60 protein-coding genes and 1 riboswitch (2 of these 61 only partly in view) are annotated in these 56,421 nt (G+C 71.0%); of the genes, 37 read left to right on the forward strand and 23 right to left on the reverse strand.

All coding sequences use genetic code 11. From position 1 onward, the window contains the following. A protein-coding gene (locus IW248_RS32445) for a phosphotransferase (RefSeq protein WP_196929928.1) crosses the window boundary here: on the reverse strand, positions 1–77 show its 5' end (the start). 910 nt of this gene lie to the left of the window's left edge; 77 of the gene's 987 nt are visible here — the first part of the coding sequence; the start codon lies at positions 75–77; its stop codon lies off the left edge, out of view. 61 nt (positions 78–138) lie between these two features. Between IW248_RS32445 and IW248_RS32450 the strand changes: the two genes are divergently transcribed. The 9 genes from IW248_RS32450 to IW248_RS32490 all read left to right on the forward strand — a co-directional run bounded on the left by IW248_RS32450 (position 139) and on the right by IW248_RS32490 (position 9,721). Further along, positions 139–675 (forward strand): DUF4240 domain-containing protein, encoded by a 537-nt coding sequence (locus IW248_RS32450; protein ID WP_196929929.1) that lies wholly within the window; start codon positions 139–141, stop codon positions 673–675. Positions 676–791: 116 nt separating this feature from the next. After that, positions 792–2,669, forward strand: a complete 1,878-nt coding sequence (lepA, locus tag IW248_RS32455) for a translation elongation factor 4 (RefSeq protein WP_124820452.1) — start codon at positions 792–794, stop codon at positions 2,667–2,669. 368 nt (positions 2,670–3,037) lie between these two features. Further along, on the forward strand, positions 3,038–3,322 hold the full coding sequence (locus IW248_RS32460) for a GlsB/YeaQ/YmgE family stress response membrane protein (protein ID WP_091409827.1): 285 nt from the start codon (positions 3,038–3,040) through the stop codon (positions 3,320–3,322). A gap of 667 nt (positions 3,323–3,989) precedes the next feature. Next, positions 3,990–4,274 carry a GlsB/YeaQ/YmgE family stress response membrane protein gene (locus IW248_RS32465; protein ID WP_124820450.1) on the forward strand — a complete coding sequence of 95 codons (285 nt, stop codon included), beginning with the start codon at positions 3,990–3,992 and terminating at the stop codon, positions 4,272–4,274. 251 nt (positions 4,275–4,525) lie between these two features. Beyond that, positions 4,526–5,812, forward strand: a complete 1,287-nt coding sequence (locus tag IW248_RS32470) for a sugar ABC transporter substrate-binding protein (protein ID WP_196929930.1) — start codon at positions 4,526–4,528, stop codon at positions 5,810–5,812. Next, positions 5,809–6,795 (forward strand): carbohydrate ABC transporter permease, encoded by a 987-nt coding sequence (locus IW248_RS33355; RefSeq protein WP_196929931.1) that lies wholly within the window; start codon positions 5,809–5,811, stop codon positions 6,793–6,795. Before IW248_RS32470 ends, IW248_RS33355 begins: the two co-directional genes overlap by 4 nt. Then, positions 6,792–7,622 (forward strand): carbohydrate ABC transporter permease, encoded by an 831-nt coding sequence (locus IW248_RS32480; RefSeq protein ID WP_196929932.1) that lies wholly within the window; start codon positions 6,792–6,794, stop codon positions 7,620–7,622. Before IW248_RS33355 ends, IW248_RS32480 begins: the two co-directional genes overlap by 4 nt. Before the next feature lie 112 nt (positions 7,623–7,734). Continuing rightward, positions 7,735–8,370, forward strand: coding sequence for an MOSC domain-containing protein (locus IW248_RS32485; RefSeq protein ID WP_124820446.1), 636 nt, complete (start codon positions 7,735–7,737; stop codon positions 8,368–8,370). Between the two features lie 157 nt (positions 8,371–8,527). Continuing rightward, the gene (locus IW248_RS32490) at positions 8,528–9,721 is read left to right on the forward strand and encodes a low temperature requirement protein A (protein ID WP_196929933.1); all 1,194 of its coding nucleotides are present in this window, start codon (positions 8,528–8,530) and stop codon (positions 9,719–9,721) included. Between the two features lie 27 nt (positions 9,722–9,748). Here IW248_RS32490 and IW248_RS32495 read toward each other — a convergent pair whose 3' ends face one another. The 3 genes from IW248_RS32495 to IW248_RS32505 all read right to left on the reverse strand — a co-directional run bounded on the left by IW248_RS32495 (position 9,749) and on the right by IW248_RS32505 (position 13,102). Next, the gene (locus IW248_RS32495) at positions 9,749–10,936 is read right to left on the reverse strand and encodes a low temperature requirement protein A (RefSeq protein ID WP_196929934.1); all 1,188 of its coding nucleotides are present in this window, start codon (positions 10,934–10,936) and stop codon (positions 9,749–9,751) included. A 181-nt stretch (positions 10,937–11,117) separates the two neighbouring features. Continuing rightward, positions 11,118–12,020 carry a phytanoyl-CoA dioxygenase family protein gene (locus tag IW248_RS32500; protein ID WP_124820442.1) on the reverse strand — a complete coding sequence of 301 codons (903 nt, stop codon included), beginning with the start codon at positions 12,018–12,020 and terminating at the stop codon, positions 11,118–11,120. Positions 12,021–12,241: 221 nt separating this feature from the next. Then, positions 12,242–13,102: a hypothetical protein gene (locus IW248_RS32505; RefSeq protein WP_196929935.1), complete on the reverse strand. Its 861-nt coding sequence runs from the start codon at positions 13,100–13,102 to the stop codon at positions 12,242–12,244. A 320-nt stretch (positions 13,103–13,422) separates the two neighbouring features. Between IW248_RS32505 and IW248_RS32510 the strand changes: the two genes are divergently transcribed. After that, entirely contained in the window at positions 13,423–14,187 is a 765-nt protein-coding gene (locus tag IW248_RS32510; RefSeq protein ID WP_196929936.1) for an SDR family NAD(P)-dependent oxidoreductase, read from the forward strand. A gap of 42 nt (positions 14,188–14,229) precedes the next feature. Here IW248_RS32510 and IW248_RS32515 read toward each other — a convergent pair whose 3' ends face one another. Beyond that, a complete protein-coding gene (locus tag IW248_RS32515; RefSeq protein WP_196929937.1) occupies positions 14,230–15,018 on the reverse strand; it encodes an enoyl-CoA hydratase-related protein in 789 nt (262 codons plus the stop codon). A gap of 19 nt (positions 15,019–15,037) precedes the next feature. On the opposite strand from IW248_RS32515, the gene hemW reads away from it, so the two are divergent. Then, positions 15,038–16,261 (forward strand): radical SAM family heme chaperone HemW, encoded by a 1,224-nt coding sequence (gene hemW / locus IW248_RS32520; RefSeq protein WP_196930459.1) that lies wholly within the window; start codon positions 15,038–15,040, stop codon positions 16,259–16,261. A gap of 67 nt (positions 16,262–16,328) precedes the next feature. Here hemW and IW248_RS32525 read toward each other — a convergent pair whose 3' ends face one another. Next, positions 16,329–16,955, reverse strand: a complete 627-nt coding sequence (locus IW248_RS32525) for a DUF4870 domain-containing protein (RefSeq protein WP_196929938.1) — start codon at positions 16,953–16,955, stop codon at positions 16,329–16,331. Positions 16,956–17,180: 225 nt separating this feature from the next. Between IW248_RS32525 and hrcA the strand changes: the two genes are divergently transcribed. The 3 genes from hrcA to IW248_RS32540 all read left to right on the forward strand — a co-directional run bounded on the left by hrcA (position 17,181) and on the right by IW248_RS32540 (position 20,160). Further along, positions 17,181–18,203: a heat-inducible transcriptional repressor HrcA gene (hrcA, locus tag IW248_RS32530; protein ID WP_112588271.1), complete on the forward strand. Its 1,023-nt coding sequence runs from the start codon at positions 17,181–17,183 to the stop codon at positions 18,201–18,203. 75 nt (positions 18,204–18,278) lie between these two features. After that, on the forward strand, positions 18,279–19,424 hold the full coding sequence (gene dnaJ, locus IW248_RS32535) for a molecular chaperone DnaJ (RefSeq protein WP_181518639.1): 1,146 nt from the start codon (positions 18,279–18,281) through the stop codon (positions 19,422–19,424). Position 19,425: 1 nt separating this feature from the next. Further along, positions 19,426–20,160: a 16S rRNA (uracil(1498)-N(3))-methyltransferase gene (locus IW248_RS32540; protein ID WP_196929939.1), complete on the forward strand. Its 735-nt coding sequence runs from the start codon at positions 19,426–19,428 to the stop codon at positions 20,158–20,160. 87 nt (positions 20,161–20,247) lie between these two features. Here IW248_RS32540 and IW248_RS32545 read toward each other — a convergent pair whose 3' ends face one another. Next, the gene (locus IW248_RS32545; protein WP_196929940.1) at positions 20,248–21,009 is read right to left on the reverse strand and encodes an SDR family NAD(P)-dependent oxidoreductase; all 762 of its coding nucleotides are present in this window, start codon (positions 21,007–21,009) and stop codon (positions 20,248–20,250) included. 47 nt (positions 21,010–21,056) lie between these two features. Here IW248_RS32545 and IW248_RS32550 point away from each other — a divergent pair, with 47 nt between their 5' ends. From IW248_RS32550 to era, 7 genes are all read left to right on the forward strand, one after another. Then, positions 21,057–21,416, forward strand: a complete 360-nt coding sequence (locus tag IW248_RS32550; protein ID WP_196929941.1) for a histidine triad nucleotide-binding protein — start codon at positions 21,057–21,059, stop codon at positions 21,414–21,416. Further along, positions 21,413–22,810 (forward strand): serine hydrolase domain-containing protein, encoded by a 1,398-nt coding sequence (locus IW248_RS32555; protein WP_196929942.1) that lies wholly within the window; start codon positions 21,413–21,415, stop codon positions 22,808–22,810. The genes IW248_RS32550 and IW248_RS32555 overlap by 4 nt, the downstream gene beginning before the upstream one ends. Before the next feature lie 131 nt (positions 22,811–22,941). Next, positions 22,942–24,000, forward strand: a complete 1,059-nt coding sequence (locus tag IW248_RS32560) for a PhoH family protein (protein ID WP_196929943.1) — start codon at positions 22,942–22,944, stop codon at positions 23,998–24,000. A 15-nt stretch (positions 24,001–24,015) separates the two neighbouring features. After that, a complete protein-coding gene (gene ybeY, locus IW248_RS32565; protein WP_030336457.1) occupies positions 24,016–24,489 on the forward strand; it encodes an rRNA maturation RNase YbeY in 474 nt (157 codons plus the stop codon). Continuing rightward, complete coding sequence (locus IW248_RS32570; protein WP_196930460.1) at positions 24,465–25,889, forward strand: hemolysin family protein; 1,425 nt, start codon at positions 24,465–24,467, stop codon at positions 25,887–25,889. The genes ybeY and IW248_RS32570 overlap by 25 nt, the downstream gene beginning before the upstream one ends. Further along, a complete protein-coding gene (locus IW248_RS32575; protein WP_124820423.1) occupies positions 25,882–26,268 on the forward strand; it encodes a cytidine deaminase-like protein in 387 nt (128 codons plus the stop codon). Before IW248_RS32570 ends, IW248_RS32575 begins: the two co-directional genes overlap by 8 nt. A 5-nt stretch (positions 26,269–26,273) precedes the next feature. Continuing rightward, positions 26,274–27,170, forward strand: a complete 897-nt coding sequence (era, locus tag IW248_RS32580; RefSeq protein ID WP_124820457.1) for a GTPase Era — start codon at positions 26,274–26,276, stop codon at positions 27,168–27,170. Between the two features lie 80 nt (positions 27,171–27,250). Here the strand turns inward: era and IW248_RS32585 are convergent, their stop codons facing one another. After that, positions 27,251–28,060 (reverse strand): DUF4097 family beta strand repeat-containing protein, encoded by an 810-nt coding sequence (locus tag IW248_RS32585; RefSeq protein WP_196929945.1) that lies wholly within the window; start codon positions 28,058–28,060, stop codon positions 27,251–27,253. Between the two features lie 102 nt (positions 28,061–28,162). Between IW248_RS32585 and recO the strand changes: the two genes are divergently transcribed. From recO to IW248_RS32610, 5 genes are all read left to right on the forward strand, one after another. Beyond that, positions 28,163–29,029: a DNA repair protein RecO gene (recO, locus tag IW248_RS32590; RefSeq protein WP_196929946.1), complete on the forward strand. Its 867-nt coding sequence runs from the start codon at positions 28,163–28,165 to the stop codon at positions 29,027–29,029. A 4-nt stretch (positions 29,030–29,033) separates the two neighbouring features. After that, on the forward strand, positions 29,034–29,846 hold the full coding sequence (locus IW248_RS32595) for an isoprenyl transferase (protein WP_091409745.1): 813 nt from the start codon (positions 29,034–29,036) through the stop codon (positions 29,844–29,846). A gap of 71 nt (positions 29,847–29,917) precedes the next feature. Beyond that, complete coding sequence (locus tag IW248_RS32600) at positions 29,918–30,103, forward strand: hypothetical protein (RefSeq protein WP_124820420.1); 186 nt, start codon at positions 29,918–29,920, stop codon at positions 30,101–30,103. A 160-nt stretch (positions 30,104–30,263) separates the two neighbouring features. Continuing rightward, positions 30,264–30,491: a thioredoxin reductase gene (locus IW248_RS32605; RefSeq protein WP_231396522.1), complete on the forward strand. Its 228-nt coding sequence runs from the start codon at positions 30,264–30,266 to the stop codon at positions 30,489–30,491. Beyond that, complete coding sequence (locus tag IW248_RS32610) at positions 30,488–31,249, forward strand: pirin family protein (protein ID WP_196929947.1); 762 nt, start codon at positions 30,488–30,490, stop codon at positions 31,247–31,249. The genes IW248_RS32605 and IW248_RS32610 overlap by 4 nt, the downstream gene beginning before the upstream one ends. A gap of 118 nt (positions 31,250–31,367) precedes the next feature. On the opposite strand, the gene gnd is transcribed toward IW248_RS32610, so the two are convergent. Together gnd and IW248_RS32620 are read right to left on the reverse strand one after the other, a co-directional pair. Continuing rightward, positions 31,368–32,810 carry an NADP-dependent phosphogluconate dehydrogenase gene (gnd, locus tag IW248_RS32615; protein WP_196929948.1) on the reverse strand — a complete coding sequence of 481 codons (1,443 nt, stop codon included), beginning with the start codon at positions 32,808–32,810 and terminating at the stop codon, positions 31,368–31,370. A gap of 189 nt (positions 32,811–32,999) precedes the next feature. After that, entirely contained in the window at positions 33,000–33,296 is a 297-nt protein-coding gene (locus tag IW248_RS32620; protein ID WP_196929949.1) for a thiamine-binding protein, read from the reverse strand. Positions 33,297–33,586: 290 nt separating this feature from the next. On the opposite strand from IW248_RS32620, the gene IW248_RS32625 reads away from it, so the two are divergent. Then, positions 33,587–33,985, forward strand: a complete 399-nt coding sequence (locus IW248_RS32625; protein WP_196929950.1) for a hypothetical protein — start codon at positions 33,587–33,589, stop codon at positions 33,983–33,985. 175 nt (positions 33,986–34,160) lie between these two features. On the opposite strand, the gene IW248_RS32630 is transcribed toward IW248_RS32625, so the two are convergent. From IW248_RS32630 to IW248_RS32640, 3 genes are all read right to left on the reverse strand, one after another. Next, entirely contained in the window at positions 34,161–34,961 is an 801-nt protein-coding gene (locus IW248_RS32630) for an energy-coupling factor transporter transmembrane component T family protein (protein WP_196929951.1), read from the reverse strand. Next, positions 34,958–36,388 carry an ABC transporter ATP-binding protein gene (locus IW248_RS32635; protein ID WP_196929952.1) on the reverse strand — a complete coding sequence of 477 codons (1,431 nt, stop codon included), beginning with the start codon at positions 36,386–36,388 and terminating at the stop codon, positions 34,958–34,960. Before IW248_RS32635 ends, IW248_RS32630 begins: the two co-directional genes overlap by 4 nt. A gap of 137 nt (positions 36,389–36,525) precedes the next feature. Further along, on the reverse strand, positions 36,526–37,113 hold the full coding sequence (locus IW248_RS32640) for an ECF transporter S component (protein ID WP_196929953.1): 588 nt from the start codon (positions 37,111–37,113) through the stop codon (positions 36,526–36,528). Between the two features lie 75 nt (positions 37,114–37,188). Beyond that, a riboswitch (TPP riboswitch) is annotated at positions 37,189–37,293 on the reverse strand. 107 nt (positions 37,294–37,400) lie between these two features. On the opposite strand from IW248_RS32640, the gene IW248_RS32645 reads away from it, so the two are divergent. The 5 genes from IW248_RS32645 to IW248_RS32665 all read left to right on the forward strand — a co-directional run bounded on the left by IW248_RS32645 (position 37,401) and on the right by IW248_RS32665 (position 42,520). Next, the gene (locus IW248_RS32645; RefSeq protein WP_196929954.1) at positions 37,401–38,231 is read left to right on the forward strand and encodes an alpha/beta fold hydrolase; all 831 of its coding nucleotides are present in this window, start codon (positions 37,401–37,403) and stop codon (positions 38,229–38,231) included. Continuing rightward, positions 38,232–39,038, forward strand: a complete 807-nt coding sequence (locus tag IW248_RS32650; RefSeq protein WP_307788347.1) for an AAC(3) family N-acetyltransferase — start codon at positions 38,232–38,234, stop codon at positions 39,036–39,038. Next, the gene (locus IW248_RS32655; RefSeq protein WP_196929955.1) at positions 39,035–39,784 is read left to right on the forward strand and encodes a sugar isomerase domain-containing protein; all 750 of its coding nucleotides are present in this window, start codon (positions 39,035–39,037) and stop codon (positions 39,782–39,784) included. Before IW248_RS32650 ends, IW248_RS32655 begins: the two co-directional genes overlap by 4 nt. Positions 39,785–39,923: 139 nt before the next feature. Continuing rightward, the gene (locus IW248_RS32660; RefSeq protein WP_196929956.1) at positions 39,924–40,427 is read left to right on the forward strand and encodes a DUF6328 family protein; all 504 of its coding nucleotides are present in this window, start codon (positions 39,924–39,926) and stop codon (positions 40,425–40,427) included. A 104-nt stretch (positions 40,428–40,531) separates the two neighbouring features. Further along, positions 40,532–42,520, forward strand: a complete 1,989-nt coding sequence (locus IW248_RS32665; RefSeq protein WP_372432750.1) for an acyl-CoA dehydrogenase family protein — start codon at positions 40,532–40,534, stop codon at positions 42,518–42,520. Between the two features lie 8 nt (positions 42,521–42,528). Here the strand turns inward: IW248_RS32665 and IW248_RS32670 are convergent, their stop codons facing one another. The 8 genes from IW248_RS32670 to IW248_RS32705 form a co-directional block, all read right to left on the reverse strand. Then, positions 42,529–42,696 carry a hypothetical protein gene (locus IW248_RS32670; RefSeq protein ID WP_196929958.1) on the reverse strand — a complete coding sequence of 56 codons (168 nt, stop codon included), beginning with the start codon at positions 42,694–42,696 and terminating at the stop codon, positions 42,529–42,531. A 316-nt stretch (positions 42,697–43,012) separates the two neighbouring features. Beyond that, positions 43,013–43,621, reverse strand: a complete 609-nt coding sequence (locus tag IW248_RS32675) for a hypothetical protein (RefSeq protein WP_196929959.1) — start codon at positions 43,619–43,621, stop codon at positions 43,013–43,015. Positions 43,622–43,700: 79 nt separating this feature from the next. Further along, entirely contained in the window at positions 43,701–44,099 is a 399-nt protein-coding gene (locus IW248_RS32680; RefSeq protein ID WP_145792480.1) for a Fur family transcriptional regulator, read from the reverse strand. Further along, positions 44,096–44,395 (reverse strand): ArsR/SmtB family transcription factor, encoded by a 300-nt coding sequence (locus IW248_RS32685; protein WP_030338189.1) that lies wholly within the window; start codon positions 44,393–44,395, stop codon positions 44,096–44,098. Before IW248_RS32685 ends, IW248_RS32680 begins: the two co-directional genes overlap by 4 nt. Positions 44,396–44,438: 43 nt before the next feature. Beyond that, positions 44,439–45,305 (reverse strand): metal ABC transporter permease, encoded by an 867-nt coding sequence (locus IW248_RS32690; protein WP_196929960.1) that lies wholly within the window; start codon positions 45,303–45,305, stop codon positions 44,439–44,441. A 3-nt stretch (positions 45,306–45,308) separates the two neighbouring features. Then, positions 45,309–46,070, reverse strand: a complete 762-nt coding sequence (locus tag IW248_RS32695) for a metal ABC transporter ATP-binding protein (RefSeq protein ID WP_196929961.1) — start codon at positions 46,068–46,070, stop codon at positions 45,309–45,311. Further along, the gene (locus IW248_RS32700) at positions 46,067–47,011 is read right to left on the reverse strand and encodes a metal ABC transporter substrate-binding protein (RefSeq protein ID WP_196929962.1); all 945 of its coding nucleotides are present in this window, start codon (positions 47,009–47,011) and stop codon (positions 46,067–46,069) included. The genes IW248_RS32695 and IW248_RS32700 overlap by 4 nt, the downstream gene beginning before the upstream one ends. 54 nt (positions 47,012–47,065) lie before the next feature. Next, the gene (locus IW248_RS32705) at positions 47,066–47,323 is read right to left on the reverse strand and encodes a hypothetical protein (protein ID WP_124823388.1); all 258 of its coding nucleotides are present in this window, start codon (positions 47,321–47,323) and stop codon (positions 47,066–47,068) included. A 29-nt stretch (positions 47,324–47,352) separates the two neighbouring features. On the opposite strand from IW248_RS32705, the gene IW248_RS32710 reads away from it, so the two are divergent. From IW248_RS32710 to dusB, 4 genes are all read left to right on the forward strand, one after another. Further along, positions 47,353–47,694, forward strand: a complete 342-nt coding sequence (locus tag IW248_RS32710; protein ID WP_196929963.1) for an antibiotic biosynthesis monooxygenase family protein — start codon at positions 47,353–47,355, stop codon at positions 47,692–47,694. 24 nt (positions 47,695–47,718) lie between these two features. After that, on the forward strand, positions 47,719–48,198 hold the full coding sequence (locus tag IW248_RS32715; RefSeq protein WP_196929964.1) for a hypothetical protein: 480 nt from the start codon (positions 47,719–47,721) through the stop codon (positions 48,196–48,198). A 115-nt stretch (positions 48,199–48,313) separates the two neighbouring features. Beyond that, positions 48,314–49,693 (forward strand): glycine--tRNA ligase, encoded by a 1,380-nt coding sequence (locus IW248_RS32720; protein ID WP_124823383.1) that lies wholly within the window; start codon positions 48,314–48,316, stop codon positions 49,691–49,693. 64 nt (positions 49,694–49,757) lie between these two features. Further along, positions 49,758–50,930, forward strand: coding sequence for a tRNA dihydrouridine synthase DusB (gene dusB, locus IW248_RS32725; protein ID WP_196929965.1), 1,173 nt, complete (start codon positions 49,758–49,760; stop codon positions 50,928–50,930). A gap of 700 nt (positions 50,931–51,630) precedes the next feature. Here the strand turns inward: dusB and IW248_RS32730 are convergent. Next, the gene (locus IW248_RS32730) at positions 51,631–52,293 is read right to left on the reverse strand and encodes a C39 family peptidase (RefSeq protein WP_196929966.1); all 663 of its coding nucleotides are present in this window, start codon (positions 52,291–52,293) and stop codon (positions 51,631–51,633) included. Between the two features lie 568 nt (positions 52,294–52,861). Next, positions 52,862–54,529, reverse strand: a complete 1,668-nt coding sequence (locus tag IW248_RS32735; protein ID WP_307788351.1) for a beta-N-acetylhexosaminidase — start codon at positions 54,527–54,529, stop codon at positions 52,862–52,864. A gap of 317 nt (positions 54,530–54,846) precedes the next feature. Between IW248_RS32735 and ppdK the strand changes: the two genes are divergently transcribed. After that, positions 54,847–56,421, forward strand: the 5' portion of a protein-coding gene (gene ppdK, locus IW248_RS32740) for a pyruvate, phosphate dikinase (protein ID WP_196929968.1). 1,134 nt of this gene lie beyond the right edge of the window; the window shows 1,575 of its 2,709 coding nt (coding positions 1–1,575); its start codon is at positions 54,847–54,849; the stop codon falls past the right edge of the window.

A 56,421-nucleotide genomic window follows, 5' to 3' on the forward strand; every position in this document is an offset into this window, starting at 1 on the left:
GCCGCCGGTAAGGCCGGCCACGACGGGCGCAGGGCGCTCGCGTGGTACGGCACCGGCGGCAGCAGGGGAGGGGACATGCCACCATGCTGCCCCGGGGTACGTGCGCGACGCACGGCGACACTGCCAGACTGCCAAGCCATGAGGACCGAGGACTTCTGGCAGTTGATCGACGAGGCGCGGGCCGGCGGCGGCGGTGAGCCCGGCCCGGTCGCGGCGCGGGCCGTCGCGCTGCTCGCCGAGCGCGACCCGGAGGACATCATCGGGTACGCGCGGCACCAGACACGGGTGCTGGCCGCCTCGCACAAGGCGGATCTCTGGGGCGCGGCGTACCTGATCAACGGTGGTGCCTCGGCCGACGGCTTCGAACACTTCCGGGGCTGGCTGATGACCCAGGGTCGTGCCGTCTTCGCCCGCGCGGTCGCCGAACCGGACTCGCTGGCCGAATTGCCCCAGGTGCGGGCGGCCTCGCTCAGCGGCGAGGAGTTCTCCGCCGAGCAGATGCTCTCGGTGCCCTGGGACGCGTACCGCAAGGCCACCGCGAGCGAACTGCCGGCGGACCGCGACCCGGTGCGGACACCGGACCTCAACGACTTCTGGGACTTCGACGACGAGGACGAGGCGCGTCGGCGGCTGCCCCGGCTGGCCGCGCTCTTCGTTGAGCCGCCGCTGGAGTGAGGGGTTCTCGGGTCGATCCATCGCCCGCGCAGCGGACCTACCCCGGCGGCGTGGGAACATAGAGGGGGTCGGCGGCGCGCCGGCCTGTTCACGTCAGCCGACCAGAACGGACCGCTGTGCCACCGAAGCTCGATCCCGGCGCGAACGCTCCCGGTTCCACCGACCCCGGTCGCCTCCGGAACTTCGGCATCATCGCCCACATCGACCACGGGAAGTCGACCCTGGCCGACCGGATGCTGCAGCTCACCGGTGTGGTCGACCCACGGCAGATGCGCGCGCAGTACCTGGACCGGATGGACATCGAGCGCGAGCGCGGCATCACCATCAAGAGCCAGGCCGTCCGCATGCCGTGGACCATCCGCGAGGGTGAGCGGGCCGGCGAGCACGCGGTGCTCAACATGATCGACACCCCGGGGCACGTGGACTTCACCTACGAGGTGTCCCGGTCGCTGGCCGCCTGCGAGGGCGCCGTGCTGCTTGTCGACGCCGCACAGGGCATCGAGGCGCAGACCCTGGCGAACCTCTACCTGGCTCTCGAGAACGACCTGCGCATCATCCCGGTGCTCAACAAGATCGACCTGCCGGCCGCGCAGCCGGAGAAGTACGCCGAGGAGCTGGCCCACCTCATCGGCGGCGACCCCGCCGACTGCATCCGGGTCTCCGGCAAGACCGGTGAGGGCGTCCCGTACCTGCTCGACGAGATCGTCCGGCAGTTCATCCCACCGGTCGGCGACGCCGTGGCACCCGCCCGGGCGATGATCTTCGATTCGGTGTACGACGTCTACCGCGGCGTCGTCACGTACGTCCGGGTCATCGACGGCCGGATCAGCGCCCGCGACCGGATCAAGATGATGTCCACCGGGGCGGTGCACGAGCTGCTGGAGATCGGCGTCATCTCACCCGAGATGGTCAAGGCCGACGCGCTCGGCGTCGGCGAGGTCGGCTACCTGATCACCGGTGTGAAGGACGTCCGGCAGTCCCGGGTCGGTGACACTGTCACCATCAACAGCCGGCCGGCGACCGAGGCGTTGGGTGGCTACAAGGACCCGAAGCCGATGGTCTACTCCGGCCTCTACCCGATCGACGGGTCCGACTACCCGAACCTGCGCGAGGCGTTGGACAAGCTCAAGCTCAACGACGCCGCCCTGGACTACGAGCCGGAGACCTCCGGCGCGCTCGGCTTCGGCTTCCGCTGCGGCTTCCTCGGCCTGCTCCACCTGGAGATCATCCGGGAGCGGCTGGAGCGCGAGTACAACCTCGACCTGATCTCCACCGCGCCCAACGTCGTCTACCGGGCGATCACGGACGACGGCGAGGAGATCGTCGTGACCAACCCGAGCGAGTACCCCACCGGCAAGATCGCCGAGGTGTACGAGCCGGTGGTCCGGGCCACCGTGCTGACGCCCAACGACTACGTGGGCGCGATCATGGAGCTCTGCCAGGGCCGGCGCGGCACCCTGCTCGGCATGGACTACCTCTCCGCCGACCGGGTGGAGCTGCGCTACACGCTGCCCCTCGCGGAGATCATCTACGACTTCTTCGACCAGCTGAAGAGCCGTACCAAGGGCTACGCCTCGCTCGACTACGAGCCCTCCGGCGAGCAGGCGTCCGAGCTCGTGAAGGTGGACATCCTCCTGCACGGCGAGCCGGTGGACGCGTTCAGCGCCATCGTGCACAAGGACAAGGCGTACAACTACGGCGTCACCATCGCCGCCAAGCTGCGCACCCTGATCCCGCGCCAGCAGTTCGAGGTGCCGATCCAGGCGGCCATCGGCAGCCGGGTCATCGCCCGGGAAACCATCCGGGCGATCCGCAAGGACGTGCTCGCCAAGTGCTACGGCGGCGACATCAGCCGTAAGCGCAAGCTGCTGGAGAAGCAGAAGGAGGGCAAGAAGCGGATGAAGATGGTCGGCCGGGTCGAGGTGCCGCAGGAGGCCTTCATCGCCGCCCTCTCCTCCGACTCCGGCGACGGCAAGGCCGCCGGCAAGAAGTAGGTCGCGACGCCGTACGCGCCCGGGTGCCACACGCACCCGGGCGCGTCGCGTTTCCGGTGTGCCCGCCTGTCCCGCGTGCTCGCCCGCCCTGGCCTCTGTCGGGCCCGCCGTTACTGCCGGCCGGGCGCGAGTGTGACCGCCGGGTGCGGAAATTTTTCTGTCGCTGTCGTGGGGTCGGCCGGTCGACGACATGGGCTTCTACCTGTGTGGACGCACCCACGTGCCAACCGACGCACCCCGAAAACATTGACGACTGACGTTGTCCTTAGCGGTGAGTCGGTTTGGGCTTTCGGTGGGTCGGGCACTTAGCCGTCACGACAGGAAGCGCACACATCGTGTGTCAGACATTCTTTTGAAGGAGGGCGACCGTGGAGTTCACCGTGTGGGGCATCATCACTGCGATCGTTGTTGGTCTCATCGTCGGCGCGCTCGGCCGTCTGGTCGTCCCGGGCCGGCAGAACATGCCGATCTGGCTGCACATGCTGATCGGTATTGGCGCGGCCCTGCTGGGCACCGTCCTGGCGCGGGCCATCGGCATCGCGACCGAGACGAGCGGCATCGACTGGGGCGAGCTGCTGGTGCAGGTCGTGGTGGCCGCGATCGCTGTCGCACTGGTTGCCGGTGTGGGTGGCCGCCGCCGCGTGACCCGGTAACACCACAGCATCAGCCGTACCACCGCGACACCTCGATGGGCGCCCGACCGACAGGTCGGGCGCCCATCGGCGTTCCACCCCGCCGCCCACGGTCGTCACCGGTTCTGTCCACCGCGACGGCCTCTCGTCCGACGTCTCCGGCGTGCGGCTCGAGGTCTGTGGGCGAGCCCGCCGGAGGTCTGCGGCGCCCTGTCGAGCGTCCCCGATGGGCTGGATCGCGGTGATCGGCTCGATTGCGGTGACGTCGAGGCGTCCTGGGTGGATGTACCGCCGTGCAGCAGTGCCATCACCCCCGGCAAGTCCATCTCGCAGCCGCGTGTCGAGAGATCTTGGACAGTTTCCGTTCCACGGGAACGGAAACTGTCCAAGATCTCTCGGTCCGCTCCGGTTGGACGACGTCATCCGGCTCCGCGGGATGCGGCGGCCTCAACGACCTTTTGTTGAACGCGGCCCGGTGGCCCGGTGGCCCAGGTGTCCGGCGGCCCGGGGTGTCCGGGGCGGGTGGACCGACGGTCGGATGGGGCCTGCGGTGGTACGTGTTCCTGTCGGCCAAGTCGTGATCGTTTCGTGAGTGAAGTCGGTTTGGAATTTAGGTGGGTCGGGCAATTAACGGTCACGACAGGAAGCACACGAACCGTGTGTCAGACATTCTTGAAGGAGGGTGGCCGTGGAGCTCACCGTGTGGGGCATCATCACTGCGATCGTTGTTGGTCTCATCGTCGGCGCGCTCGGCCGCCTGGTCGTCCCGGGCCGGCAGAACATGCCGATCTGGCTGCACCTGCTGATCGGTGTCGGCGCTGCGCTGCTGGGCACGATCCTGGCGCGGGCCATCGGCATCGCGACCGAGACGAACGGTGTCGACTGGGGCGAGCTGCTGGTGCAGGTCGTGGTGGCCGCGATCGCTGTCGCGCTGGTGGCCGGTGTGGGTGGCCGCCGCCGCGTCACCCGATAACGACCCGGCATCATCTGACGACACAGCACTACTTGTAGGACTGCACGACTGGAAAGAGCGCCCGGCCGAGAGCCGGGCGCTCTTTCGTGCTGAAGTGCCCGGCTTTGGCCCGATGCTGGAGCGCCTGTCGTCGGGCCCCTGCGGTACGGTCGCCAGGCTTCGGCCAGTCCCGCCCACTGTCGTAAAGGAATTCTCCGTACTAGGGTGCGGCGGAGAAGGTTAGTTCCAGGCGGCGCGAGGGGAGAAGTGGCGTGAACAGGTGGAAGCGGCTGGCCCCGGTCACTGCCATGGTGGCCTCGGCCGCGATGGTGCTGACCGGTTGTGGAGGCTCCGGCGACGACGCGGCCGACGACAGCAAGCTCACGGTCTGGATGATGGGCGAGGGCGGGGACGCGCAGAACTCCTTCCTCGACGGGGTCGAGGCCGAGTTCCGCCAGAAGCACCCCGACACCGACGTGGTCGTGCAGTACATCCCCTGGTTGGAGGCGCCCAAGAAGTTCCAGGCCGCGCTCGCCGGCGGTGAGGGGCCGGACATCACCGAACTGGGCAACACCGAGACCCAGGGTTGGGCCGCCCAGGAGGCGCTCGCCGACGTGAGTGGTCGGATGGGTGGCTGGGCCGACGGCAAGGATCTGCTGCCTGACCTGGTGCGCAACGCGCAGCTCGACGGCAAGCAGTACGGCGTGCCCTGGTACGCGGGTGTGCGCGCCATCTACTACCGCACCGACTGGTTCGCCGAGGCCGGCGTGCAGCCCCCGAAGACCTGGGACGACCTGGTCACGGTGGCCAAGGCGGTGCAGGCGAAGAAGAAGGGCACCTACGGCATCGCGCTGCCCGGCAACTCCGAGCTGCCCTTCTACTCCTTCCTCTGGGGCGCGGGCGGCGAGATCGCCAGCAACCAGGGCGGCACCTGGAAGTCCGGCTACACCACGCCCGAGGCGCAGCGGGCCGTCAAGTTCTGGACCGACCTGGTGACCGTGCACAAGGTCGCACCGCCGGCCGCCGCGGGTTGGAACGAGATCGACGCGCGTACCCAGTTCGCCACCGGCAAGGCCGCGATGGCCTTCGCCGGTAGCTGGCAGCAGGGCGCCATCAAGAAGGACAACCCCGAGATCGAGAAGGTCTGGGGTACGTTCCCGATCCCCAGCCCGGACGGCAAGGCGGCGCCCGGTTTCGCGGGCGGCTCGGACGTGGCGATCTGGAAGGACAGCGAGCGGCAGGACCTTGCCTGGGACTACCTGACCGTGCTGCTGAACAAGAAGAACGCGCAGAGCTTCGCGAGCAGCCTCGGCTTCTTCCCCGTCTACCAGGATCTGGTCTCTGGTGACGCGTACGCGAACGACAAGGTGATGGCGGCGTTCGCCACCACCATGCAGAACACCAAGCTCACGCCGCTCACCCCGAAGTGGGTGGAGGTCAGCCGGACGAAGACGGTGACCCAGGCGATGAACAGCTCGGTCATGAAGGGTCAGAAGACGGTCGAGAAGGCTACCGCCGACGCGGCCGGTGAGATGGAAGGCATCTTGAACAGCAAGTGAGCTCACAGACCAAAAACCCGGAGACGGCCGTCGCGCGGGAGACCCCCGTGCGGCGGCGTCGCCGGGTGGACCGCCTGCCCTACCTGCTGCTCCTGCCCGCCCTGCTGATCATCGGGGTGCTGCTGCTCTGGCCGCTCGGCCAGGTGGTGGTGATGTCCTTCTACCGGCTGAACAGCGTCCGGCAACTGCGCGGCGATCGCGACTGGCCGTGGGTGGGGCTCGGCAACTACACCGACATCCTCTCCGACCCGTTCTTCCTGACCGTGCTGCGCAACACGGTTCTGTTCGCCGCGGCGAACGTGCTGCTCACGATGGTGCTCGGCACCCTGGTGGGGTTGCTGCTCAACCGGCTCGGTCGCAAGATGGCGACGTTCGTGGCCAGCTGCGTGATGCTCGCCTGGGCCACGCCCGCGCTGACCGGCACCATCGTCTGGAAGTGGATCTTCGACGACACGAGCGGCCTGGTCACGTGGCTGTTCAACGCGTTGCCGGACGGGCTCTCGAACGGCCTGTTCGGGCGCAGCGACTGGACCGGCTACGGCTGGTTCAACTCGCCTCTGCTCTTCTTCGCCATCCTCACCCTGGTGGTGGTCTGGCACTCGTTCCCGTTCATCGCGGTGAGTGTGCTGGCCGGTCTCAAGAGCGTGCCGAGTGAGCTGCACGAGGCGGCCCGGGTGGACGGCGCCAGCCCGTGGCGGGTCTTCTGGAAGATCACCTTCCCGTTGCTGCGCCCGGTCTTCGGAATCCTGATCGTGCTCTCCACGATCTGGGACTTCAAGGTCTTCACCCAGCAGTTCGTGCTGGCCGGCGGCACCCAGGACCGGCCGACGTTCATGCTCGCCATCTACTCGTACGCCGAAGCCTTCTCTCCGCCGCCGAAGTACGGGCTCGGCGCGGCCATCGCGGTGATCCTCACGCTGATCCTGCTCGTGGTCACCGGCTTCTACGTACGGATGGTGCTCAGGCAGGAGGACGAGTCGTGAAGAAGGTCGCTCTCAACGGCGCCGGGCTGCTGGTCGCGCTCTTCGCGGCGTTCCCGGTCTACTGGATGATCTCCACCTCGTTGAAGCCGAGCAACGAGATCTTCTCGGCCACCCCGCAGCCGGTGCCCACCCATCCGACGTTGACGCACTACCGGGAGATCCTGACCGGCAACCTGATCCCCGGCGTCAGCTTCCTCGATTTCTTCCTCAACAGCGCGCTGGTGGCCGTCTCCACTGTGGTGCTCAGCGGTCTGGTGGCGTTGCTCGCCGCGACAGCGGTGGCCCGGTTCCGGTTCCGGCTGCGGACCAGCTTCCTGATCATGCTGCTGGTGGTGCAGATGATCCCGCTGGAGGCGTTGGTCATCCCGCTGTTCCTGATGATCCAGCGGCTGGGGCTCTACAACACCCTGCCCAGCCTGATCCTCACGTACCTCGGTTTCTCGCTGCCGTTCGCGGTCTGGATGCTGCGCGGCTTCGTCGCCGCGGTGCCGAAGGAACTGGAGGAGGCGGCGGCGATCGACGGGGCCAGCCGGGCCCAGACCTTCCGCCGGGTGCTCTTCCCGCTGGTCGCCCCCGGCCTGGTGGCCACCAGCATCTTCTCCTTCATCACGGCGTGGAACGAGCTGATCTTCGCGTTGACGTTCATCAACGACCAGGGCAGCTACACCCTGCCGGTCGCGATGACCTTCTTCTTCGGTCGGGACGACACCAACTGGGGCCCGGTGATGGCCGCGTCCACCCTGTTCACCCTGCCGGTCATCATCTTCTTCCTGCTGGTGCAGCGTCGGATGGTCTCCGGCCTGGTGGCCGGCGCCGTCAAGGGCTGACCCCAGGACGGCCCGACGCCCGCGCGGGCCTACGCGCGGACCGCTGATGCCGGTGCCGACCCCCCGCGCCGGACGGGCTGAGCGGCGTCGGGCCGCCGCTAGGCTGACGGTCATGACGGGCAGGGTGGCAGCGGTGAACCTCGGCATCGTGACCGAGGCGGGGTGGGCGGGCGACGCGAGCGGCCGCAGCGGCATCGACAAGCGGCCGGTCGACGGCCCGGTGTCGCTGCTCACCGGCGGCCTGGCGGGCGACTTCATCGGCGAGCGGGCCCATCACGGTGGTCCTGACCAGGCGGTCTACGCCTACGCCGAGGAGGACGCCGCCTGGTGGGTGGCCGAACTGGGCCGCGCCATCCCGCCCGGCGGCTTCGGCGAGAACCTGACCACCTACGCGGTCGACGTGACGGGCGCGGTGATCGGCGAGCAGTGGCAGGTCGGGTCGGCCCTGCTCCAGGTCACCAAGCCGCGCACCCCCTGCACCACCTTCGCCGGGTTCTGGGGCGTACCGGATCTGATCAAGCGGTTCACGGTCCGGGCGTCGCCCGGGGCCTACCTGCGGGTTCTGCGCGAGGGGGAGGTCGGCGCGGGCGACCCGGTCGAGGTGGTGGACCGACCCGCGCACGGTGTGACCATCGGCGAGGTGTTCCGGGCGACCAGCCTGGAGCCGGAGTTGTTGCCTCGGCTGCTCGACGCGGAGGGCCTGCCGGAGCCGATCCGGGAGAAGGTCCGCCGGCGGCTGAGGCGCTGACCGTCACCGACGCGACGCTCAGCGCACCAGGACGTCCTCGACGGGGCGGAGAGGGCTGCCCACCCGGCAGGCGGCCCTCCAGGAACGTCGGGCCGGGCGGCGGACTTGCCCGTATTGTCCCCAACGGGGGCGTGCGGCGGGGACCGGGTGGAGCGCGATGTCGATGGCAACGGAGGGCGGTGCCGCAGCGGCGTCACCCACCGATCCGGACTTCAAGCGTCCGGCGTTCCTGGAACTCTTCTTCGACCTGGTCTACGTCTTCGCGCTTGTCACCTTGGCGACCACGTTGGCCGAGAACCTGACCTGGACCGGCGCCGCCGAGACGCTGGTGCTGCTGCTCGCGTTCACGATGATCTGGGCGTTGACCGTGTGGGGGGCGGACAGCCTCGACCTGGAACGCCCGTCCGGGCAAGGGCAGCTCATCTGGGTGGCGGCGGCCAGCCTGCTGTTGGCCGCGGCCGCGGCCGATGCGTATGGCGATCACGCGCTGCTCTTCGCGGTCACGTACGTGCTCATCCACGCCAGCACCTCCGTCTACTACTCCCTTGTCGCCCCGAGCAGGACCCTGCTTCCCAGCATCATCCGGATCCAGATCTGGGAGGGCGTCGCCGGTGTCGGCTGGATCGGTGGGGCGCTCGTCGGAGGCTCGGGCCAGTTGCCGATCTGGGCCCTCGCGGTCGTCGTCGAATACTCGGCGGCCGGGTTCGGCTGGCCGGTGCCGAGGATCGGGCACTCACGAGCGCGCGACTGGCGGCTGGCCGGGGGACGGGTGGCCGAGCGTTACCGGCAGTTCGTCATCGTCGCGCTCGGTGTCTCGATCTTCGTGACCGGAACGACCTTCAGCATGAGCGAGTACACGATGGAACGGGCCTGGGCGCTGGCGGTGGTGTTCGGCACGGTGGTGCTGATGTGGCGGATCTACATCTACCGGGCGGGTGAGCTGCTGACCGAGGCGATCGCCCGGTCGTCCAACCCGGGGCTGCTCACCCAGTCCGCCGCGGTCACCCATCTGATCATGGTGGCCGGAATCGTCGGCGCGGCGGTCACCAGTCACCTCGTGGTGAGCCGCCCATGGGGCGAGACCCCGCCGTCGTGGGCTGCGGTAATCCTCGGTGGTCCCGCGTTGTACCTGGTCGGTCGGGGCGTACTCGACTTCACCGTGTTCGGGCGAATCTCGCGGTCCCGGTCGGCCGGGCTGGTGCTGCTGGCGTGCGTGGCGCCGGCCACGCCCCTGCTGCCGCCGGTGCTTGTCGCGCTGCTCGCCATGACAGTGCTGGCGCTGATCGCCGCGGCGAACCTGGTGAGCACCCGGCAACACGCACGTACGCCGGCGCCGCCGATGCTGCGCTGACTCGGTACGACCCTCGCGGACGGCCCTTCATCGTGCTGGCGCGGTGGCCCCGACCGGGCGGCCGCGCGCGGCCAGCCCTTCCCCGACCAGAGTGATCAGCAGGACCAGGTTCGCCAACACCAGGCCGGTCAGGGGCGGGAGCAGGAGTGTGGCGGGTGCCATCAGGGCACACAACGCCACGATCGCCAGCACCCGGGACCAGAGGATCCGGCCGGTCACCACGGCATCGAACAGGACGCTGCCGAGCAGGAACAGGATCGGTCCGCCGAGGGTGGCGACCATCAGCTCGACCGGGTCGTGGCCGGACGGCCGGTCGATGATTATCGAGGTGCTGGTCGAGACCAACACCACCCCGGCGACCATGACCAGATGGCTGTACGAGGTGGAGGTGCCGGAGCGGACCCGTTCTACAGATGCGACGCTAGGTGGCGCCAGGATCCGCTGGACCCGCTGGAAGTAGAGCTGGAACAGCAGGACCGCGCTGACGAACGCGACAGCGGCGGTGGCCACCGCGCCGGCCGTGAATCCGCTGCCGGCCAGCCCCGTGCCGGTGCTCAGGATCAACTCGCCGAGCGCGACGATGAAGATCGCCCGGTGCCGCTCGGAGAGATGCACCCCGGTGAAGATCTGGCTGGCGAGCTCGGTGCGCCCCAGCCCCGGCGTCGGCCAGCCGGCCCGGGCCGAGCCGAGGTCGACTGCCACCGCGAGCGACCAGAGCACCAGTCGAGCGGTCTCGTCCACGAACACTCCGGCCACCCAGGGTGTCACGGTGACGCCGAACCAGAAGAACACCCGGATGCTCCTGGCCTGGATCGGCCGGTTCACTCGGGTGCCGGGGATCAGGACGGCGTCCCGGACCAGGTGAATGCCGAAGTACGCCGCGACGAAGAGCCACCCGTAACGGCCGAAGGCGTACGGCGTCGCGATCGCCATCAGCAGGGTGCCGAGCATGACCAGCAGGACGGTCGCCTGGATGATCGGCAGTCGGGGGTTGAACAGGTCGGTGAGCCACGCGGTCAGGACCCAGACCCACCAGGCGGCCAGCAGCAGGACGGCGGTCTGCGCCGCACCCCGGACGGTGAGGTGCTCGGCCAGGCTGGCGGCGAGCCGGGAGAACATGAAGATGTAGATCAGGTCGAAGAAGAGTTCCAGGAAGGTCGGGTACTCCGGCTCGCCGCGGCGGCGGAGGATCCGGGGGAGCGGAGCGGACGTCACTGCGGCTGCCTCCTGTGCCACCCCGCGCCCTGGACGGCGGCGCCGCGCCCAACTCCGCGCACCCGCCACGCTACCGACAGTGCGGTGGCCGGTGGCCCGTAACGCGCTCTCCGGGAGCGGACGTGGAACGGCCCCCTGCCATCGTTCAGCGGTGGCAGAGGGCCGTTCTACGAGCAGGGGATCAGCGGAGCCAGGGGATGTTGCGGTCGAGCAGACCGCGCTCCTTGAGCTCCTTGCGCAGCGGGATCTCGTCGTCGACGTACCCGTCCCAGTTGATGCCCCAGTAGTTGGCGGTGTGGGTGCCCTCACCGATCAGCTGGCGCTGCACGGGGGTGCGGTTGCGGTACCACTCGCCGTTCAGGTCGGGGTGCAGCTCGTCCAGCGGACGGATCCACCGGTAGGTGTAGCCGACGAAGAGCATCTTGCGGGTGATTGTCGACAGGTTCGTCGACCGGGAGTGCCACTGCCGACGGTCGAAGATGAAGGCGTCGCCCGGGTTGGCGGTGATCTCCACCGTGCCCTCCGGGTCGGGGTTCTGCACCGTGAGGTCCGCCGGCCGGGGCAGCGAGTTCTTCAGGTGGCTGCCCGGGATGACCTTGGTAGCGCCGCGGCCGGTCTCGGAGAGATCCGACAGCACGTACGCGACCTTCAGCGAGAACATCGGCCGGGGCAGGTTTGGGTCCATCGTCTCCGGGTCGGAGTTCTGCCGGTACCCGTCCTGGTGCCAACCCCAGTACGGCTTCTCCGGCTCGGCGGCCGGAGGGGTCACGTCCAGGTGGTTGTGGTGGGTGTAGATGTTCCAGCCGGCCAGCCCCCACATGTACGGGAAGGCGATCGGGTGGGTCAGCAGCTCACCGAAGAGCTCGTCGCGCTCCAGGAAGCCCAGCAGGTGCAGGGTGCCGTCCTTCTTGGTGGTGCCCTTCGCCTGCTCCTCCGCGTAGACGCGGTCGACCGCCGCCTCCAGCGCCGCCCGGTGGTCCTCCGTCAGGACGTTGCGCAGCAGGAGGAAGCCCTGCTCGTGGAACTCCTTGCGGTCAGTGTCGCTGATCGGTTCGTAACCGGTCCGGTCGCCGTAATCGAACACCGCGTCGTACCCCTCCCCATGAGGTGAAACCTTTTCTGGCACAGGCCGCCGATCGTAACGCGGTGGTCCAGGCGTCGGGGAGGGCGTGGTGCGGGATTTGGCCGCAGTGGGACCCCACGCAGCGAGAGAAACGCACAGAGTGAGATCGAGGTGATCAATAGCTCGATTTGATGTTCATTGCCCGATTGTGCGGTGACTGCCGGTTAAGAGATCCGGGTCGGTCAACCCTCGTTGAACACCTCGGCCACGACCTGGCCGGCGGGGCTCTGCGGGCCGTCCACCCGGTCCCACGAGCCGCCGCGGGCGGTCCACTCCAGGTCGCCGAAGCGGACCCGCTTCACACCGTGGTCCTGGGCGTGCGACACCAGCCAGTGCGCATAGCGCCAGCCGTCGCGTTGGTCGCCCGGAGTCACCGCCAACCCGGTCGGGTTGGTCGGGTCGGTGCCCTTCAACCCCCAGTCCAGCACGAGGTTGCGGGTAAGTTGCGCGGCCGCCGCCGCGCCGTGCATCACCGGGGTGCGCCCCACCGTGCAGGCGACCGCGCCGCTTGCGTCGCCCATCAGGGCCCGGCTGAGCACCTCGGAGTCGTCGGCCCACTTCTGGTACGCCTCGGGGAACGCCGAGCGCTGCACCCGCTGGGCGGCATCGGTGACGCGCATCTTCTCCCAGCCGCGCACCTTCTTGAGCGCCGCGTAGAACCGGTTGGCCGCGTAGCGCGGGTCGCGGATCTGCGCCGGGGTGCCCCAGCCCTGGCTCGGTCGCTGCTGGAACAGGCCGACCGAGTCGCGGTCACCGTCGGCGAGGTTGCGCAGCCCGGACTCCTGGTAGGCGGTGGCGAGCGCGACCACGACGGCCCGCTCGGGCATTCCGCGCTTCGCGCCGATCGCCGCGATGGTCGCCGCGTTGGCCATCTGGTCGGCGTCCAGCGCGACCCTTCCGTCGGCCTGCACTGTGCACTTCCGTGCCACCAGCGGCAACGTGAGGTTGTCGCCGACCTGCCGTACGACGAGCCAGATCGCGATCACGGCGACGAGGATGAGCACCACTCCACCCGCCACGGTTGCCCGAGTTCGCACCCACACCCCCAGATCGACAGTCTGCCAAGCGTACGTCCCCGCAGGGCGTCTCCGGGTCGTCCGAGCGGTTCGGGCCCACCGTGGCCGACTCCGACCAGTTCGGGGTCAGCTCCGCTGTCGCGTGCCGGTTGGCGACGTTCCCGCTCCGGTCGCGATCTCACCTGCCGCCGCGTTCTGTCTCCGGCCCGGCGCAGGGCTGTCGTGAGCGTCACCCGGTAAGCCGTAACGGGAAGCGATTGACCGGTCAAGGACTTAGCCCTGTTGACATGTCAATCCGACCTACCACCCATAGCCGGGCGCGTTGGTCCCGAACGAGGAGGACTTCCATGGGAACGCTCGATGGCAAGGTCGTGCTGATCACCGGCACCGGCGGTGGTCTGGGCCGCGTCGCGGCGCTGACCTTCGCACGCGAGGGCGCGAAGGTCGTCGGGGCCGACCTCCAGGTCGCCGGTAACGACGAGACTGTCGAACTCGTCCGCCGCGCCGGCGGGGAGATGACCGGCATCGCGCCGGTCGACCTCACCGACCCCGAGCAGGTACGCAAGCTCGTCGACGACGCTGCCGCCGCCTACGGCGGGCTCGACGTGGTCTACAACAACGCGGCCGCGCTCCGCTTCGGCCCGATGCCCGACTTCTCGGTGCGGGACTGGCGCTACACCATCACCGGCGAACTCGACATTCCGTACTTCGTGTCGAAGTTCGCCTGGCCGCACCTGGTCCGGCGCGGTGGCGGCGTCATCATCAGCGCCGCCTCCATGGCCGGGATGATCGGCGGCCACGTCCCGCCGATGGTCGGTCACACCGCCGCGAACGCCGGCATCATCGGCATGACGCGACAGCTCGCGCTCGAAGGCGCGCCCCACGGGATCCGCGCGGTGGCGGTCAGCCCCGGGCCCACCCTCACCCCGGCCAGCGAACGCGACCTCGGTGACAACCAGGAGGCGCGGGACGCCATCACCGCCAAGACGCTCCTCAAGCGCTTCGCGCGTCCCGAGGAGGTCGTCGAGCTGGTGGTCTTCCTCGCGTCCGACCGGGCGTCGTACATCACCGGGGCGAACTACCCGGTCGACGGCGGCGCGACCGCCTGGTGACCCGGCCTTGGGGCGCCGCCGCTCCCGGTGGCGCCCCGGCCGTCAGCCGTCGATAGCGGGCACCCAGCGCGCGGGTCGACGTTCGCGGAACGCGGTGACCCCTTCGCGCCCCTCGTCGGACAGGAAGTAGCCGGTCGAGACGGCGGACAGCCGGGCCAGGTCGGCGCGCAACTCGGCGGTACCTGGTCGGCGCAGCAACTCCTTCGCGCCGGCCAACGCCCCAGGTGCCCCGCGCACCAACGAGTCGCAGTAGCCCCGTACCGCGTCGTCCAGCCCGTCCGCCGGGACCGAGGCCGTGACCAGGCCGATCTCGGCGGCGCGGCGACCGTCGAAGGTGTCCCCGGTCAGGTACAGCTCGGCGGCGGCGCGGGGGTGCAGCCGGGGCAGCACGGTCGCCGAGATCACCGCCGGGATCACCCCGATGCGTACCTCGGTGAATGCGAAGGTCGCCTCGTCGGCGCAGACCGCCAGGTCGGCGGCGGCGATCAGGCCCAGCCCACCGGCCCGCGCCGGCCCGCCGACCCGGGCCAGCACCGGCTTCGGGCACTCCCAGAGCGCCGCGAGCACGTCGCCCAGCATCCCGGCCGGCACCGTCCCGCTGGCGTACGCCGCGGCGGTCTCCTTCAGGTCCGCGCCGGAGCAGAAGACCGGGCCGGTGTGGTCGAGCACGATCACTCGGACCGCCTCGTCGGCCACCGCGTCCGCCAGTCCGGCCAGCAGTTGGGTCATCAGGCCGGTGGAGAGCGCGTTGCGGTTGTGCGGGCTGTTCAGGGTGAGGGTGGTCACCCCACGGGCCGTGGCGACCCGCACGAGGACGTCGGGAGAGGTCATGCCGGGCACACTAGTGGCCATGCCCGGCGTCCTTCCAGATGGTGAGACCGTCCCCGTCGACGGATCGTTGCCCGCCACCGCCACCGCTGCGGTCGGCGCGCGCGGCTTCGGCGTGTACGTGCACGTCCCGTTCTGCGCGAGCCGCTGCGGCTACTGCGACTTCAACACCTACACCGCCTCCGAACTGGGCGGTGGCGCGAGCCGCGAGGGGTACGCCGACACCGTCCTGGCCGAGCTGACGCTGGCCGCCCGGGTGCTCGGCGACAACCCGCCGCCCCGGGTCGACACCGTCTTCGTCGGCGGGGGCACGCCCACCCTGCTCCCCGCCGACGACCTGGCCCGCATCCTCGACGGCATCGACCGCACCTGGGGGCTGGCCGCCGACGCCGAGGTGACCACCGAGGCCAACCCCGAGTCGGTCACCCCGGAATCGTTGAAGCTGCTGCGGGCCGCCGGCTACACCCGGATCTCGCTGGGCATGCAGTCCGCCTCCCCGGGGGTGTTGGCGATCCTGGATCGCAAACACAGCGCCGGCCGGGCCACCGCCGCCGCCCTGGAGGCGCGCGACGCCGGGTTCGAGCACGTCAACCTGGATCTGATCTACGGCACCCCGGGGGAGCGGGCCGAGGACTTCGCCGCCTCGCTGGAGCAGGTCGTGGCCGCCGGAGTGGACCACGTCAGCGCGTACGCCCTGATCGTCGAGGACGGCACCCGGCTCGCGGCCCGGATGCGGCGCGGCGAGCTGGCGTACCCCAGTGACGACGTGGCCGCGGACCGCTACCTGGCCGCGGAGGCCGCGCTCGACGCGGCCGGGCTCTCCTGGTACGAGGTCTCCAACTGGGCCAGTACCGAGGAGGCCCGCTGCCGGCACAACCTGCTCTACTGGACCGGCGCGGACTGGTGGGGGCTGGGGCCGGGGGCGCACAGCCACGTCGGTGGGGTGCGCTGGTGGAACGTGAAACACCCCTCGGCGTACGCCCAGCGGTTGGCCGCCGGCGCGTCTCCCGGGCTGGCCCGGGAGGTGCTCACTGTCGACGAGGCGCACATGGAGGACGTGATGCTCCGGCTGCGGCTGGCCAGCGGCCTCCCGCTGGCGGTGCTCGACGCCACCGGCCGGGCCGGCGCCGAGCGGGCGCTGGCCGACGGGCTGCTGGCCGCCGACGAGTACGCCGCCGGCCGGGCGGTGCTCACCCTGCGCGGGCGGTTGCTCGCCGACGCGGTCGTCCGCGACCTGCTGCCCTGAGTGGCCCGCTGCCCCCGGACCGGGGGCAGCGGTGTTCCAGACCGGCCGGGGGAGCGGCCGGCCCGGCTCACTTGATGAAGTTGGCAGTCATCGGGTAGCGGTACGGGGTGCCCTCGTTGGCCTTCACGCCGGCGATGATCCCGAACAGGATCTGGATCACCACGACGGCGATGCTGGGCAGGAAGAGCAGGCACCAGCTCACGAAGAGCAGCACGAACGCGATGACCGACCAGAGGATCTGGAAGTTCAGGGCGGCGAGGGCCTGCGCCCGGACGGTCGGCGACTGCTGGCCGCGGGTCAGGTAGGCGATGAGCGGGGCGACGAAGCCCAGCGGACCGAAGCTGACCAGCGCGCCGAGGGCGCCGCCGAAGTGCGCGACGAGCGACCAGGTCTTGTCCTCGTTGTTGGCGTAGCCGCCACCGGGGCCGCCGTATGCCCCACCGGCCGGGTAACCGCCGGGTGGGGGATAGCCCCCGGGCGGCGGATAGCCGCCTGCCGGAGGGTAGCCGCCTGACGGCGGTTGGTCACCGGTGGGCGGCGGATAGCCACCGGCCGGGGGATAGCCGGCCGGGCCGGGTGCCCCGGACAGTGGTGCGGTGGGCGGCTCGGACGACGGGAACGGGCCTGGGGAGGTGGGCTCCGGCGGGTAGTTGCCGGGGTCGCCCGACCCGGGAGGGCGAGGAGGTTCAGTCATGGATGTCACGGTAAGGGCCGGTGGCAACGCCGCACCAGAGCGACACCGCCCCGCCGTGCGGGCCGATCAGCCCAATGGGGTGGCATGGGCCGCACCGACAGGTGGTCGTTGATCATCGCGTCGGCGGGCCTGCCGACGTAGACTGGCACTCGTTACAGTCGAGTGCCAGGACGGCCCGGCCGGCCCACGGCGCCGGCGGCCGACGTGCGACAGGAGGTGCGGAGGATGGGTCTCGACGACCGGAAACTCGCAGTGCTCCGCGCCATCGTCGAAGACTACGTCTCCACCCAGGAGCCGGTCGGCAGCAAGGCGCTGGTCGAGCGGCACCAGCTCGGGGTCTCCCCGGCCACGGTCCGCAACGACATGGCCGTGCTGGAGGAGGAGGGCTACATCCGGCAGCCGCACACAAGTGCCGGCCGGGTGCCCACCGACCGCGGCTACCGCCTCTTCGTCGACAGGTTGTCCCGGGTCAAGCCGCTCAGCCCGGCCGAGCGCCGGGCCATCGAGCGCTTCCTGGTCGGTGCTGTCGACCTCGACGACGTGGTGCACCGCACGGTTCGCCTGCTCGCCCAGCTGACCCGTCAGGTCGCCGTCGTGCAGTACCCGAGCCTGGCCCGTTCCTCGGTGCGTCACCTGGAGCTGGTGCCGATCTCCACGACCCGGCTGATGCTCGTCATGATCGCGGACACCGGGCGGGTGGAGCAGCGGCTCGTGGAGCTGCCCGGCCCGGTGCCCGCCGACGACGTCACCGACCTGCGCCGACTGATCAACGAGAAGCTCGCCAACGCCCGGCTGTCCGAGACGCCACCGTTGGTGCAGGCGCTGGTCGAGGAAGCGCCGACCGGGCTGCGCCCGACCATGACCACGCTCGCCACCGTCCTGCTGGAGACACTTGTCGAGCGGCACGAGGAACGGATCGCGCTCGCCGGCACCGCCAACCTCACCCGGGGTGGCCTGCTCGACTTCCAGGGCTCCCTGCGGCCGATCCTCGAGGCCCTGGAGGAGGAGGTCGTGCTGCTCAAGCTCATCGGTGAGACCGAGCCCAGCACGACCCGGGTGCTGATCGGCGACGAGAACGAGTTCGACAACCTGCGCGCCGCCTCGGTGGTCAGCACCGGGTACGGCCCGGGTGCCACGATCGTCGGCGGCCTGGGGGTGCTGGGGCCCACCCGGATGGACTACCCCGGCAACATCGCCACGGTGCGCGCCGTGGCACGCTACGTGGGCGAGTTGCTGGCCCAGAACTGATTGGTCAGGGCCGATGCGGCCGGCTGCGGCCGCCGACCGGCGCAACGCGAGACGAACATGAGGACACGGAACGCAGTGGCCAGGGACTACTACGGCATTCTCGGTGTGAGCCGGGAAGCCTCCGATGACGAGATCAAGCGCGCCTACCGCAAGCTGGCGCGCCAGTTCCACCCGGACGTCAATCCGGACCCGGAGGCTCAGGAGAAGTTCAAGGACATCAACGCCGCGTACGAGGTCCTCTCGGACGACCGGAAGCGGCAGATCGTCGACCTGGGTGGCGACCCGCTCGCCCCGGGTGGCGGCGGCGCCGGAGGTCCGGGCGGCCCCGGAGGCGCCGGTCCGTTCGTCGGTTTCCAGGACATCATGGACGCGTTCTTCGGCGGTGCGGGAGGTGGCGCCCGTGGCCCACGGCCGCGTACCCGCCCGGGCGCCGACGCGATCCTGCGACTCGAACTCGACCTGCACGAGACGGCGTTCGGCGTGGAAGCCCCGATCACCGTTGACACCGCTGTGCTCTGCACCACCTGCTCGGGCGCCGGCACGGCCGCCGGCACGCACCTGGCGACCTGCGAGGCGTGCGGCGGCCGGGGCGAGGTGCAGTCGGTGCAGCGCACCTTCCTCGGCCAGGTGGTCTCCGCCCGGCCGTGCACCGTGTGCCAGGGCTACGGCACCACCATCCCGCACCCCTGCCCCACCTGCGCCGGCGACGGTCGGGTTCGTACCCGCCGCTCGCTGACCGTCAAGATCCCGGCCGGCGTCGAGGACGGCATGCGGATCCGGCTGGCCCAGCAGGGCGAGGTCGGCCCCGGTGGCGGCACCGCCGGTGACCTCTACGTGGAGATCCACGAGCGCCCGCACGACGTGTACTCCCGCAAGGGCGACGACCTGCACTGCCGGGTCACCGTGCCGATGACGGCGGCGGCGCTGGGCACCCGGCTGACCATCAAGACGCTGGACAGCGAGGAGACCGTCGACGTCAAGGCCGGCACCCAGCCGGCCAGCACGCTACGACTGCGCGCCCGGGGCGTGCCGCACCTGCGCGGCACCGGCCGAGGCGACCTCTACGTGCACCTGGACGTGCGGACTCCCACCAAGCTCGACCCGGACCAGGAGAAGATGCTGCGCGACTTCGCCAAGACCCGTGGTGAGGAGGTCGCCGAGCTGTCCAAGCAGGGCGGCTTCTTCTCCCGGATGCGCGACGCGTTCAACGGGCACGCCTGAGGTGTCCGCTCCGCTCTTCCTGGTCGAGGCGCTGCCCACCGGCGACGCGCTGACCCTGGACGGCCCGGAGGGGCACCACGCCGCCACCGTGCAGCGGCTGCGCGTCGGCGAGGAGTTGCTGCTCGCCGACGGGCGGGGTGGCACGGCCGCCGCCGTGGTCACGGCCGTCGGCAGGGGCACCCTTGAGGTCACCATCACCTCCCGGGGGTACGCGGACGCGCCGGTCCCCCGGATCGCGGTGGTGCAGGGCATCGCCAAGGGCGACCGGGGCGAGCTGGCCGTGCAGGCGATGACCGAGGTCGGGGTGGACGAGATCGTGCCCTGGGCGGCCTCACGTTCGGTGGCCCAGTGGCGCGGCGACCGGGGCGTACGCGCCCGGGAGAAGTGGGTGGCCACCGCCCGGGAGGCGGCCAAGCAGGCCCGCCGGCCGTGGCTGCCGGTGGTGGCCGGTGCGCCGGACGAGTCCACAGCCACTGTGGCCCGCCGGATCGCCGGTGCCGCCGCCGGGTTCGTGCTGCACGAGGAGGCCGAAGACCGGCTCACCACCGCCGAGCTGCCCTCCACCGGTGAGATCGTCCTGGTGGTCGGCCCGGAGGGTGGCATCGCCCCGGCCGAGCTGACCGCCTTCGCCGAGGCCGGCGGGCGACCCGTACGCCTCGGGCCGGCTGTGCTGCGCACCTCCACCGCCGGGGTGGCGGCCCTCAGCGTGCTAGCCACCCGCCTCAACCGCTGGTAGCCCCACGCCGCGCGTCCTCATCGAGATCTTGGAAGGAAACGGCCCCTCCAGGGGCGCTTTCTTTCCAAGATCTTGTCGGAGTCGGCTTCAGCTGCGCAGGTAGGAGGCGCCGTTGAGGTCGACGATCGTGCCGGAGGCCCATTCGGCCTGTGGTGAGGCCAGCCAGTGCACGGCGGCGGCGATCTCCTCCGGTTGGCCCACCCGGTCGAACGGGCTCTGCGCCCGGATGGCCGCGCCCCGCTCGCCGCGCAGGTGCTCGGTGGTCATGTCGGTCGCCACGAAGCCCGGTGCGACGGTGGCGACAGTGATGCCGTACGGCGCGAGCGCCACGGCGAGGGACTGGCCCAGCGCGTTCAGCCCCGCCTTGCTGGCGCCGTACGCCGGCTGCTCCGGCTCGCCGCGGAACGCGCCACGGGACGAGACGTTGACGATCCGCCCGCCGCGTTCGCGCATGTGCTGGGCGGCGCACCAGGTGACGTTGCCGGCGCCGGTCAGGTTGGTCTCCAGCACCTGCCGCCAGCGCTGCTGCCACTGCTCGTACGAGGTGCCGAAGATCGGGTGCGGGTCGTCGCGGTCGCCGTACGTCCCGGCGTTGTTGACGAGCACGTCCAACCCGCCGAGCAGCTCGGCGGCCCGGTCGACCATGGCCCGGACCGCGTCCGGATCGGTGAGGTCGGCGCGGACCACCACGTGCCCGTCGCCGGGCAGCTGCGCGCGTAGCTCCTCGGCCGCGTCGGCGGAGTCGCGGTGGTGGATGGCCACCCGGTCGCCGCCGGCCGCGAACGCCTTCGCCACCGCGCGGCCGATCCCGCGCGAGGCCCCGGTCACCAGTACCGCCCGATCCGTCATGCCGGCCATCCTGCCTCAGCCGCACCCGGTGTCCTTACACTGCCCCGATGGGATCCGACTGCCTGTTCTGCCGCATCGTCGCCGGGGAGATCCCGGCCACAGTGGTCCGGGAGACCGACACCACCCTCGCCTTCCGCGACATCGATCCGAAGGCGCCGGTGCACGTCCTGGTCATTCCGAAGGAGCACTACGCCGACGTCGCCACCCTCGCCCAGGGTGACCCGGCGCTGGCCGCCGACGTGCTGGCGACGGCCGCCGCCGTGGCCGAGGACGAGGGCCTGCTCGGCGACGGTTTCCGGCTGATGTTCAACACCGGCGCGTACGGCGGGCAGGAGGTGTTCCACGCGCACGCGCACCTGCTCGGTGGTGCGCCGCTCGGCCCGATGCTCGCCCGGAACCTCGCGTGACCCTAGGTGCGGCGCCCGACGTCCGGGCGGATGAGCACCTGGGGCGGTTGGTCCGGCGGGTGCAGGCCGAAGCCCGGGTGCCGGCGGTGTCGGCGGCGCTGCACCGGGCCGACCGGCCGCTCTGGAGCTGCACCGTCGGTGCGACCGGCACCGACAGCCCGTTGGGGCCGGGCACCCAGTTCCGGATCGGCTCGGTCACCAAGACGTTCACCGCGGTGCTGGTCCTGCAGTGCCGCGACGACGGCCTGCTGGACCTGGACGACCCGGTGGGCCGGCACCTGGACCTCCCGGCGCACGGCGAGCTGACCGTACGCCGGTTGCTGTCGCACACCGCTGGCCTGCAACGTGAGCCGTTCGGCGATATCTGGGACAGTCTGCGCGTACCGGACGCCGACCAACTGGTCGCGGAGCTGGACCGGGCCGAGCGGGTGCTGCCGACCGGCCGGCGGTTCCACTACTCCAACCTGGGTGTGGCCGTGCTCGGCCAACTCGTCGGCCGGCTCCGCGGCGGAGGCTGGGCCCAGGCACTCACCGAGCGGATCCTGACGCCGCTGGGGCTGACCGACACCACAGTGACCCCACGGCCGACGGCGGCGACCGGTTTCCTGGTCGACGCGTACTCCGACGAGGCGCACCCGGAGCCGCCGACCGACTTCGGCGCGGTCGGCCCGGCCGCCCAGCTCTGGAGCACAGCGACCGACATGGCCCGCTGGGCGGCGTTCCTGGCCGACCCGGCGGCGCTGGACCCGGCCGGCGCGGTCCTCGCCCCGGCCACCCTGGACGAGATGCGCTGGCCGCTGACCACCACCGACGAGACGCTCTGGGGCGCGGGCTTCGGGCTCGGGCTGATCCTGATCCCACAGGGGGAACGGGTGATGCACGTGGGACACGACGGGGCGATGCCCGGATTCCTCGCCGGGGTGTACGGCCGCCGCGGAGGCGACGGCACGGCCGGCGCGATGGGCGCCGCCGTGCTCGGCTCGTCCGGCACGGCGACCGAACTGTTCGACCTGTCGCACCGGTTGCTCGCCGCGGCGGTCGAGCACGACCCGGCCGAGATCGAGCCCTGGCGACCCGGCGCACCCGCGCCGGCGACCCTGCGGGGTGCGCTCGGCCGTTGGTGGGGCGAGGGCTCCGAGTACGTCTTCTCCTGGCACGACGGCACCCTGCGGGCGCGCGGGGTCGGTGACCCGGCCGGACGGCCGCCGGCGATCTTCACCCCGTCGCCGGACCAGCCGGACGTGTTCCGCGTGGTCTCCGGTCGGGAGGTCGGCGAGCTGCTGCGGCTGACCCGGGACGAGGCCGGCGCGGTGGTCCGGATGCACTGGGCGACGTACCGGTTCACCCGCCACCAGGAGACCTTCGACAGGTACGACTTCCGGGCCGGGAGTTGATCGCGGCCAGCGGAAATGGGCGAGATGCGGCAGGCGTTGAACCGATACGATGGGTGTAACGTCCGCACGCCAGGCCAGCAGGCCGGCGCCGAGATCGAGAGCAGGTGGCGCAGGGCCCTTCGGCCCAACCTATGACCGGCACCCCACCTCCCGGCCCGCCCCGGGTGCAGACCAAGATCACCGTGCCCGACCCGAAGATCATGGTCAATCTGCTCGGCGCAGGCGACGAGATCCTCAGACTCGTCGAACGCTCGGTCACCAGTGACGTGCACGTCCGCGGCAACGAGATCACCATCACCGGTGACCCTGCGGACAATGCCCTCGCCGAGCGGGTCTTCAGCGAGCTCCTCGAACTCATCGAGAAAGGCGAGACCCTGACCAGTGACGCCGTCCGGCGTACCGTCGGCATGCTCGAAGAGGGCAGCGCCGAGCGGCCCGCCGAGGTCCTGACACTCAACATCCTCTCCCGGCGCGGGCGCACCATCCGCCCCAAGACACTCGGGCAGAAGAAGTACGTCGACGCGATCGACACCCACACCATCGTCTTCGGCATCGGCCCGGCCGGCACCGGAAAGACCTACCTGGCGATGGCGAAGGCCGTCCAGGCGTTGCAGGCCAAGCAGGTCAACCGGATCATCCTCACCCGGCCGGCGGTCGAGGCGGGCGAGCGACTGGGCTTCCTGCCCGGCACGCTCAACGACAAGATCGACCCGTACCTGCGCCCGCTCTACGACGCGCTGCACGAGATGCTCGACCCGGAGACGATCCCGAAGCTGATGGCCCAGGGGACGATCGAGGTCGCCCCGCTGGCCTACATGCGGGGCCGTACGCTCTCTGACGCGTTCATCATCCTGGACGAGGCGCAGAACACGACGCCCGAGCAGATGAAGATGTTCCTCACCCGACTCGGCTTCAACTCCAAGATCGTCGTCACCGGTGACATCACCCAGGTGGACCTTCCCGGCGGGACGAGCAGCGGCCTGCGGGTGGTTCGGGAGATCCTGGAAAACGTCGAGGATGTGCACTTCTCCCAGTTGTCCAGCTCCGACGTGGTCCGCCACCAGCTGGTCGGGGAGATCGTCGACGCGTACGCCCGCTGGGACGCCGAGCGGGAGAACCAGCAGGCGCAGGGCGTTCACGCCGTGCCTGGGCGACCCGCCCAGGGCGGCCGGGCCGGCCGCCGCCGCTAAAGCAGAGGAAAGCAGTTGTCCATCGAGATCGCCAACGAGTCCGGTGTCGACGTCGACACCGACGCCGTGCTCGCCGTCGCCCGGCACGCCCTCGACGAGATGGGGGTCAACCCCCTCGCCGAGCTGTCCGTGCTGCTGGTCGACATCGACTACATGACCGAGCTGAACCACCGCTGGATGGGTGGCGACGGCCCGACCGACGTGCTCGCGTTCCCCATGGACGAGGGCAGCGTCGACCACGGTCCGGGTGAGTCCGCACCGGCCGGCGGCGAGCCCGCCCTGCTCGGCGACATCGTGCTCTGCCCGGAGGTGGCGGCCAAGCAGGCGGCGACCGCCGGGCACGCGTCGGCCGACGAGCTGCACCTGCTCACCGTGCACGGGGTGCTGCACCTGCTCGGTTACGACCACGCGGAGCCGGAGGAGGAGCGGGAGATGTTCGCACTCCAGGCCCGACTGCTGGCGAGCTGGCGGTCGACCCGCACCCAGTGATGTCCACACCTCCGTTACTCGCGGCCGGCGCCACCGCCGGCCTTCCCGACTTCCAGCTGATCGTCTTCGCGGCCGGCCTTGTGGTGTTGGCCGGCCTGATCGCGATGACCGAGGCGGCCCTCGCCGCGGTCTCACCGGCCCGAGCCGCCGAGCTCGCCCGCGACGGCGTGCGCGGCGCCCGTACCCTCCAGGTCGTCGCCGGTGACGTCGTCCGGCACCTCAACCTGCTTCTGCTGTTGCGGCTGCTCGCCGAGCTGACCGCCACCACGCTGGTGGCGCTCGTGGCGGTGGACAGCTTCGGCGCCGGCTGGCGAGCCGCGCTGGTGACCGCCGGCGCGATGACAGTGGTCAGCTTCGTGGTGGTGGGCGTCGCCCCGCGCACCATCGGCCGGCAGCACGCCTACGCCGTGGGTCGTGCGGTGGCGCCGTTGGTCCGCTGGTTGGGCCGGGCGCTCAACCCGCTCGCGTCGTTGCTGATCCTGATCGGCAACGCGGTCACCCCGGGGCGCGGCTTCCGGGAAGGCCCGTTCGCCACTCAGGTGGAGCTGCGGGAGCTTGTCGACCTGGCCGAGCAGCGCGGCGTGGTCGAGCACGGCGAGCGCCAGATGATCCACTCCGTCTTCGCGCTGGGGGACACCATCGCCCGTGAGGTGATGGTGCCGCGTACCGAGATGGTGTGGATCGAGGAGGGCAAGACGCTCGCGCAGGCGCTGGCGCTCTTCCTGCGGTCCGGTTTCTCCCGCATCCCGGTGATCGGCGAGAGCGTCGACGACGTGCTGGGTGTGCTCTACCTCAAGGACCTGATCCGGCGCTCCCGTGGCGGGGACCCGAGGGCCGAGCAGTTGCCGGTGGCCGAGCTGATGCGCCCGGCGACCTTCGTACCGGAGTCCAAGCCGGTCGACGACCTGCTGTCCGAGATGCAGGCGGCCCGCAACCACCTGGTCATCGTGGTCGACGAGTACGGCGGCACCGGCGGTCTGGTCACCATCGAGGACATCCTGGAGGAGATCGTCGGTGAAATCACCGACGAGTACGATGTCGAGCGCCCGCCCGTCGAACGTCTGGCGGACTCCTCGGTGCGGGTGACCGCTCGCCTGCCGGTGGAGAACCTCGGCGAGATGTTCGACACCGACCTGCCCACCGACGAGGTGGAGACGGTCGGCGGCCTGCTCGCCCAGTCGCTGGGGAGGGTGCCGATCCCGGGCGCCGAGGCCGAGGTCGCCGGTCTCCGCCTGGTCGCCGAGGGCACCACCGGCCGGCGCAACCGGATCGACACCGTCCTGGTCAGCCGGGTGGAGCCGGGCCATGAGCAGGACACCGCGGGGCGCGGCGAGCACGCCGGCCCCGGGGACGACACGGACAACTATCGAGACGACGAGAGGCAATCCGCCGATGCCTGACACACCCGCCGCGCCTGCCGCCCGGCCCACCCCCACCGCGTCGGGCGCTCTGAGCGCCGAGGACGGCAAGCTCGTCGTCCTGGCCCGGGGAGCCCGCGCGCGGGTCGGCGCCGTGGAGGGCGCCGCGGTCCGTGACCAGGACGGCCGGACGTACGCGGCGGCCAGTGTCGCGCTGCCGTCGCTGACGCTCACCGCGTTGCAGTTGGCGGTCGCTTCGGCCGTGGCGGCGGGGGCGAGTCGGCTGGAGGCCGCGGCGGTCGTGACCGAGGCGTCGACGCTGGACGGTGCCGGGCACGCGGCGGTGCGGGACCTCGCGGCGGACGCCCCGGTCCACGTGGCCGCTCCGGACGGCACGGTCCTCGGCACGGTGACCCAGTGAGCCCGGTGCAGGACCCGGAGGCGCGACCGTACCGGGCCGGGTTCGGCTGCTTCGTCGGTCGTCCCAACGCCGGCAAGTCGACGCTGACCAACGCCATCATCGGCACCAAGATCGCCATCACCTCGAACAAGCCGCAGACCACCCGGCACGTCATCCGGGCGGTGCTGCACCGACCGGAGTCGCAGCTGGTTCTCGTCGACACGCCGGGCCTGCACCGTCCCCGTACGCTGCTCGGCGAACGTCTCAACGACCTGGTCCGGTCCACCTGGACCGAGGTCGACGTGATCGGCCTGTGCATCCCGGCCGACGAGCCGGTGGGGCGCGGTGACCGGTTCATCACCGGCGAGCTGGCCGAGTTGAAGGCGACAGTGCTGGCGGTGGTCACCAAGACCGACCTGGTGGACAAGCGCCGCCTGGCGGAGCAACTGCTCGCGGTCAGCAAGATGGGGGAGTTCGCCGAGATCGTGCCGGTGAGCGCCGTGTCCGGCCACCAGGTGGACACGCTCGTCGAGGTGATGACCAAGTACCTACCGCCGTCGCCGCAGCTCTACCCGGACGACATGCTCACCGACGACCCCGAGCAGGTGCTGGTCGCCGAGCTGATCCGGGAGGCCGCCCTGGAGGGGGTCCGCGACGAGCTGCCGCACTCCATCGCCGTGGTGGTGGAGGAGATGATCCCCGAGGGTCAGGTCATGAAGATCTACGCCGACCTGTACGTGGAGCGGCCCAGCCAGAAGGCGATCGTCCTCGGGCACAAGGCGAGTCGGCTCAAGGAGGTCGGCACCCAGGCCCGCAAGCAGATCGAGGAACTGCTCGGCGGCCGGGTCTACCTCGACCTGCACGTGCGCGTCGCGAAGGATTGGCAGCGCGACCCGAGGCAACTGCGCAAGCTGGGCTTCTGATCCACCTCATCCACCGCTGCCCGACCGGCGGCACGATCGCCCTCGGTCGGGCAGCGGTGGATGATCAGCGAGCGTCGAGATCAACGCTCGCTGATCGTGAGGTTGCCGCTGTCGGCCGAACCGTCGAGCACCAGCGACGCCGCCGGGTTGTCGGTGACGGTGACGGTCTTGTCGCCGGAGTCGGCGTTGGACCGGACCCGGTAGCTGCCCGCCGGCACCACAAGCGTGACGTCGCCGCTGGAGGCGTGGACCCGGGCCGAGGCGGGCTTGTCCAGCTCCACGTTGACATTGCCCGAGCTGGCCTCGGCGTCGACAGTGCCACCCAGCCGGCGTGCGGAGATGTCTCCGGACGAGGCGCGCAGCCGTACCGCCGCGGCGGCCTCGCTCACCTCGATGTTGCCGGAGCGAGCCTCCACCCCGACCGCGCCCGACGCACCAGAGATCCGCACGTCGCCCGAACTCACCTGTAGCTCCACCGTGCCGACCCGGCTCAGCTCGACGTCGCCGGAGCTGGTCTCGCCCTGCACCGCCACACCCTCCGGCACCGTCACCTCGTAGGAGACGCTGCACCGCGAGCCACAGTCGGTGTCCAGCACCAGCTCGCTGCCCTTGATCTCGTAGCGGGTGTTGTCCGGTTCGCCGCCCTGGTAGCGCACCACCCGCTTGATCCGCACCTCGGACGCCGAGCCGGTGCCACGGACCACCACGTCGCCGGAGCCCCCGGAGACCCGGACCGTGGTGATCCGGACCGCCTCGGTGTTGTCGTAGTCGAGCCGACGGAACGACAGGTTGTCGCACCCGGCGAGCACGATGAGGGTGGTGGTGAGCCCTAGCGCGACGGGAGCGACGACGCGACGGCGGCGCGGGGTGGTGGTCAGGTGCAGTGCCATGACCAGCACGCTACGGCCGAGAACGAACCGGCCGCATCGGGGTTCAACCGCGCTTGCACCCCGAACCAACCCTGATTTCACACCCCGAGGGAGAATGGTCCGATGGCCGGGTATCGCCGACAGCTCTACCGCGACGACGCGGTGGTGCTGCGTGTGCAGAAGCTCGGCGAGTCCGACCGGATCATCACCCTGCTCACCCGCCGGCACGGCCGGCTGCGCGCCGTGGCGCGAGGGATCCGCCGCACCACCAGCAAGTTCGGCGCCCGGCTGGAGCCGTTCGGCCACGTCGACCTCCAGCTCGCCGGTGACCCGAAGGGCAACCACGGCAGCTCGCTGCACACCGTCAGCCAGGTCGAGGGCATCGACCTGTACGGCAAACGGTTCCTGGGCGACTATCCGCGCTACACGGCGGCCAGCGCGATCGCCGAGACCGCCGAGCGGCTGACCCCGGTGGAGCGGGAGCCGTCGCTGCGGCTGTTCCAGCTCACCATCGGCGCGCTGAAGGCGCTGTCCCGGGGCGAGCACGCCACCACCCTGGTGCTCGACGCGTACCTGCTGCGTGGGATGTCCCTGGCCGGCTGGGCACCGGCGCTGGTCGCCTGCGCGGTCTGCGGCACGCCCGGGCGGCACCGGGCGTTCTCCGTACCGGCCGGCGGCGCGGTCTGCCCGGATTGTCGGCCACCCGGGGCGGCTCACCCCGCGCCGGCCACCATCGATCTGATGTCCGCGCTGGCCACCGGCGACTGGGTGATCGCCGACGCCACCGACACCGCCGTACGTCGGGAGTGCAGTGGGCTGGTCGCGGCTCACCTGCAGTGGCACCTGGAGCGCGCGCTACGCTCGCTGCCGCTGGTCGACCGGGGTCCCTCGGCGGCCGGCGCGGCCCCGCCGCCGCAAGGCACCGGGGCCGTGGTGCTCCGGCCACGTGGCGACGTCGAGGCCGGGGCGGACGGCGCGAACAGGGAGTGACCGAGTGATCCGATCGAAGAAGGCCGGCCGGCGCGAGCCGACGCCGCCGGTGCCACACCCGTCCGGGGCCCGACCGCCGGCGCTGCCCACCGAGGCCGTGCCGAAGCACGTGGCGGTGGTGATGGACGGCAACGGCCGCTGGGCCAAGGACCGCGGGCTGCCCCGCACCAAGGGGCACGAGGCCGGGGAGCACAGCCTCTTCGACACCATCGAGGGCGCCATCGAGATGGGCATCCCGTACCTGTCGGCGTACGCCTTCTCCACCGAGAACTGGCGGCGCTCGCCCGACGAGGTCCGGTTCCTGATGGGGTTCAACCGGGACGTGATCCGTCGCCGCCGTGACCAGCTGGTCGACCTCGGCGTACGGGTGGTGTGGTCGGGTCGGCCCGGTCGGCTGTGGAAGAGCGTCATCTCCGAGTTGCAGACCGCCGAGGAGATGTCCCGGGACAACTCGACGTTGACCCTGCAGTTCTGCGTCAACTACGGCGGGCAGGCCGAGATCGGTGACGCCGCCGCCGCGATCGCGCGGGACGTGGCGGCCGGCCGACTGGACCCGGCGAAGGTCACCGAGAAGACCGTGGCGAAGTACCTCTACCACCCGGAGATCCCGGAGGTGGACCTGTTCCTGCGCCCCTCCGGGGAGGAACGGATCTCCAACTTCCTGCTCTGGCAGACCGCGTACGCCGAGTTGGTCTTCCTGGACACGCTCTGGCCCGACTTCGACCGGCGCCACCTCTGGTACGCGTGCGAGCTGTACGCACAACGGGACCGACGCTTCGGCGGCGCGCTACCCAACCCGGTCGCCCCGGTTATCTGAGCCGACGCGCTTACCCCCACGTCACTCTGGGTATCAGAGACGTCAGAAGCCACTGACGGAGGTGAACCCACATGATCCAGAAGCGCATTGCCCAGTGGGCGGTGATGGCGGTCGCGGTGCCGCTGGCCGCAGCCGGCGCCCGCCGGCTCAGCCACACCCTGGAGGCCCGGCGTGGTCCCTCCGGGGCAACCCGGTTGCTGACCAAGGGCGCGGACCTGATGCGTCCGCAGAAGGCCAAGCGCCGCCGCTTCTTCTGACCGACCCCACCTGTCCCCGGCGCCGCCCGCACCCCCATGCGGGCGGCGCCGTCGCGTCCCCCTCGGTGCCGAGGTGGGGTGGGTGCTGTCGTTTCGGGGTCCTGCGGAAAGGGGGCGGGTAGGGTCCGGAGGTGGTGGGACGACGGCGGTTGGGGTGGAAATGCGGGATCTCCGATTCAAGATGATCATGGCGTTGAACGCCGCCGACCTGGGCGACCCGATGTGCGAGCAGGTGGCCGAGATCTGTGCCGAGATCGCCGAGCAGCACTGCGCCGAGTTCGGCCACACACCGCAGCTGCGGACCGGTGAGATCTCCGAACTGGCCACCGGGGAACCGGCCCTGACCTGGGCGCCGTCGACCCCGGACGCCGGGCAGCGTGCCTGGTGACCGCGCCCGCACCCGCAGTCGACATCCGTCGTGCCGATGATCGCTTCGCCACCCGGATCTCCTGGCTGGACTCCAAGCACTCCTTCTCGTTCTCCCGGCACTACGACCCGGCCAACACCCACCACGGCCTGCTGCTGGTCAACAACGACGACGTGGTCACACCGGGGGCCGGCTTCGAGACCCACCCGCACCAGGACATGGAGATCGTGACCTGGGTGCTGCGCGGTTCCCTGGTGCACCAGGACTCCACCGGGCACTCCGGGGTGATCTACCCGGGTCTGGCCCAGCGGATGAGCGCCGGCACCGGCATCCTGCACTCGGAGAAGAACGACGCCTGGCGACTCGACAACCAGGAACCGCACAGCGACCCGGTGCACTTCGTGCAGATGTGGGTGCTCCCCGACGAGCAGGGCGTCGACCCCGGCTACGAGCAGCTGGAGATCGAGGACGAGCTGCTCCGCGGGGGCCTGGTGCCGATCGCCTCCGGGATGGACCGCTACGACGGCGCGTCCGCGATCCGGATCCGCAACCGGTACGCGACCCTGCACGCCGCCCGTCTCGCCCCCGGCGACGAGGTCACCATCCCCGACGCGCCCTACGTGCACCTCTACGTGCCCAACGGCACTGTGAACCTGGAGGGCAGCGGCCCGCTCGGCAGTGGCGACGCCGCCCGACTCACCTTGACAGGTGGCCGGCGGGTCACCGCCGACGAACCCGCCGAGATCCTCGTCTGGGAGATGCACGCCACGGTCGCCTGACCGGCACCCGTGCGGGAACTGCCCCCGAACACGGATGCGGTGGCCTCCCCACCGGGGGAGACCACCACATCCAGGATCGAGCACGATCACGGCGGCGCGGCACGGGGTGCCGCGCCGGCTACGCCGGGGACTCGGTGCGGTCGGCGGCCCAGGTGGTGTGGAACGAGCCTTCGCGGTCCACCCGCTGGTAGGTGTGCGCGCCGAAGTTGTCCCGCAGACCCTGGATCAGCGCGGCAGGCAGCCGCTCCGCCCGCAACGCGTCGAAGTACGCCAGCGACGACGAGAACGCGGGCGTCGGCACACCGGCCCGGGTCGCGTCGGCCACCACCCGCCGCCAGCTCGGCACGCCAGCGCTGACCGCCTCGGCGAAGTACGGCGCCACCAGCAGCGTCGGCAGGTCGGGCTGCTCGTCGTACGCCTCGCGGATGCGGTTGAGGAAGCGGGCCCGGATGATGCAGCCGCCCCGCCAGATCGTCGCGGTGCCGCCGAGGTCGATGTCCCAGTTGTATTCCTGGCTGCCCGCGCGGATGTGGTCGAAGCCCTGCGCGTACGCGACGATCTTGGAAGCGAGCAGTGCCCGGCGGACGTCCTCGACGAAGGTCTCCCGGTCGGTGACCTGCCACTTCTCACCCGCGTCGGGGAATGCCCGGCGGGCCGCCTCACGCTGGTCGACGTGGCCGGAGAGCGAGCGGGCGAAGGTCGCCTCGGCGATCCCGGTGATCGGGATGCCCAGGTCCAGGGCGCTCTGCACTGTCCACCGACCGGTGCCCTTCTGCTCGGCCCGGTCCTGCACGACGTCCACGAAGGACCGGCCGGTCGCCGCGTCGGTGTGCGCGAGCACGTCGGCGGTGATCTCGATGAGGAACGACTCCAGCTCGCCGTTGTTCCACTCGCGGAAGATCTCCGCGATCTCGGCCGGCGTCGCGTCCAGGCCGGCCCGGAGCAGGTCGTACGCCTCGGCGATGAGCTGCATGTCGGCGTACTCGATGCCGTTGTGCACCATCTTGACGAAGTGCCCGGCGCCGTCCGGCCCGACGTGCATGCAGCACGGCACGCCGTCCACCTGGGCGGCGATCTTCTCGAACATCGGCCCGAGCTTCGCGTACGACTCGGCGGAGCCGCCCGGCATGATGCTCGGCCCACGCAGCGCGCCCTCCTCGCCGCCGGAGACGCCGGTGCCGCTGAAGTGCAGCCCCTGTGCCCGCAGCGCCTCCTCGCGGCGGCGGGTGTCGGCGAAGTGGGCGTTACCACAGTCGACGATGATGTCGCCCTCGTCGAGCAGCGGCACCAACTCGTCGATCACCGCGTCGGTGGGCGCGCCGGCCTTCACCATCACGATGACCGCGCGGGGTCGTTCCAGTGACGCCACGAAATCGGCCATCGTCTCGCCCGGCACGAACGTGCCCTCGTCGCCGTGCTCGGCGACCAGGCTGCGGGTGCGCTCCGGCGAGCGGTTGTGCACTGCCACCGTGAAGCCGTTGCGGGCCAGGTTGCGGGCCACATTTCGACCCATCACCGCCAGCCCGGTCACACCGATTTGTGCCCTCGCCTGATCAGCCATTCGTGCCGCCACCTCTCGTTCCACCACTATCAGCGTTTGGAAACTTACCGTGATGTGAGCCGATACGGACCAGTGATCGTCGTCCCGTTACTGCATGTGATGTGGACCTTGCCGATGGCGGTTCGGGCTCTCGACAGTGGCCGGTGAGCCCCGCGCGGGGAAACATGTCGTCATCCCGCGCTGGGCGCGTCAGCCTTCGGCGAGACGGGCCTCGATTCGGGCGATCTTCCCGGTGAGCGCGTCGGTGACCCCGGGCCGGACGTCGGCCTTGAGCACCACACTCACCCGGGGCGCCTGCGCGGCGACCACGTCGACCGCCCGCTTCACCACCGCCATCACCTCGTCCCACTCGCCCTCCACGGTGGTGAACATGGCATCGGTCCGGTTGGGCAGGCCGGACGCACGGACCACCCGCACCGCCTCGGCGACCAGGTCACCCACAGAGTCGTCACCGCCGAGCGGGGTGATCGAGAACGCGATCAGCATGTGCCGATCGTGCCAGGAAAAACGGATGCGCGTCGGTCGGGCGGTGGCTACGGTACGAACATGCGTAACTGACGCCCCACTTCCGAGCCGGCCCGCCATCCCGCGTCGCGGTCCGTGCGCTCCCGGGCGTCCCGCATCCCCTCCCCGCCGTTCGGCGGCGCTGGCCCTGCCTGGCCCCGGTGAGCAGTCCCTTCCCCACTCGATCGTCGCGCAACGGCGGTCACCAGCCGATCCGACCGACCGCCGCAGCGCGGGACCGGCCGTGCCGGTCGGCATTGAAGGAGGCCCGGATGCCTGCCAGGCGTAACCCGAGAAAGACCCGTACCCCGAGAGCGACGCCGCTCGGCGTCGACCCGGCGGCCGGCCACGGCCCGTTCCCACCCACCCGCCCCGACCTGGACCTCACGGTCGAACCGGCGCTGCTGGTGGAGCCGGTCCTGCCGGCGGCGCTGGCCGAGCCGGCGCTGCCGACGACTGTCCTGGACGAGGTGGCCCCGCCGGTCGACGTGCCGGTAGCGGTCGACGTGCCGGCGGTTGTCGACGCGCCGACGATGGGAGATCTACCGAAGCCGACCGGCCGACCGAAGGCACCGACGGCCGGGCCACCGCAGGGTGGCGGCAACCGCTCCGGTGGCGGCCGCAGCCAGCAGGCCGGCCAGGCCCGCCGCTACGCCTTCCGCCGCAGCTGATCGAGCCGCCCACCCCGCCCCGCTGCGCCCCGCGATCTTGCACTTTCTGTCCTCGCATAAACGGCATATCTGGATGAACCAACGACAGAAGTCGCAAGATCGGCGTAGGCGGGCGGGGGCGGGGGCGCTTGGTCCAGCGGGGTGCCCAGCGGGGGGCCAACGGGGGTGGGCGGGGTCAGCTGATCAGGGGGCGGAAGACGCCTAGGAGGATGCTCGTGGTCAGGGCGGCTCCGGCCAGCACGAACGCCCCGGCGATGAGGAGGGCGTCGGCGCGGGTGAAGTGCTGCCGCCGGGCGACGGTACGGGGTGTGCCGGCGTCAAAGCCCCGCGCGTCCATCGCCACGGCCAGCCGGGTGCCTCGACGGATCGCCCCCACCAGCAGCGCGAACGCGGTGGAGGTGAACAGCCGCAGCTTCGCCACCGGGTTGCGTCCCGCGTCGACGCCCCGGGCGCGGCGAGCCATGCTGATCATCTGCCACTCCTGGCCGAGGAGCGGCACCAACCGGAACGCGGCCAGCGCCCCGATGGCGAACCGGGCCGGGGCCTTCGCGTTCTGGATCAACGCGTCGGCCAGGTCGGTGGGGTCGGTGGTCGCGAAGACGATCACACCGGGCAGCGCCACCGCGAACACCCGCAGCACCAGGCCGAGCGCGGTCATCAGCACGCCGGTGCTCACCAACACCGGCCCGGCGTCCAGCAGGACCCGGCCGGACCGGTCGGCGGCGAACAGCACCAGGGTGACCAGGATGCCGGCGGCGCTGAGCATTAGTGGCCAGGCCCGTCGGGCCAGCACCCGGTAGCGGATGCCGAAGAGCGGCAGGACTGCCAGTTCGAGGGCGATGGCGATCGCCGGGGCCACCGGGTCCAGGGTCGCCAACAGGGTGAACGAGAAGACCAGTGCGGCGGCGACCTTCGCCACCGGGTTGCGGCGGGCCAACGGCGCGTCCGGCGCGGCGACCGGCTCGATGCTGATCATCGGTGGTCGTCCGTGGCGCGTCGCAGAGTGACGGTGCGGTCGGCGAGTGCGGCGACGAAGTCCGCGTCGTGGGTGACAGCGACCACGCCGTGCCCGGCGTCGCGCAGGTCAGCGAAGAGGTCGACCAGCTCCTGCCAGGTCCGCCGGTCCTGGCCGAAGGTGGGTTCGTCGCAGATCAGCAGGCGTGGCGCGGTGGCCAGGGCCGTCGCCACGCTCAGCCGCCGCGCCTCACCACCGGAGAGGGTGTACGGGTTGGCAGCGGCGAGCCGGGCCAACCGCAGCCGGTCCAACAGGCCGGCCACCGTCTCCTTGACGACCGTCTCGGGTTGACCGGTGCGGCGCGGGCCGAGCGCCAGCTCGTCGAAGACCGTGCTGGTGACGAACTGGTGCTCCGGATCCTGGAAGACCGACCCGATCCGTCGGGCCAGCGCGGGCGCCCGCCAGCGGTGCGGGGGAGTGCGGTGGTCCGCGCCGGCCAACTCGGCGGACGCGGTGACCCGACCGCTGCCCGGCCGGAGCAGACCGCCGAGCAGCAACGCCAGGGTGGACTTGCCGGCGCCGTTCGGTCCGCGTACGGCGAGTGCCTCACCAGCGCGTACCGCGAGATCGGTAGAGCCCAGCCGGGGCGGCAGGCCGAGCCGGTCGGCGGTGAGTAACAGCTCCCCGGGGCCGGCGGTGGCCGCTCGGGGCGCGATGGGGTGACCGGGCACCCAGACCCCCTCGGCGGCCAGGGCGGCACCGTGGGCGGCGAAGACCGCCTCAGGCGTGCCGTCCGCGCGGACGCCGCCACCCGGTTCCAGTACGACGACCCGGTCGACCAGCGGCAGCGCCTCGGCGACCCGGTGTTCGACAAGGATCAGTGTGGTGTCGGCGTCCAACGCGCCGGCCACCGCGTGCCGGACCAGGTCGGCCCCGGCCGGGTCGAGGTTGGCGGTCGGCTCGTCGAGCAGCAGCAGGGCGGGACGCAGGGCCAGCGCGCCGGCCAGGGCGAGGCGTTGCTGTTCGCCGCCGGAGAGCGCCGCGGTGTGGCGGTCCCGGGGGTACGGGAAGCCGACCCGGTGCAGCGCCTCGTCCACCCGGGGCCAGATCTCGTCGGCCGGCACTCCCCGGTTCTCCAGCCCGAACGCGACGTCGTCGCCGCAGCGCGCCATCACCAGTTGGGTTTCCGGGTCCTGGAAGACGATGCCGACCCGTTCCCGCCCCTTGCGCGGGTCGAGCCCGTCGATCTCGACGGTGCCCTCCTGCTCGCCGGAGTCCTCGGGGAGCAGCCCGGCCAACGCGCTGAGCAGTGTGCTCTTGCCGGCCCCGGAGGGCCCAAGAAGCAAAACCCGCTCCCCAGCCTCAACCCGCAGGTCGACCCCCCGAACGGCCCAGGCGCGCCGCCCAGCGTGCCGCCACCCGAACCCCCGCAGCAAAACCCCGCCCACCAACCCACCCCCTCCCACCCCACCGCGCGCCCCCCGCGCGCCCCCCGGCTCCACCCTGCACGGTCGATCATGAGGTTGACGGTGGTTAGGAAGATCCATCCGCCCGTCAACCCCATGATCGACGCGAGTGGGTGGGGTTAGATCAGGGCGCGGTTTCGGCCTGCGGGGAAGCGGTCCAGGACGCCGGTGTTGGCCAGGGCGCGGGTGAGCAGCCAACCGCCGGCGCCGGCGATCACGGTGGCGCTGACGATGGTGAGCAGCGCGTACGGGATGCGGTAGTCGGTCAGCGCGTAGTCGACGTTCCAGACGAAGAAGTCGAACAGCGCGGCGCTGAGGCCGGTCAGCGCGCCGGCGAACACCGCGGTCGGCAGCCGGAACGACCGGTACCGGAAGGCGGCGAAGGCCAGCTCGGCGCCGATGCCCTGCACGATGCCCTGCGGGATCACCGTGCCGGCCCACTGGCTGCCCAGCAGCGCGGACAGGACCGCGGCCACGGTCTCGCAGTAGAGTGCGGCGCCGGGCTTGCGGATGACCAGCCCACCGATCACCGCCGGCATCAGCCAGACGCCGTAGAGCAGCGTCTGCGCCGGCGGGAAGAAGGCGAACGCGCCCTCGGTGGCGCTCCAGACCAGGCCCCAGGCCCAGAAGATGACGCCGAAGGCGACCGCGATCACCGAAGCGACCACGATGTCGATGGTGCGCCAACGTTTGGTGGTGTTGTCCATGGTTTGCTCCCAGTTCAAGTGAAGAGAACCAGGAGAAGACGCACGCCGCGTCCGGTGGCACCGGACTGCGGCGCGGCTGGAGGTCGACCGAACTCCCTGCGCTGGCATTACCCAGATCAGGTTCGAGGGTCTGCGGGCGTGCCCGCACTCTCAGCGCTGTGCGCTCCCCTGTCGGATATGAAGTTGTCTCGCTGACGCTAACACCGACCAGTGTCGCGGGCCCAGCAGGGCATCCGCCTGACCTGCGGGAGCGACCGACGCACCGCCGTCTGGGTACGCTTCCGATCATGCGGGTTGACGCGCGAGGCTTCACGTTCGAGGTGACCGTGGGCGGCCCACCGGACGGCGTACCCGTCCTGTTGCTGCACGGTTTCCCCCAGCACAGCGGCGAGTGGGACGACGTGGTGCCGACGCTGCACGCGGGTGGACTGCGCACGTACGCGCTGGACCAGCGTGGTTACTCGCCCGGCGCCCGGCCCACGGCGGTGGCCGACTACCGGATCCCCGAGCTCGTCACCGACGTGGTGGCGGTGCTCGACGCGCTCGGGCTGGACGCCGTGCACCTGGTCGGCCACGACTTGGGCGCGGTGGTGGCGTGGGCGGTCGCCGCCCGGCACCCCGAGCGGGTGCACACGCTGACCGCGGTGTCCGTACCTCATCCCGCGGCCATGGCGCACGCCCTGAGCACCGACGCCCAACAGAAGGCCCGCTCGTCGTACATCGCGCTGTTCCGCAAACCCGACAAGGCGGAGAAGGTACTGCTGGCGTGGCACGCCACCGCGCTGCGCAAGCTGCTCGGCGGGGTGGGCGACACGTCCCGGGTGAACCGGTACGCCGACCCGATGCGTGAGCCGGGGGCGCTCACTGCCGCGCTGAACTGGTACCGGGCGATGTCCCGCGCCGACCTGGCCGGCGTCGGCCCGGTCGCGGTGCCCACCACGTACGTCTGGAGTGACAAGGACGTCGCCATCGGCCGGACCGCCGCCGAGGCGTGCGCGCAGAACGTCACCGGGGACTACCGCTTCGTGCAGCTGCCCGGGGTGAGTCACTGGATCCCGGACGCGGCGCCGGGCGCGCTCGCCGAGGCGATCCTGGCCCGAGTCGGCGGGACGGCCTGAGTGGTGGTGGACGCCAGCGGGCCGGGCAGCCGTCGCTCGATCGCCGCGCAGCTGCGCGTGCTGGGCGTACGCCCCGGCGCGACACTGCTGGTACACGCCGCGCTGCGTCCGCTGGGCTTCGTCAGCGGCGGCCCGCACGCGGTGGTCCTCGCCCTGCGCGACGCGCTCGGCCCGGACGGCACGATCGTCGTGCCCACCCACACGCCCGACAACAGCGACCCGGCGCAATGGCGCAGGCCGCCGGTGCCGGCGGACTGGTGGCCGCTGATCCGCTCGGAGATGCCGGGCTTCGACCCGGCGGTCACACCGAGCCGGTTCATGGGTGCGCTCGCCGAGACGGTCCGCGGCTGGCCCGGTGCGCTGCGCAGCTCCCATCCGCACGTGTCGTTCGCCGCGCTCGGCCCGGCCGCCGAGCAGGTGGTTGCCGGGCACACCTTGGCGGACATGCTCGGCGAGGGCTCCCCGCTGGCCCGCCTCTACGACCTGGACGCCGACGTGTTGCTGCTCGGCGTGGACCACTCGGTGAGCACCTCGCTGCACCTGGCCGAATACCGCTGCCCCGGCGCGCCCCGGGAGCGGCTCGGTGCCGCCGTGCGTACCGCCGACGGTGGCCGGGACTGGGCGTGGTGGCAGGACGTACGGCTCGACGCTGACGACTTCGCCGTGTTGGGCGACGACCTGGAGGCCACCGGGGCGGTACGCACCGGACCGGTGGGCACCGGGACCGGCAGGTTGATGCGCCAGCGGGCGGCTGTCGACTTCGCGGTTCGCTGGCTGGCCCGCAATCGAACGACGGAGGACGTATGACGGTGAGTGCCGAGGACTACCTGGCCGTGGTGACCGAGACGATCGGCCGGGTGGCCGCCAGTCAGCGGGAGGCGGTGGGTCGGGCCGCCGACCTGATCGCCGAGGCCGTCCGAGCCGACGGCGTGGTGCACGCGTTCGGCACCGGACACTCGGAGGCCCTCGCGATGGAGATCGCCGGCCGGGCGGGCGGTCTGGTGCCGACCAACCGGATCGCGCTACGCGACCTGGTGCTGCTCGGCGGCGAACCGGCCGAACGGCTCGGCCCGCTGCTGGAACGGGACCCGGCCGTCGCGCACCGCCTCTACGAACTGGCCCCGGTGCGCCCCACCGACGTCTTCGTGCTCGCCTCGAACTCCGGGGTCAACGGCGCGATGGTGGAGTTCGCCACGCTGGTGAAGGAACGCGGTCACGGGTTGGTGGCGATCACCTCCGCGCAGCACTCCGGCCGGATGACCTCCCGGCACCCGTCCGGGCGCAAGCTGAGCGACATCGCCGACGTGGTGCTCGACAACGGCGCGCCGTACGGCGACGCCACGCTGCCCCTGCCCGGTGGCGGCGCGGTCGGTGCGGTCTCCTCGATCACCGCGGCGCTGTTGGCCCAACAGGTGACCGTGGAGGTGGTGGCGCGGTTGCTGGCGGCGGGGGAGCGGCCTCCGGTCTACCTGTCGGCGAACATCCCGGACGGCGACGCGCACAACAACGAGTTGGAAGCTCGGTACGCGGGCCGTATCCGACGCGGGTCCTGACCCGGTGCCGGCGGCCGACTTGCGTCGCCGAGATGAACGGCAGATGTCGTGAACCTGTTTCGCGCTCGGCCGGGTGGGGCATTGGCGTTGCTGCCGGCGGCCGGGACCGCCGGCAGTAGCGTCTCACCGGAGGTAGCGCGTGTCCAAGGAGACCGAGAAGCAGCGCTGGCAGCGCAACTTCGCCGACCTGCTCCAAGAGTTGCGGGTCGCCCAGACCGGCGTGCAGATCCTCTTCGCCTTCCTGCTCACCCTGCCGTTCAGTAACGGCTTCACCGAGACCACTGAATTCCAACGCGACGTCTACATCGTGGCGTTGCTCGCGGCGGCCGCCGCCACCGCGTTGATCATCTCGCCGGTGGCGTTCCACCGGGCGCTGTTCCGGCAGGGGCGCAAGCCGGAACTGGTCCGCTTCGCGCACCGGATGGCCACCGGCGGCCTCGCCTTCATGCTGATCGCGATGGTCAGCGCGGTGCTGCTGATCACCGACTTCGTGCTGGACCGGCCGATCGCCTTCGTGCTCAGCGCTTTGACCGGCATCTGGTTCCTCGCGTTCTGGGTGGCGCTGCCGTTCGCCCGACGCAACTGGGGTGAGGACGACATCGACGACGATGACGACGACCCGGACACGACCAACGGCAGCTGACCGCGCCGATCTTCACGCAGCGCTACCCCTGGGTAACAACCGGGGGTAGCGTGGCGGTAGTCGCGCACGTCGACGCAGCCGCACCGAGCTTCGAGGGGGCAGCCGTGACCACGACGCAGAACGGCCGACCGGCACCGGACGGCCCCGACTCCGCCGGTGCCGCCGCACCGCTGCCCGCGGAAGCCGGGCAGGTCACCGAGAAGGAGGCCCGGCAGGTCGCCGAGGCCGCCCGCGAGTCCGCCTGGGACCGGCCCAGCTTCGGCAAGGAGCTGTTCCTCGGCCGGTTCCGGCTCGACCTGATCGACCCGTGGCCCCGATCCGATCCGGACGACGTGGCTCGCGCCGAGGAGTTCCTTGGTCGGTTCCGCGCCTTCCTGACCTCCGAGGTGGACGGCGCGGCCATCGAACGGGACGCGTCCATACCCGACTCGGTGTTCCACGGCCTGGCCGACCTCGGCGCGTTCGGCATGAAGATCGACAGGAAGTACGGCGGGCTCGGGCTGAGCAACCTGCACTACTGCCGGGCCCTCATGCTGGCCGGCTCGGTGAGCCCGGCCATCGGCGCGCTGCTCTCGGCGCACCAGTCGATCGGTGTGCCGCAGCCACTGAAGATGTTCGGCACCGCCGAGCAGAAGCAACGCTTCCTGCCCCGGCTCGCCGCCGGCGAGGTGTCCGCGTTCCTGCTCACCGAGCCCGACGTCGGCTCCGACCCGGCCCGGCTGGCCACCATCGCCGAGCCGACCGAGGACGGCACGGGTTACCGCCTCAACGGGGTGAAGCTCTGGGCCACCAACGGCATCGTGGCAACCCTGCTGGTGGTGATGGCCCGGGTGCCGGCCACGGAGGGACGTCGGGGCGGAATCACCGCGTTCGTGGTGGACGGCGACAGCCCGGGGATCACCGTCGAGCGGCGCAACGCGTTCATCGGCCTGCGCGGCCTGGAGAACAGCCTGACCCGGTTCCACGACGTGATCGTTCCCGCCGAGAACATCATCGGCGGCGAGGGCAAGGGGCTGAAGATCGCCCTCACCACTCTGAACACCGGCCGGCTCTCGCTGCCGGCCATGTGCGTGGGCGCCGGCAAGTGGGCGTTGAACGTCGCCCGGGGTTGGGCCGCCGACCGGGTCCAGTGGGGACGGCCGGTGGGCGAGCACGAGGCGGTCGCGCAGAAGCTCTCCTTCATCGCCGCCACCACGTACGGCATGGAGACCATGCTCGACCTCTGCTGCCTGCTCGCCGACGACGACCGCAACGACATCCGGATCGAAGCGGCGCTGGTCAAGCTGTACGCCAGCGAGATGGCCTGGAAGATCGCCGACGAGCTGATCCAGATCCGGGGCGGGCGCGGCTACGAGACAGCCGACTCACTGGCCGCCCGCGGCGAACGCCCGGCCGCCGTCGAGCAGATGCTGCGCGACCTGCGGATCAACCGGATCTTCGAAGGCGCCACCGAGATCATGCATCTGCTGATCGCGCGGGAGGCGGTCGACGCCCACCTGTCGGTGGCCGGCGACATCATCGACCCGGACGCGGGGCTGGGCCGCAAGGCCCGAGCCGGCGCGCGAGCGGGCGCCTTCTACGCGAAGTGGCTGCCGACCCTCGCCGTGGGCCGGGGGCAGAGCCCTTCGGCGTACGCCGAGTTCGGCCCACTCGCCGCGCATCTGCGACAGGTGGAACGTTCGTCCCGCAAGCTGGCCCGGTCGACGTTCTACGCGATGTCCCGCTGGCAGGGAAAGATGGAGCGCAAGCAGGCGTTCCTCGGCCGGATCGTGGACATCGGCGCCGAGTTGTTCGCGATGTCCGCGGTCTGCGTCCGGGCCACCGCGGAACGGGACAGCCGCCCGGAGAACGTCGAGCTGGCCGACCTGTTCTGCCGGCAGGCGCGGGTCCGGGTGGACGCCCTGTTCGCCGCACTCTGGGACAACACCGACTCGGTCGACACCGCCGCCGCGAAGCGCATCCTCGCCGGCCGCTACGCGGGCCTGGAGGAGGGTGTGCTCACCCCGTCCGACGAGCTGCCCTGGGTGGCCCGCTGGTCGCCCGGCCCGTCCACAGCCGAGGATGTCCGCCGCCGCATCCCCCCGAAGCCGTAGACCGGCGGTCAGCGGGAGACCGCCCAGGCCAGCACTCCCGCCAGGATCAGACCGTTGAGCCCGGCCAGGGCCAGGTACGCCGAGGGTGGGATCTTCTTGCCCCGGCGTACGAAGGAGACCAGGAAGGCGGCGTAGCCGAGCAGCAGGACGGCGATGGCGACGAGGAAGTAGAACACCTGACGACCTTAACGACACCCTCGTCGGGCTGGACCCGCGCCCGGCGGAACGACTGTTCGGCAACTCACCCTGCCTGGTCGATCATGGAGTTGTGGTGGGTTACAAAGCACCCGGCCAAGGCCAAACCAGGCACCACAACTCCTTGATCGACCGGGCCGGCCTGCCCCGCTCCGCGATCTTGCACTTGCTGTCCCGACAGATGGGGCATCCCACTCATGTCGACATCTGAAACTGCAAGATCGACGCGGCGGGGCAGGGCGGGGCGGGGCAGGGCGGGGCGGGGCGGGGGAGCCCGGGGCGTGCCGGCGGACGACCTTAGCGGGCCTGGCCGCGCAGGCCTAGTTGGCGCAGCTCCAGGGCGGCCAGGGCGTCAACTGTCGCGTCGTCGCCGCGCCGCCACGCCTCGGCGACGTCCGGACCGATCCGGGTCAGTTTGCCCAGTGGCTGGGTGGCCAGCGCGCGCAGGGCGAGCAGGTCCCGGCCGGCTGGCCCGGCAGCGAGCTTCGTCGCCGATCCGGCCCGGCGCATCCAGCGGACCCGCAGCGGCAGCCAGCCGAACAGCACGATGCCGAGCGGGAAGATCAGCACCGCGATGGCGAGGGCCAGGGCGAGTTGGTCGACCAGGTGCTGCTGGTCGCGCCCGGCGTCAGCGAGCGATCGGGCGGCGTCGGCGGCGCGCTGGAACGGTGCGGTCAGTTCGTCGCCGACCAGTGGCACCCGGCCGACCTTGCTGCCGGCGTCGCCCAGGTTGTCGGCGAGCCCGGTGCCGGCGCCCTCCAGCTTCTGCCCCGGTACGGCGAGCTTCTGCACCAGGTCGTGCAGCCACAGCGCGCCGCGGATCGCCACGTACACCCAGGCGACGACGAGCAGGTCGGTGAGCAACTGACGGGCGGCGGTCGAAAACCGATCGGCATAGATTTTCACGCCGGCCAGCGTGCCACGAACGCCCCGCTCGGTGTAGCCGTGAAGTGAGCCCGGGTCGCGACCGACCGGGCGCCGGTATTCAGCGGACGCAGGTCGGGCAGGTGCCGAAGATCTCCAGGGTGTGGCTGACGTCGGCGTAGCCGTGTTGGGCGGCGACCCGATCGGCCCAGCTCTCCACGGCCGGGCCGGCCACCTCGACCGTGCGCCCGCACACCCGGCAGACCAGGTGGTGGTGGTGCCCCTCGCTGCACCGGCGGTAGAGGTGCTCACCGCCCGGCGGACGCATCACGTCGATCTCACCGGCGTCGGCGAGCCCCTGCAGGGTGCGGTAGACGGTGGTCAGGCCGACCCGCTCGCCGCGCTGCCGCAGCATCGCGTGCAGGTCCTGGGCGCTGTGGAAGCCCTCCATCTCGCCCAGCAGCGCGCTCACCGCCGAACGCTGCCGGGTGTTACGCACCGCGGCGCTGCTCTCGCTCATGATCCCTCCCCGGCGTGGCTGACCGCGTCCGCCACGATGTGCGCGACGTGCTCGTCGACCAGGCTGTAGGCGATCTCCCGGCCCCGCCGGGAGCCGCGCACCACGCCCGCCCCGCGTAGCACCCGCAGGTGCTGGGAGACCAGTGGTTGCGCCGCCCCGAGCTTCTCCACCAACTCGTGCACGCACCGCTCGCCGCCGGCCAGCTCGCTGACGATGGCCAGCCGAATGGGCGCGGACAGGGCTCGGAGCAACTCGCTGGCCCCGTCGAACCCGTCGTAGCCCGTCGCGCTGGTCATCCTGCAACGGTAACCAATACCAGCGACGTCCCGCTGAGCAGGCTCAGCTCAGCACGACCTCGTGTGGTTCCGGCACCGGCGCGGCGGTCGGTGTCCTCCGGCGGCGCACGGCCCGCCAGACAGCGCCGGCCACGGCCACCACCAGGAACGAGGCGATCGCCACCAGCACCACCGAGGCGCCCGGCGCGGTGTCCGCAGTGGCCGCCACCCAGACACCCGAGCCGGCGGCGAAGAGCCCGAGCGCCATCGCGGCGGCCATCGTGCTGCGGAAGCCCCTGGTGACCTGCTGGGCGGTGGCGACCGGCACCACCATCAACGCGCTGATCAGCAGCACTCCGACGGCCCGCATGGCGATGGTCACGGTGACCGCCGTGGCAACCGCGATCAGCAGGTTCAGCGTGCGGACCGGCAGGCCGGAGACCCGGGCGTACTCCTCGTCGTGACTGACCGCGAAGAGCGCCGGCCGCAAAGCGATCATCGTGACCAGGATCGCCGCGCCGAGCACCGCGATGGTGGTCAGGTCGGCGGGCGAGATGGTGGTCAGCGACCCGAACAGGTAGGCGTTGAGGTTCGCGCTCGTCGCGTCCGAGAGGCCAACCAGGAGTACGCCGCCCGCGATGCCGCCGTAGAAGAGCAGGGCCAGGGCCAGATCACCTGAGGTACGCCCGCGAGCGCGGACGATCTCGATGGCGATCGCGCCGATGGTGGCGGCGATCACCGCGACCAGCACCGGTGAACGGTTGAGCAGCAGACCCGCCCCGACGCCGGTCAGCGCCACGTGCCCCACACCATCGCCGATCAACGCCAGCCGGCGCTGCACCAGGTAGATGCCGAGCGCCGGCGCGGCCAGGCCGATCACCAGCGCGCCGATCAGGGCCCGCTGCATGTAGGGGTACTGGAAGAGTTCCATGGGTCAGTTGCTCCACAGCCCGGCGGGCTCGTCGTAGCAGTGCGGGTGCACGTGGTCGTGGTCGGGCTCCGCGTGATGGCCGGCCGGGTCCGGCACCGCGCCGTCGTGGGCGATGCGACCCTCGTGGACGACGACAGCCCGGCTGATCACGGGCCGCAGCGGGCCCAGCTCGTGGGCGACGAGCAGCACGGTCCCGCCGTCGGCGACGAAGTCGCGCAGCGCGCCGGCGAACGCCTCCTGGCTGGCCGCGTCCACCCCGGCCGTGGGCTCGTCGAGAACCAGCAGCTCCGGCTGGCCGGCCAGGGCGCGGGCGATCAGGGTGCGCTGCTGCTGGCCGCCGGAGAGCGTGGACACCGGGTCACCGGCCCGGTCGGCGAGCCCGACCGCGCGCAGCGCGGTGTCGACGGCGGACCGGTCGGCTCGACCCGGCGGACGCAGCACCCCCCGACGGGCCAGCCGGCCGGAGGCCACCACCTCGCGGACGGTGGCCGGCACGCCGCCGCCGGCGCCCAGGCGCTGCGGGACGTACCCGATGCGCGCCCACTGCCGGAACCGGCGCAACGGCCGGTCGAAGAGGGTGACCGAGCCGGCGCTGATCGGCACCAGCCCGAGCACGGCGCGGATCAGGGTGGACTTGCCGGAGCCGTTGGCACCGAGGATCGCGACCACCTCGCCGGCGGTCACGGTGAGCGAGATGTCCCGGAGCACGGGGCGGCCGTCGTAGCCGACCACCCCGTGCTCGACGGTGATGACAGGTGAGGTCACGAGCAGCTCAAGGCCGTCTGCAGGGTCCGCAGGTTGGTGCGCATCACCGAAAGGTAGTCCCCGTCGCTGCCCGCGGCGAGCCCTTCGATCGGGTCGAGCACTGCGGTCTTCGCGCCGACCTGACCGGCGATGGTCTCGGCCACCTTCGGGCTGACCAGGGTCTCGAAGAAGATCGTGGTGGCCTGGTGCTCCTTCGCCTCCTCGATCACGTGCGCGAGGCGCTGCGGCGAGGGCTCGACGTCCGGGCTCAGCCCGGTGATGCCGACCTGGTCGAGCTGGTACCGGTCGGCGAGGTAGCCGAACGCGGCGTGGCTGGTCACGATCTCCCGCCGCTGGCAGGTCGCCAGACCGTTCTTGAACTCGCCGTCCAGGGTCGTCAGGTCGGCGCGCAGGGCGGCCGACCGGGCGGTGTAGTCGGCGGCGTGGTCCGGGTCGGCCTTGCCGAGCCGCTGGGCGAGCTGGTCGCCGATGCCGGCCAGCCGGGTCGGGTCGAGCCAGACGTGCGGGTCCTTGCCGCCGCTCTCCTCGGCGTGCCCTTCCTCGCCCTCGTGGTCGTGTCCGCCGGCGGACGCGTCCAACAGCGGCTGCACGCTTGTCACGTCGAACGCCCGGTCGCCGCCGTTCTGGGCCACGGCGTCGTCCACCGCCGGCTGGAACCCCTTGAGGTAGACGATCAACTCCGCGTCGCTGACCTCACCGACCTGGCTCGGGTTGAGTTCCAGGTCGTGCGGCTCGGCGCCGGGCTTGGCCAGGTTGGTCACCCGGACCGCGTCGCCGCCGATCCGCTCGGCCAGGAACTGGAGGGGGTAGAACGCGGCCACCACGTCGACTCGCTGAGGATCGGCGCCGGCGGCACCACCTGTGGAGCAGCCGGCCCCGGCGCCCAGGGCGAGGAGGGCGGTCGCGGCGGCGAGGACACGGTACGTGGCGCGGTTGGTCATGTCGTCAACTGTCCGTGGCAACGATAATGATTGTCAAAAACGCATGATTGCATGTCAGAGGAGCTTCGCGAGGCCCACCGTCACCAGCAGGGTCAGCATCAGCAGTCGGATCAGCCGGGTCTGCGGCGCCTGAATCGCCCAGGTCGTCGCCAACAGGGCGATCAGGACCCCGGCGAGCGAGAGCGTCAGCAGCCCGCCGATCACCCCGGGCGTGAAGAACGCCACCAGCACCACCACCAGGGTGAGCAGGAACACCGACGTCGGGTTCGCCCCGGCCAACCGGGCGAGCAGAGGGCGCTGCGTACGCTGCATCCCACAGACTCTACGAGGAGGAACCCCCGGTGTTGGTGACCAACCGGTTCGTGGTCGACGTCGATACCGCCGACGGCTTCACCGAACGGGCGCACGCCGCCCTCACCGCGCTGGCCGGCCGGCCCGGCTACCTGCGCGGCCAACTGGTCCGGGCGCTGGACGACCCCCGGCACTGGTCACTGGTCACCGAATGGGAGTCGGTCGGCACGTACCGGCGGGCGCTCGGCGCCTTCGAGGTCAAGGTCAGCGCCGTGCCGCTGCTCGCCGAGTCCGTCGACGAGCCCTCCGCCTACGAGGCGCTCGCCACCGCCGCCCCCGGCGGGGCCGTGGTCGTCGCCGAGAGTGATCGGGCTGCGGGTCCTTACCGCTGAGCCGCCGGACACTACGCTGCTCCTATGACCGCACCCGCCCCGCCACCCGGTCCCGGCGTGGCTCCGCCGTTCGTCGCGCCGCCCACCGAGGGCCGCCGGACCCGGCTCTGGATCGGCCTCGGCGTCGGCGCGCTCGCCGTGGTGCTCTGCTGCGGCGGGGGTGGCACCGCCGTCGTCGGGCTGGCCGTCAGCGGAGTCCAGGCGATCCGGGAACAGGCCCGCACCGTGACCGGCGACTACTACCAGGCGTTGGTCGAGCGGAACTACGGGCGGGCGTACGACCAGCTCTGCGACGACGCGCAGCGGCGTGAGTCCCGGCCGGAGTTCGAGCGGCGCGCCGCCGCCGAACCACAGGTGACCGCGTTCCGGGTGGGTGAGGTGGACACCACCTACCTGACCGTGCCGGTCGACGTGACCCTCGACGGCGGCGACCGGGACCGTCAACAGGTCAGCCTCGGCCAGGACGGGCAGACCGGCGGTGTGGAGGTCTGCGAGGTCAGCTGACCCGCCCCCGGTATTCTGCTGGGCTCGGGGGGACGGTGGTCGTACCGTTGTCCCCGAACCGACCGTTCCATCCACATCTCGCCCCCGCCGACCGCCAGCCGGCGTAGGAGGAAACATGCCAGCCGACCGTATCGACGCCGTCGTCAGCCTCGCCAAGCGCCGAGGCTTCGTCTTCCCCTCCAGTGAGATCTATGGGGGCACCCGATCGGCGTGGGACTACGGCCCGCTCGGCGTGGAACTCAAGGAGAACGTCCGCCGGCAGTGGTGGAAGACAATGGTCCAGCAGCGCGACGACGTCGTCGGCCTGGACTCCGCGGTGATCCTGTCCCGCAAGGTGTGGGAGGCGTCCGGCCACATCGCCGAGTTCGTCGACCCGCTCACCGAGTGCCAGTTCTGTCACAAGCGGTTCCGCGCCGACCACCTCGAGGAGGCGTACGCCGAGAAGCACGGCAAGCCGCTCACCTCACTGGCCGAGCTGAACTGCCCCAACTGCGGCAACAAGGGCACCTTCACCGAGCCGAAGATGTTCAACGGCCTCATGAAGACCTACCTGGGCCCGGTGGAGAGCGACGAGGGGCTGCACTACCTGCGCCCGGAGACCGCGCAGGGCATCTTCGTCAACTACAAGAACGTCGAGACGGTCGCCCGCAAGAAGCCCCCGTTCGGCATCGCGCAGACCGGCAAGTCGTTCCGCAACGAGATCACCCCGGGCAACTTCATCTTCCGGACCCGCGAGTTCGAGCAGATGGAGATGGAGTTCTTCGTCGAGCCGGGCAGCGACGAGCAGTGGCACGAGTACTGGCTCCAGGAGCGCTGGAACTGGTACCTCGACCTCGGCCTGTCGGCGGACAATCTGCGCCTGTTCGAGCACCCCAAGGAGAAGCTGTCGCACTACTCGAAGCGGACGGTGGACATCGAGTACCGCTTCCAGTTCGGTGGCACCGAGTTCGCCGAGCTGGAGGGTGTCGCCAACCGCACCGACTTCGACCTCTCCACGCACAGCAAGCACTCCGGCGTCGACCTGTCGTACTTCGACCAGAGCAAGAGTGAGCGCTGGATGCCGTACGTCATCGAGCCGGCCGCGGGTCTTACCCGCGCGGTGCTCGCCTTCCTGCTGGAGGCGTACGACGAGGACGAGGCGCCGAACACCAAGGGCGGCGTGGACAAGCGCACCGTGATGCGGTTCGACCCGCGGCTCGCCCCGGTCAAGGTGGCGGTGCTGCCGCTGTCCCGCAACGAGGCGCTGTCGCCCAAGGCCAAGGACCTCGCGACGCTGCTGCGTAAGCGCTGGGTGGTGGAGTTCGACGACTCGCAGGCGATCGGGCGCCGCTACCGCCGGCAGGACGAGATCGGCACCCCGTTCTGCGTGACTGTCGACTTCGACACCCTGGACGACAACGCGGTGACGGTGCGCAACCGGGACACCATGGCCCAGGAGCGCGTCTCCCTGGACCAGGTCGAGCGCTACCTGATCGAGCGTCTGCCCGGCTGCTGAGACTCTGCGCACGGGGCCTCGGCCGACGCGATAAGCGCCGGTCGAGGCCCCGTACACTTGTCCGGTGACTGCCTCGACCGTGCCCGCGCTGCGCCCGCTGACTCTCGGCCAGCACCAGGTGTGGCCGCCGGTCGTGCTCGCGCCGATGGCCGGGATCACCAACATCGGGTTCCGTCGGCTCTGTCGCGAGCAGGGCGGCGGCATCTACGTCTGCGAGATGATCACCACTCGGGCGCTGGTCGAGCGCAACCCGAAGACGCTGCGCATGATCGCGTTCGGCGACGACGAGAAGCCCCGCAGCCTCCAGCTCTACGGCACCGATCCGGAGATCACCGCCGCCGCCGTGCGGATCGTCGTCGAGCGCAACCTGGCCGACCACATCGACCTCAACTTCGGCTGCCCCGTACCCAAGGTCACCCGGCGTGGCGGCGGCGCGGCGCTGCCGTGGCGGCGCCGGCTCTTCGCGCGACTGGTGCGGGCCGCGGTGGCCGCCGCGTCACCGTCCGGCGTGCCGGTCACGGTCAAGATGCGCAAGGGCATCGACGACGACCATCTGACGTACGTCGAAGCCGGGCTCGCCGCACAGGAGGCCGGCGTGGCCGCGGTGGCCCTGCACGGGCGGACGGCGGCGCAGCGCTACTCGGGCACCGCCGACTGGGACGCGATCGCCACGTTGAAGCAGGCCCTGGACGTGCCGGTGCTCGGCAACGGCGACATCTGGGAGGCCGACGACGCGCTGCGGATGGTGGCCCACACCGGCGTCGACGGCGTGGTCATCGGGCGCGGATGCCTGGGCCGACCGTGGCTCTTCGCCGACCTGGAGGCCGCCTTCAACGGTCGGCCCGAGCGGCGGCTTCCCAATCTCGGCGAGGTGGCGTTGACCATGCGCCGGCACGCCGAACTGCTTGTCGACCAGTTCACGGCCGGCGCCCGCAACCCGGCCCGAGGCGAACGGGACGGCTGCACCGACTTCCGCAAGCACGTCGCCTGGTACCTCAAGGGCTTCCCGGTCGGCGGCGAGCTGCGTCGCTCGCTGGCGATGATCGAAAGCCTGGCGCAGCTCGACGACCTGCTCGGCAAGCTCGACCCGGCGGAGCCTTTCCCGCTGACCGCCCTCGGGCAGCCGCGCGGGCGTACCAACTCCCCGGGCAAGGTCTTCCTGCCGGAGGGTTGGCTGGCCAGCCGAGACGACGACACAGTCCCCGAGGGCGCCGAGATGGACGACTCCGGCGGCTGAGCCCCGCACCTGGCGGGTTGGGCGGAGACGCCCGCGACTATCCCTCGGGAACGCGGGCTCCCAGCAGGGTCCGTGCCGGTGCGCCGGTCACCCCCCGGAGCCCTCGGGTCGTGGCGCTCCGTCTTTCCTGGACGCTCCGTCTTTCCTGGACGCTCCGTCTTTTCTCGACGCTCCGCGTAGAGGCTGGCAGCTGAGTTCGGCGTCCTTTGGAGCTGATGTCGTGAACGAATCATCAGTCGGCGTCGTCGGCCGTGCGCCCCTGATGCGTCTACGGCGTCAGCTTCAGGGTGCGCGTCTGATGCGTCTACGGCGTCAGCTTCAGGGTGCGCTTCTGATTCGTCGACGGCGTCAGCTCTAACGTGCGCGCCTGATTCGTTTGCGACATCAGCTCCAAAGGACCCGTGACGCAGTCAGTGGGGTGGCCTGCCGGGTGGGTGGCCTGCCGGGTGGGTGGCCTGCCGGGTGGGTGGCCTGCCGGGTGGGTGGCCTGCCGGGGTGGGCGGTCTGCCGGGGTGGGACGGCTTGGCCGGGTGAACGGCTTGCCGGGTGGGCGGCACGTCGGGGTGGGCGGCCTGGTCAGCTCGGATGGCCCCATGATTCCGTCTGCGCCTGACGAGGGCGTGGACAGCAACCCGCTCATGCCGAAGGGCCGGGCCCCGTGGTGGGGTCCGGCCCTTCGCTTGGTGTGTGGTGGTGGGTGTCAGCTGGTGGCGTAGCCGCGGGTGGCGATCCAGTCGGCGAGGTGCTCGACGGTGATCTGGTAGGCGGCCTGGTTGGGGTCGGCGGAGTCGGCGATGGTGACGGTGTTGCCGTTGTCGTGGTAGCCGACGACGCTGATGTAGTGCCCGCCCTCGTAGGAGTGCGCGTTGCCGTCGGTGTCAGTGCTGGTCCCGGCGATGTTCGCGACCACGGCCCTACCGTCGTCGACGGTCTTGACCACGTCGGCGCGCAGGGTGTCGGTCTGCTTCGCGTCGGCGTCCGGGCTGCTGATCTCCACCGACCGGTACGCGTCGGTCTTGCCGGTTTCCTTGTTCAGGACAGGGGTGATGTCGTTGATGGAGTTGGTGCCGGCTTCGGTGGTGCCCATTTCCTTGGCCATGTCATCAACGTTGATGTTCTTGCCCTGCACGGACAGGGCGTTTCGGGTGGCGGCGGGGCCGCAGTAGTAGAAGTTCGGCTGGGCTTCGTAGCGCACGCCCAGTTCCCGCTCGCCGTGGCCCTTGCGGTCGGTGTGGGTCTGCGTGGCCGGCTTGCTGGTGCTGGGGGCGGCGAAGGCGGTGGTGACGGGGCCGGCGATGGCGCCGCCGGTGAAGGCGAGGCCAGCGGCGGTGAGGGCGGTCTTACGGATCAGATCGGTACGCATGGTGGCGTGCTCCTCTGCATCGGGGGTGCCCGCACCACACTTGGGGGTGTGGGTGGTGCGGGGAAAGTTCGAGGGGTTCTGCCCGGTGACCCGGTGAGGGGGTCGGCGTCGGGACAGGGTGTAACGGGTGCCGGTGGCGGATCATTCCGCCTACCTGCGGGGGCCGGCCTGTTGTGGTGCTCGGCCGTGCGGGGGATGTAACCGAGGCGGCCTGGCGGGTGTTCCCGGCGGCTGCCGCGCCCCGCGACTCGACGGCTGCGGTGGCCTGCCACTTCGACGACTGGGCTGGCCTGCCAGGTATAACGACCCGGCCCGGCCGCCGATTCCGCCGCCGGGGTGGCCCCGACCACCCGACAAACAAGGTCAAACCAGACAACCCGCCCATTCCGCTGGCCTGGCAGACCCGACACGGCGGCCACGGGAGCGTGATCCACTCGGGTTCCTGAAAGGCGCGGTGTCCGGCTGTCGGGGATACGCCGACTTCATGAAATCCGAGTGGATCATCCCGGTCTGGGGCGCGACCGCCCGGCAGGGGGCGGTCGCCGGGCGGACCGGGCCGAGCCGGGGATCAGGGGGTGGCGGTTTCGGTTTGTGGCACGTTGCGCTGGGCGGGGACGGTCGGTGTGGTCGACCAGGGGACCTCGGGCGCGTGGTGGAAGGTAATCCCGGCCCTCGTCCAGCGGGGGCCCTGGCCGGCCAGGCGGTCGCGGAAGGCGGCCCAGTCGTGGCTTGCCCGGGGTGACCAGCCCAGTTCGGCGATGGCCGGGAGGCGGGGCAGGAGCAGGAGTTCGATGTCTGCCAGCGAGGTGACCGATTCGGTCCAGAGCGGGGCCTCCACACCGAGCACAGCCTCGGCGGGTACGCCGGCGACGTGCGTGCCCGGATCCCAGTCGTACGCCTTGCGCACGTCGATGAGGCCGGCCCAGTCGTGCCCGATCGGGGTGTCCGGGGCGTACTTCATGTCCAGGTAGGCGTGGTTGCCGGGGGAGACGATCAGCCGGGCCCCCCGGCGTACGGCGTCGACGGTGGTGGGGTCTTCGCCGTTCGTGCCCCACCACTGCAGGACCCGCCCGTCGAGGTGGGCGGCGGGCGCGAGCTGGTGCCAGCCGACGACGGTCTTGCCGAGGTCGGCCACGATGCGCTGGACCCGCTCGACGAAACCGGTGTAGACCTCGCCCTTGACCTTGAACGCCTCGTCGCCGCCGATGTGCAGCCAGGGGCCGGGGGTGAGCGCGGCCACCTCGCCCAACACGTCGGCGACGAAGTCGTACGTCCGCTCGTCGGCCGGGTCGACGTAGCTGAAGCCGACCTCGGTGCCGGTGTACGGCGGTGGTGCGATCTTGTCTGGCGCCAGCTCCGGGTACGCGACCAGCGCCGAGTTGGTGTGCCCCGGGAGGTCGATCTCCGGGACGACGGTGATGTGGCGGGCAGCCGCGTAGGAGACGATCCGCGCGTAGTCGGCCTTCGTGTAGTGCCCGCCGGGGCCGCCGCCGACCTCGGTCGTTCCGCCGACTGTGGTCAGCTTCGGCCAGGAGTCGACGGTGATCCGCCAACCCTGGTCGTCGGTGAGGTGCAGGTGCAGGTGGTTGAGCTTGTAGCGGGCCAGGTGGTCGACCACCCGCAGCACGTCCTCGACGGCGAAGAAGTGCCGCGCGACGTCGAGCATCGCGCCCCGGTAGGGGAACCGGGGCGCGTCGGTGATCGTCCCGCCGGGCAGCGCCCAGCGTTCGGTGACCGGGGTGGGGCTCTCGATGGCCGCCGGCAGTAGCTGGCGCAGCGTCTGTGCGCCGTAGAAGAGGCCGGCGGCGGTGGTGGCGGTGACGCGTACCCCGTCGGTGGTGGTGTCGAGGCGGTAGCCCTCCGGGCCGAGGTCGGCGCTGTCGTCCAGCACCAGCGCGATGCCACCGGCGGGCTCCGGCGTGGTGGCGTCGGTGACCGGCAACGGGTAGCCGGTGGCCGGGCGCAGGAACTGGGCGAGCTGCTCGGCGACCGCCAGCGCGGCGGGGTCGGCGCTGGCCACGATGACCGCGTCGGCCGGCAGCACCCAGTCGGCGGTCGGGTCCGGCTGGACCTGCTGGGGGGCGGGCACGACGTCGGCCAGCCGGTGCGGGGCCGACGGGGCGAGCAACTCGCCCGCCGCCCGTTCGGCCGCCTGGGCCAGTGTGGCCGCGTCCGGTTCCCCCGCCGTCAGCGGCGCGGGGACGGCGGTGGGGCCGGGGGAGGGGATGGTCGACACGGCGGCGACTCCGGGGGGTGTATTCGCGTCGGTTATGGCAAAAGTGAGGTTCACCGGCTGGCGTGCCGTCAAGCGTACGACGCTCGGCCGGGATGCGTGATGGTGCGCATGGAAGCGTTCCCAAAAACCGGTACGAACACGGATAGTCGTGATGGCTGTGCCAATTGTCACCGAACGGTCCCAGGTCACTCGATGTTCGCTTAACCTTCGCCCACCGATCGACGTTGACCCCGGGATTACCGGCGGTCCGTCCCGGGGAAGAAGAAAACTGAACCTTCGTTAAGTGTCAATCCGGCGCGTGTGTTGTGGAGGCTCTGGTGGCAGCGCAAGAGACCGTCGATCACAAGTACGTCTACGACTTCTCCGAAGGCAACAAGGATCTCAAGGAACTGCTCGGCGGCAAGGGGGCGAACCTCGCCGAGATGACCAACCTGGGCCTGCCCGTCCCGCCCGGCTTCACCATCACCACCGAGGCGTGCCAGGCGTACCTCGCGACGGGACAGGAGCCGGACGGGCTCGCCGGTCAGATCGAGGCGCACCTGGAAGCGCTGGAGCGCGCGATGGGCAAACGCCTCGGCGACCCGCAGGACCCCCTGCTGGTGTCCGTCCGCTCCGGTGCCAAGTTCTCCATGCCCGGCATGATGGAAACCGTCCTCAACGTCGGTCTCAACGACCAGAGCGTGGTCGGGCTCTCCGCACAGGCGGGACAGAACGACAGGTTCGCCTGGGACTCCTACCGGCGACTCATCCAGATGTTCGGCAAGACCGTCTGCGAGGTGCCAGGCGATGAGTTCGAGCACGCGCTCGACGAGGCCAAGAACGCCAAGGGCACCCACAACGACCTGGATCTGGACGCCGACGACCTGCGTGGGCTTGTCGACGCGTACAAGAAGATCTTCTTGAAGCACACCGGTCGGGAGTTCCCGCAGCAGCCACGCGAACAGCTCGACCTGGCCATCCGCGCGGTCTTCGAGTCGTGGAACGCCGAGCGCGCGGTGCTCTACCGTCGCCAGGAGCGCATCCCGGCCGACCTCGGCACCGCGGTCAACGTGGTGACAATGGTCTTCGGCAACCTCGGGCCCGACTCCGGCACCGGGGTCGCGTTCACCCGCGACCCGGGCAGCGGCGCCCAGGGCATCTACGGCGACTACCTGGCCAACGCCCAGGGTGAGGACGTGGTCGCGGGCATCCGCAACACAGTGCCGTTGCAGGAGTTGGAGCAGCTCGACAAGTCCTCCTACGACGAACTGCTCGGCATCATGGCCCGGCTGGAGGAGCACTACAAGGACCTGTGTGACATCGAGTTCACCATCGAGCGCGGCAAGCTGTGGATGTTGCAGACCCGGGTCGGCAAGCGCACCGCGGCCGCCGCGTTCGTCATCGCCGGGCAACTCGTCGACGAGGGCCTGATCGACCTGGACGAGGCGCTGCACCGGGTCAACGGCGCGCAGTTGGCCCAGCTGATGTTCCCGCGCTTCCAACTCGACCACGAGTTCCAGCCGGTCGCCAAGGGCATCGGCGCCTCGCCCGGCGCGGCGTCCGGCACTGTGGTCTTCACCTCCGCCCGCGCCGTCGAGCTGGCCGCCGAGGGGAAGTCGGTGATCCTGGTGCGCAGGGAGACCAACCCGGACGACCTGAACGGCATGATCGCCGCGCAGGGCATCCTCACCTCGCGTGGTGGCAAGACCAGCCACGCCGCGGTGGTGGCCCGGGGCATGGGCAAGACCTGCGTCTCCGGCGCCGACGAGATCGAGGTGAACGTGCCGGCCAAGCGGTTCACCGTGGCCGGGCGGACCGTCAACGAGGGCGATGTGGTGTCCATCGACGGCACCACCGGCAAGGTCTACCTCGGCGAGGTGCCGGTCATGCCCTCCGAGGTCGTGCAGTACTTC

Source organism: Micromonospora ureilytica (assembly GCF_015751765.1).
GTDB lineage: Bacteria > Actinomycetota > Actinomycetes > Mycobacteriales > Micromonosporaceae > Micromonospora > Micromonospora ureilytica.

Coding starts and splice junctions, on each gene's coding strand:
- IW248_RS32450 (WP_196929929.1), top strand. CDS start 139: ATGAGGACCGAGGACTTCTGGCAGTTGATCGACGAGGCGCGGGCCGGC.
- IW248_RS32485 (WP_124820446.1), top strand. CDS start 7,735: ATGACGGGCAGGGTGGCAGCGGTGAACCTCGGCATCGTGACCGAGGCG.
- IW248_RS32490 (WP_196929933.1), top strand. CDS start 8,528: ATGTCGATGGCAACGGAGGGCGGTGCCGCAGCGGCGTCACCCACCGAT.
- IW248_RS32510 (WP_196929936.1), top strand. CDS start 13,423: ATGGGAACGCTCGATGGCAAGGTCGTGCTGATCACCGGCACCGGCGGT.
- IW248_RS32515 (WP_196929937.1), bottom strand. CDS start 15,018: ATGACCTCTCCCGACGTCCTCGTGCGGGTCGCCACGGCCCGTGGGGTG.
- hemW (WP_196930459.1), top strand. CDS start 15,038: ATGCCCGGCGTCCTTCCAGATGGTGAGACCGTCCCCGTCGACGGATCG.
- IW248_RS32525 (WP_196929938.1), bottom strand. CDS start 16,955: ATGACTGAACCTCCTCGCCCTCCCGGGTCGGGCGACCCCGGCAACTAC.
- hrcA (WP_112588271.1), top strand. CDS start 17,181: ATGGGTCTCGACGACCGGAAACTCGCAGTGCTCCGCGCCATCGTCGAA.
- IW248_RS32545 (WP_196929940.1), bottom strand. CDS start 21,009: ATGACGGATCGGGCGGTACTGGTGACCGGGGCCTCGCGCGGGATCGGC.
- IW248_RS32550 (WP_196929941.1), top strand. CDS start 21,057: ATGGGATCCGACTGCCTGTTCTGCCGCATCGTCGCCGGGGAGATCCCG.
- IW248_RS32560 (WP_196929943.1), top strand. CDS start 22,942: ATGACCGGCACCCCACCTCCCGGCCCGCCCCGGGTGCAGACCAAGATC.
- IW248_RS32575 (WP_124820423.1), top strand. CDS start 25,882: ATGCCTGACACACCCGCCGCGCCTGCCGCCCGGCCCACCCCCACCGCG.
- IW248_RS32585 (WP_196929945.1), bottom strand. CDS start 28,060: ATGGCACTGCACCTGACCACCACCCCGCGCCGCCGTCGCGTCGTCGCT.
- recO (WP_196929946.1), top strand. CDS start 28,163: ATGGCCGGGTATCGCCGACAGCTCTACCGCGACGACGCGGTGGTGCTG.
- IW248_RS32600 (WP_124820420.1), top strand. CDS start 29,918: ATGATCCAGAAGCGCATTGCCCAGTGGGCGGTGATGGCGGTCGCGGTG.
- IW248_RS32605 (WP_231396522.1), top strand. CDS start 30,264: ATGCGGGATCTCCGATTCAAGATGATCATGGCGTTGAACGCCGCCGAC.
- gnd (WP_196929948.1), bottom strand. CDS start 32,810: ATGGCTGATCAGGCGAGGGCACAAATCGGTGTGACCGGGCTGGCGGTG.
- IW248_RS32620 (WP_196929949.1), bottom strand. CDS start 33,296: ATGCTGATCGCGTTCTCGATCACCCCGCTCGGCGGTGACGACTCTGTG.
- IW248_RS32625 (WP_196929950.1), top strand. CDS start 33,587: ATGCCTGCCAGGCGTAACCCGAGAAAGACCCGTACCCCGAGAGCGACG.
- IW248_RS32630 (WP_196929951.1), bottom strand. CDS start 34,961: ATGATCAGCATCGAGCCGGTCGCCGCGCCGGACGCGCCGTTGGCCCGC.
- IW248_RS32640 (WP_196929953.1), bottom strand. CDS start 37,113: ATGGACAACACCACCAAACGTTGGCGCACCATCGACATCGTGGTCGCT.
- IW248_RS32645 (WP_196929954.1), top strand. CDS start 37,401: ATGCGGGTTGACGCGCGAGGCTTCACGTTCGAGGTGACCGTGGGCGGC.
- IW248_RS32655 (WP_196929955.1), top strand. CDS start 39,035: ATGACGGTGAGTGCCGAGGACTACCTGGCCGTGGTGACCGAGACGATC.
- IW248_RS32680 (WP_145792480.1), bottom strand. CDS start 44,099: ATGAGCGAGAGCAGCGCCGCGGTGCGTAACACCCGGCAGCGTTCGGCG.
- IW248_RS32685 (WP_030338189.1), bottom strand. CDS start 44,395: ATGACCAGCGCGACGGGCTACGACGGGTTCGACGGGGCCAGCGAGTTG.
- IW248_RS32690 (WP_196929960.1), bottom strand. CDS start 45,305: ATGGAACTCTTCCAGTACCCCTACATGCAGCGGGCCCTGATCGGCGCG.
- IW248_RS32700 (WP_196929962.1), bottom strand. CDS start 47,011: ATGACCAACCGCGCCACGTACCGTGTCCTCGCCGCCGCGACCGCCCTC.
- IW248_RS32705 (WP_124823388.1), bottom strand. CDS start 47,323: ATGCAGCGTACGCAGCGCCCTCTGCTCGCCCGGTTGGCCGGGGCGAAC.
- IW248_RS32715 (WP_196929964.1), top strand. CDS start 47,719: ATGACCGCACCCGCCCCGCCACCCGGTCCCGGCGTGGCTCCGCCGTTC.
- IW248_RS32720 (WP_124823383.1), top strand. CDS start 48,314: ATGCCAGCCGACCGTATCGACGCCGTCGTCAGCCTCGCCAAGCGCCGA.
- IW248_RS32730 (WP_196929966.1), bottom strand. CDS start 52,293: ATGCGTACCGATCTGATCCGTAAGACCGCCCTCACCGCCGCTGGCCTC.